The sequence below is a fragment of the Leisingera sp. XS_AS12 genome, assembly GCF_041224635.1.
Classification (GTDB): Bacteria; Pseudomonadota; Alphaproteobacteria; order Rhodobacterales; family Rhodobacteraceae; genus Leisingera.
Window position 1 is genome coordinate 110,362 of record NZ_JBGFGM010000111.1, and the last position, 54,382, is coordinate 164,743.

General features: G+C 59.7%; 55 protein-coding genes, 27 tRNA genes, 1 pseudogene and 1 riboswitch (1 of these 84 cut by a window edge). Of the genes and pseudogenes, 71 read left to right on the top strand and 12 right to left on the bottom strand.

What is annotated here, in order from left to right; all coding sequences use genetic code 11:
- The first annotated feature begins 25 nt into the window (after positions 1-25).
- From AB9K35_RS17065 to AB9K35_RS17100, 8 genes are all read left to right on the top strand, one after another.
- Positions 26-110 (top strand) — tRNA-Cys (locus AB9K35_RS17065).
- Between the two features lie 234 nt (positions 111-344).
- Positions 345-420: transfer RNA gene (locus AB9K35_RS17070), tRNA-Ala, on the top strand.
- Positions 421-634: 214 nt separating this feature from the next.
- Positions 635-710: transfer RNA gene (locus AB9K35_RS17075), tRNA-Ile, on the top strand.
- Positions 711-939: 229 nt separating this feature from the next.
- Positions 940-1,014: transfer RNA gene (locus tag AB9K35_RS17080), tRNA-Gly, on the top strand.
- Between the two features lie 154 nt (positions 1,015-1,168).
- Positions 1,169-1,258, top strand: a tRNA-Ser gene (locus AB9K35_RS17085).
- Between the two features lie 177 nt (positions 1,259-1,435).
- Positions 1,436-1,525, top strand: a tRNA-Ser gene (locus AB9K35_RS17090).
- A gap of 392 nt (positions 1,526-1,917) precedes the next feature.
- Positions 1,918-1,993 (top strand) — tRNA-Gln (locus AB9K35_RS17095).
- Positions 1,994-2,157: 164 nt separating this feature from the next.
- A tRNA-Ser gene (locus AB9K35_RS17100) sits at positions 2,158-2,247 on the top strand.
- Between the two features lie 510 nt (positions 2,248-2,757).
- Here the strand turns inward: AB9K35_RS17100 and AB9K35_RS17105 are convergent.
- Positions 2,758-3,831 (bottom strand): annotated as a pseudogene (locus tag AB9K35_RS17105) (recombinase family protein); the annotation flags it as partial.
- Positions 3,832-4,268: 437 nt separating this feature from the next.
- Here AB9K35_RS17105 and AB9K35_RS17110 point away from each other — a divergent pair.
- From AB9K35_RS17110 to istB, 4 genes are all read left to right on the top strand, one after another.
- A complete protein-coding gene (locus tag AB9K35_RS17110) occupies positions 4,269-4,478 on the top strand; it encodes a hypothetical protein (RefSeq protein WP_369927932.1) in 210 nt (69 codons plus the stop codon).
- Entirely contained in the window at positions 4,479-4,796 is a 318-nt protein-coding gene (locus tag AB9K35_RS17115) for a recombinase family protein (RefSeq protein WP_369927934.1), read from the top strand.
- Between the two features lie 103 nt (positions 4,797-4,899).
- The gene (gene istA / locus AB9K35_RS17120; RefSeq protein ID WP_369928279.1) at positions 4,900-6,399 is read left to right on the top strand and encodes an IS21 family transposase; all 1,500 of its coding nucleotides are present in this window, start codon (positions 4,900-4,902) and stop codon (positions 6,397-6,399) included.
- Complete coding sequence (gene istB, locus AB9K35_RS17125; RefSeq protein ID WP_369927936.1) at positions 6,396-7,160, top strand: IS21-like element helper ATPase IstB; 765 nt, start codon at positions 6,396-6,398, stop codon at positions 7,158-7,160. Before istA ends, istB begins: the two co-directional genes overlap by 4 nt.
- Before the next feature lie 47 nt (positions 7,161-7,207).
- Here istB and thrS read toward each other — a convergent pair whose 3' ends face one another.
- Positions 7,208-8,671: a threonine--tRNA ligase gene (gene thrS, locus AB9K35_RS17130; protein ID WP_369927938.1), complete on the bottom strand. Its 1,464-nt coding sequence runs from the start codon at positions 8,669-8,671 to the stop codon at positions 7,208-7,210.
- Positions 8,672-8,778: 107 nt separating this feature from the next.
- Positions 8,779-9,903, bottom strand: coding sequence for a GTP-binding protein (locus AB9K35_RS17135; protein WP_369927940.1), 1,125 nt, complete (start codon positions 9,901-9,903; stop codon positions 8,779-8,781).
- Between the two features lie 79 nt (positions 9,904-9,982).
- Here AB9K35_RS17135 and hisI point away from each other — a divergent pair, with 79 nt between their 5' ends.
- The 37 genes from hisI to AB9K35_RS17320 all read left to right on the top strand — a co-directional run bounded on the left by hisI (position 9,983) and on the right by AB9K35_RS17320 (position 29,773).
- A complete protein-coding gene (gene hisI, locus AB9K35_RS17140) occupies positions 9,983-10,456 on the top strand; it encodes a phosphoribosyl-AMP cyclohydrolase (RefSeq protein WP_369927942.1) in 474 nt (157 codons plus the stop codon).
- Between the two features lie 346 nt (positions 10,457-10,802).
- A riboswitch (cobalamin riboswitch) is annotated at positions 10,803-11,012 on the top strand.
- A gap of 156 nt (positions 11,013-11,168) precedes the next feature.
- Positions 11,169-13,052, top strand: a complete 1,884-nt coding sequence (locus tag AB9K35_RS17145) for a TonB-dependent receptor plug domain-containing protein (RefSeq protein WP_369927944.1) — start codon at positions 11,169-11,171, stop codon at positions 13,050-13,052.
- Between the two features lie 3 nt (positions 13,053-13,055).
- A complete protein-coding gene (locus AB9K35_RS17150; protein ID WP_369927946.1) occupies positions 13,056-13,892 on the top strand; it encodes an ABC transporter substrate-binding protein in 837 nt (278 codons plus the stop codon).
- On the top strand, positions 13,889-14,872 hold the full coding sequence (locus tag AB9K35_RS17155) for a FecCD family ABC transporter permease (RefSeq protein WP_369927948.1): 984 nt from the start codon (positions 13,889-13,891) through the stop codon (positions 14,870-14,872). Before AB9K35_RS17150 ends, AB9K35_RS17155 begins: the two co-directional genes overlap by 4 nt.
- Complete coding sequence (locus tag AB9K35_RS17160) at positions 14,869-15,624, top strand: ABC transporter ATP-binding protein (protein WP_369927949.1); 756 nt, start codon at positions 14,869-14,871, stop codon at positions 15,622-15,624. The genes AB9K35_RS17155 and AB9K35_RS17160 overlap by 4 nt, the downstream gene beginning before the upstream one ends.
- A 5-nt stretch (positions 15,625-15,629) precedes the next feature.
- On the top strand, positions 15,630-16,280 hold the full coding sequence (locus tag AB9K35_RS17165) for an adenosylcobinamide amidohydrolase (protein ID WP_369927951.1): 651 nt from the start codon (positions 15,630-15,632) through the stop codon (positions 16,278-16,280).
- Entirely contained in the window at positions 16,273-17,274 is a 1,002-nt protein-coding gene (locus tag AB9K35_RS17170; protein WP_369927953.1) for a hypothetical protein, read from the top strand. The genes AB9K35_RS17165 and AB9K35_RS17170 overlap by 8 nt, the downstream gene beginning before the upstream one ends.
- Before the next feature lie 26 nt (positions 17,275-17,300).
- The gene (locus tag AB9K35_RS17175; RefSeq protein ID WP_369927955.1) at positions 17,301-17,942 is read left to right on the top strand and encodes a MotA/TolQ/ExbB proton channel family protein; all 642 of its coding nucleotides are present in this window, start codon (positions 17,301-17,303) and stop codon (positions 17,940-17,942) included.
- Entirely contained in the window at positions 17,939-18,319 is a 381-nt protein-coding gene (locus tag AB9K35_RS17180; protein ID WP_369927957.1) for an ExbD/TolR family protein, read from the top strand. Before AB9K35_RS17175 ends, AB9K35_RS17180 begins: the two co-directional genes overlap by 4 nt.
- A 5-nt stretch (positions 18,320-18,324) precedes the next feature.
- Positions 18,325-18,708 carry a biopolymer transporter ExbD gene (locus tag AB9K35_RS17185; protein ID WP_369928281.1) on the top strand — a complete coding sequence of 128 codons (384 nt, stop codon included), beginning with the start codon at positions 18,325-18,327 and terminating at the stop codon, positions 18,706-18,708.
- A gap of 230 nt (positions 18,709-18,938) precedes the next feature.
- Positions 18,939-19,532: an energy transducer TonB gene (locus AB9K35_RS17190; protein WP_369928283.1), complete on the top strand. Its 594-nt coding sequence runs from the start codon at positions 18,939-18,941 to the stop codon at positions 19,530-19,532.
- A gap of 137 nt (positions 19,533-19,669) precedes the next feature.
- The gene (locus AB9K35_RS17195; protein ID WP_369927959.1) at positions 19,670-19,918 is read left to right on the top strand and encodes a hypothetical protein; all 249 of its coding nucleotides are present in this window, start codon (positions 19,670-19,672) and stop codon (positions 19,916-19,918) included.
- 694 nt (positions 19,919-20,612) lie between these two features.
- A tRNA-Val gene (locus tag AB9K35_RS17200) sits at positions 20,613-20,688 on the top strand.
- 1 nt (position 20,689) lies between these two features.
- A tRNA-Lys gene (locus AB9K35_RS17205) sits at positions 20,690-20,765 on the top strand.
- 236 nt (positions 20,766-21,001) lie between these two features.
- A tRNA-His gene (locus tag AB9K35_RS17210) sits at positions 21,002-21,078 on the top strand.
- 79 nt (positions 21,079-21,157) lie between these two features.
- A complete protein-coding gene (locus AB9K35_RS17215; protein ID WP_369927960.1) occupies positions 21,158-21,373 on the top strand; it encodes a hypothetical protein in 216 nt (71 codons plus the stop codon).
- Positions 21,374-21,386: 13 nt separating this feature from the next.
- A tRNA-His gene (locus AB9K35_RS17220) sits at positions 21,387-21,459 on the top strand.
- 59 nt (positions 21,460-21,518) lie between these two features.
- Positions 21,519-21,593: transfer RNA gene (locus AB9K35_RS17225), tRNA-Asn, on the top strand.
- Between the two features lie 126 nt (positions 21,594-21,719).
- Positions 21,720-23,201: a hypothetical protein gene (locus AB9K35_RS17230; RefSeq protein WP_369927962.1), complete on the top strand. Its 1,482-nt coding sequence runs from the start codon at positions 21,720-21,722 to the stop codon at positions 23,199-23,201.
- A gap of 13 nt (positions 23,202-23,214) precedes the next feature.
- A tRNA-Thr gene (locus AB9K35_RS17235) sits at positions 23,215-23,290 on the top strand.
- A 123-nt stretch (positions 23,291-23,413) separates the two neighbouring features.
- Positions 23,414-23,501 (top strand) — tRNA-Ser (locus AB9K35_RS17240).
- A 272-nt stretch (positions 23,502-23,773) separates the two neighbouring features.
- Entirely contained in the window at positions 23,774-24,184 is a 411-nt protein-coding gene (locus tag AB9K35_RS17245) for a hypothetical protein (RefSeq protein ID WP_369927965.1), read from the top strand.
- Positions 24,185-24,215: 31 nt separating this feature from the next.
- Positions 24,216-24,292: transfer RNA gene (locus AB9K35_RS17250), tRNA-Arg, on the top strand.
- Between the two features lie 30 nt (positions 24,293-24,322).
- Positions 24,323-24,398 (top strand) — tRNA-Trp (locus AB9K35_RS17255).
- A gap of 24 nt (positions 24,399-24,422) precedes the next feature.
- Positions 24,423-24,506: transfer RNA gene (locus AB9K35_RS17260), tRNA-Tyr, on the top strand.
- A 47-nt stretch (positions 24,507-24,553) separates the two neighbouring features.
- Positions 24,554-24,628: transfer RNA gene (locus tag AB9K35_RS17265), tRNA-Ile, on the top strand.
- Positions 24,629-24,980: 352 nt separating this feature from the next.
- Positions 24,981-25,055, top strand: a tRNA-Met gene (locus AB9K35_RS17270).
- An 89-nt stretch (positions 25,056-25,144) separates the two neighbouring features.
- Positions 25,145-25,221: transfer RNA gene (locus AB9K35_RS17275), tRNA-Arg, on the top strand.
- Positions 25,222-25,457: 236 nt separating this feature from the next.
- Positions 25,458-25,543, top strand: a tRNA-Leu gene (locus AB9K35_RS17280).
- A gap of 67 nt (positions 25,544-25,610) precedes the next feature.
- Positions 25,611-25,694, top strand: a tRNA-Leu gene (locus AB9K35_RS17285).
- A 723-nt stretch (positions 25,695-26,417) separates the two neighbouring features.
- Positions 26,418-26,493 (top strand) — tRNA-Thr (locus tag AB9K35_RS17290).
- Between the two features lie 433 nt (positions 26,494-26,926).
- Positions 26,927-27,187, top strand: a complete 261-nt coding sequence (locus AB9K35_RS17295; protein ID WP_369927967.1) for a hypothetical protein — start codon at positions 26,927-26,929, stop codon at positions 27,185-27,187.
- 215 nt (positions 27,188-27,402) lie between these two features.
- Positions 27,403-27,476, top strand: a tRNA-Ser gene (locus AB9K35_RS17300).
- Between the two features lie 85 nt (positions 27,477-27,561).
- The gene (locus AB9K35_RS17305) at positions 27,562-27,822 is read left to right on the top strand and encodes a hypothetical protein (protein ID WP_369927968.1); all 261 of its coding nucleotides are present in this window, start codon (positions 27,562-27,564) and stop codon (positions 27,820-27,822) included.
- A gap of 234 nt (positions 27,823-28,056) precedes the next feature.
- The gene (locus AB9K35_RS17310; protein ID WP_369927969.1) at positions 28,057-28,467 is read left to right on the top strand and encodes an HNH endonuclease; all 411 of its coding nucleotides are present in this window, start codon (positions 28,057-28,059) and stop codon (positions 28,465-28,467) included.
- Positions 28,468-28,568: 101 nt separating this feature from the next.
- Complete coding sequence (locus AB9K35_RS17315; protein WP_369927970.1) at positions 28,569-28,991, top strand: GatB/YqeY domain-containing protein; 423 nt, start codon at positions 28,569-28,571, stop codon at positions 28,989-28,991.
- Positions 28,988-29,773, top strand: coding sequence for an ATP-grasp domain-containing protein (locus AB9K35_RS17320; RefSeq protein ID WP_369927972.1), 786 nt, complete (start codon positions 28,988-28,990; stop codon positions 29,771-29,773). The genes AB9K35_RS17315 and AB9K35_RS17320 overlap by 4 nt, the downstream gene beginning before the upstream one ends.
- A 27-nt stretch (positions 29,774-29,800) precedes the next feature.
- Here the strand turns inward: AB9K35_RS17320 and AB9K35_RS17325 are convergent, their stop codons facing one another.
- The gene (locus AB9K35_RS17325) at positions 29,801-30,370 is read right to left on the bottom strand and encodes a hypothetical protein (protein WP_369927974.1); all 570 of its coding nucleotides are present in this window, start codon (positions 30,368-30,370) and stop codon (positions 29,801-29,803) included.
- Between the two features lie 425 nt (positions 30,371-30,795).
- On the opposite strand from AB9K35_RS17325, the gene AB9K35_RS17330 reads away from it, so the two are divergent.
- Positions 30,796-30,870, top strand: a tRNA-Thr gene (locus AB9K35_RS17330).
- 34 nt (positions 30,871-30,904) lie between these two features.
- On the opposite strand, the gene AB9K35_RS17335 is transcribed toward AB9K35_RS17330, so the two are convergent.
- A complete protein-coding gene (locus tag AB9K35_RS17335; RefSeq protein ID WP_369927976.1) occupies positions 30,905-31,120 on the bottom strand; it encodes a hypothetical protein in 216 nt (71 codons plus the stop codon).
- A gap of 582 nt (positions 31,121-31,702) precedes the next feature.
- Here AB9K35_RS17335 and AB9K35_RS17340 point away from each other — a divergent pair.
- The 8 genes from AB9K35_RS17340 to AB9K35_RS17375 all read left to right on the top strand — a co-directional run bounded on the left by AB9K35_RS17340 (position 31,703) and on the right by AB9K35_RS17375 (position 37,889).
- The gene (locus AB9K35_RS17340) at positions 31,703-33,565 is read left to right on the top strand and encodes a hypothetical protein (RefSeq protein WP_369927977.1); all 1,863 of its coding nucleotides are present in this window, start codon (positions 31,703-31,705) and stop codon (positions 33,563-33,565) included.
- 172 nt (positions 33,566-33,737) lie between these two features.
- Positions 33,738-34,364 carry a hypothetical protein gene (locus tag AB9K35_RS17345; protein ID WP_369927979.1) on the top strand — a complete coding sequence of 209 codons (627 nt, stop codon included), beginning with the start codon at positions 33,738-33,740 and terminating at the stop codon, positions 34,362-34,364.
- A gap of 25 nt (positions 34,365-34,389) precedes the next feature.
- Complete coding sequence (locus tag AB9K35_RS17350; protein ID WP_369927980.1) at positions 34,390-34,989, top strand: hypothetical protein; 600 nt, start codon at positions 34,390-34,392, stop codon at positions 34,987-34,989.
- A 140-nt stretch (positions 34,990-35,129) separates the two neighbouring features.
- Positions 35,130-35,609 carry a hypothetical protein gene (locus AB9K35_RS17355; RefSeq protein ID WP_369927981.1) on the top strand — a complete coding sequence of 160 codons (480 nt, stop codon included), beginning with the start codon at positions 35,130-35,132 and terminating at the stop codon, positions 35,607-35,609.
- A 389-nt stretch (positions 35,610-35,998) separates the two neighbouring features.
- Positions 35,999-36,074 (top strand) — tRNA-Arg (locus tag AB9K35_RS17360).
- Positions 36,075-36,107: 33 nt separating this feature from the next.
- On the top strand, positions 36,108-36,530 hold the full coding sequence (locus AB9K35_RS17365; protein WP_369927983.1) for a hypothetical protein: 423 nt from the start codon (positions 36,108-36,110) through the stop codon (positions 36,528-36,530).
- Between the two features lie 123 nt (positions 36,531-36,653).
- Positions 36,654-37,025 (top strand): hypothetical protein, encoded by a 372-nt coding sequence (locus AB9K35_RS17370; RefSeq protein WP_369927985.1) that lies wholly within the window; start codon positions 36,654-36,656, stop codon positions 37,023-37,025.
- Between the two features lie 618 nt (positions 37,026-37,643).
- Entirely contained in the window at positions 37,644-37,889 is a 246-nt protein-coding gene (locus AB9K35_RS17375; RefSeq protein WP_369927986.1) for a hypothetical protein, read from the top strand.
- A 106-nt stretch (positions 37,890-37,995) separates the two neighbouring features.
- Here the strand turns inward: AB9K35_RS17375 and AB9K35_RS17380 are convergent, their stop codons facing one another.
- On the bottom strand, positions 37,996-38,682 hold the full coding sequence (locus tag AB9K35_RS17380; RefSeq protein WP_369927988.1) for a hypothetical protein: 687 nt from the start codon (positions 38,680-38,682) through the stop codon (positions 37,996-37,998).
- A 49-nt stretch (positions 38,683-38,731) separates the two neighbouring features.
- Between AB9K35_RS17380 and AB9K35_RS17385 the strand changes: the two genes are divergently transcribed.
- The 4 genes from AB9K35_RS17385 (at position 38,732) to AB9K35_RS17400 (ending at position 41,794) form a co-directional block, all read left to right on the top strand.
- Complete coding sequence (locus tag AB9K35_RS17385) at positions 38,732-39,169, top strand: hypothetical protein (RefSeq protein WP_369927990.1); 438 nt, start codon at positions 38,732-38,734, stop codon at positions 39,167-39,169.
- A gap of 388 nt (positions 39,170-39,557) precedes the next feature.
- Positions 39,558-40,331: an NAD-dependent deacetylase gene (locus tag AB9K35_RS17390; RefSeq protein ID WP_369927991.1), complete on the top strand. Its 774-nt coding sequence runs from the start codon at positions 39,558-39,560 to the stop codon at positions 40,329-40,331.
- Positions 40,328-41,098: a hypothetical protein gene (locus AB9K35_RS17395; RefSeq protein WP_369927993.1), complete on the top strand. Its 771-nt coding sequence runs from the start codon at positions 40,328-40,330 to the stop codon at positions 41,096-41,098. Before AB9K35_RS17390 ends, AB9K35_RS17395 begins: the two co-directional genes overlap by 4 nt.
- Before the next feature lie 93 nt (positions 41,099-41,191).
- Positions 41,192-41,794, top strand: coding sequence for a hypothetical protein (locus AB9K35_RS17400; protein ID WP_369927995.1), 603 nt, complete (start codon positions 41,192-41,194; stop codon positions 41,792-41,794).
- A gap of 145 nt (positions 41,795-41,939) precedes the next feature.
- Here the strand turns inward: AB9K35_RS17400 and AB9K35_RS17405 are convergent, their stop codons facing one another.
- Positions 41,940-42,659, bottom strand: coding sequence for a hypothetical protein (locus AB9K35_RS17405; protein ID WP_369927996.1), 720 nt, complete (start codon positions 42,657-42,659; stop codon positions 41,940-41,942).
- A gap of 299 nt (positions 42,660-42,958) precedes the next feature.
- Between AB9K35_RS17405 and AB9K35_RS17410 the strand changes: the two genes are divergently transcribed.
- Together AB9K35_RS17410 and AB9K35_RS17415 are read left to right on the top strand one after the other, a co-directional pair.
- Positions 42,959-43,960, top strand: coding sequence for a DUF1190 domain-containing protein (locus AB9K35_RS17410; protein ID WP_369927998.1), 1,002 nt, complete (start codon positions 42,959-42,961; stop codon positions 43,958-43,960).
- A gap of 115 nt (positions 43,961-44,075) precedes the next feature.
- Entirely contained in the window at positions 44,076-44,261 is a 186-nt protein-coding gene (locus tag AB9K35_RS17415) for a hypothetical protein (protein ID WP_369928000.1), read from the top strand.
- Between the two features lie 96 nt (positions 44,262-44,357).
- Here the strand turns inward: AB9K35_RS17415 and AB9K35_RS17420 are convergent, their stop codons facing one another.
- The gene (locus AB9K35_RS17420) at positions 44,358-45,437 is read right to left on the bottom strand and encodes a potassium channel family protein (protein ID WP_369928002.1); all 1,080 of its coding nucleotides are present in this window, start codon (positions 45,435-45,437) and stop codon (positions 44,358-44,360) included.
- Positions 45,438-45,474: 37 nt separating this feature from the next.
- Positions 45,475-45,891, bottom strand: coding sequence for a hypothetical protein (locus AB9K35_RS17425; protein ID WP_369928004.1), 417 nt, complete (start codon positions 45,889-45,891; stop codon positions 45,475-45,477).
- A gap of 559 nt (positions 45,892-46,450) precedes the next feature.
- Here AB9K35_RS17425 and AB9K35_RS17430 point away from each other — a divergent pair.
- The 3 genes from AB9K35_RS17430 to AB9K35_RS17440 all read left to right on the top strand — a co-directional run bounded on the left by AB9K35_RS17430 (position 46,451) and on the right by AB9K35_RS17440 (position 48,303).
- Positions 46,451-46,894, top strand: coding sequence for a hypothetical protein (locus AB9K35_RS17430; RefSeq protein WP_369928006.1), 444 nt, complete (start codon positions 46,451-46,453; stop codon positions 46,892-46,894).
- Positions 46,895-46,952: 58 nt separating this feature from the next.
- Positions 46,953-47,612, top strand: a complete 660-nt coding sequence (locus AB9K35_RS17435) for a hypothetical protein (RefSeq protein ID WP_369928008.1) — start codon at positions 46,953-46,955, stop codon at positions 47,610-47,612.
- A gap of 367 nt (positions 47,613-47,979) precedes the next feature.
- Entirely contained in the window at positions 47,980-48,303 is a 324-nt protein-coding gene (locus AB9K35_RS17440) for a hypothetical protein (RefSeq protein WP_369928010.1), read from the top strand.
- Between the two features lie 3 nt (positions 48,304-48,306).
- Here AB9K35_RS17440 and AB9K35_RS17445 read toward each other — a convergent pair whose 3' ends face one another.
- The 3 genes from AB9K35_RS17445 to AB9K35_RS17455 all read right to left on the bottom strand — a co-directional run bounded on the left by AB9K35_RS17445 (position 48,307) and on the right by AB9K35_RS17455 (position 51,008).
- Entirely contained in the window at positions 48,307-49,389 is a 1,083-nt protein-coding gene (locus tag AB9K35_RS17445; protein WP_369928012.1) for a hypothetical protein, read from the bottom strand.
- Entirely contained in the window at positions 49,382-49,546 is a 165-nt protein-coding gene (locus AB9K35_RS17450; protein ID WP_369928013.1) for a hypothetical protein, read from the bottom strand. The genes AB9K35_RS17445 and AB9K35_RS17450 overlap by 8 nt, the downstream gene beginning before the upstream one ends.
- Before the next feature lie 187 nt (positions 49,547-49,733).
- Complete coding sequence (locus tag AB9K35_RS17455; protein WP_369928015.1) at positions 49,734-51,008, bottom strand: ATP-dependent RecD-like DNA helicase; 1,275 nt, start codon at positions 51,006-51,008, stop codon at positions 49,734-49,736.
- A 125-nt stretch (positions 51,009-51,133) separates the two neighbouring features.
- Here AB9K35_RS17455 and tmk point away from each other — a divergent pair, with 125 nt between their 5' ends.
- The 4 genes from tmk to AB9K35_RS17475 form a co-directional block, all read left to right on the top strand.
- Entirely contained in the window at positions 51,134-51,790 is a 657-nt protein-coding gene (gene tmk, locus AB9K35_RS17460) for a dTMP kinase (protein ID WP_369928017.1), read from the top strand.
- Positions 51,791-51,803: 13 nt separating this feature from the next.
- The gene (locus AB9K35_RS17465) at positions 51,804-52,439 is read left to right on the top strand and encodes a hypothetical protein (protein ID WP_369928019.1); all 636 of its coding nucleotides are present in this window, start codon (positions 51,804-51,806) and stop codon (positions 52,437-52,439) included.
- 173 nt (positions 52,440-52,612) lie between these two features.
- Entirely contained in the window at positions 52,613-53,671 is a 1,059-nt protein-coding gene (locus AB9K35_RS17470; RefSeq protein WP_369928021.1) for a hypothetical protein, read from the top strand.
- A protein-coding gene (locus AB9K35_RS17475; protein ID WP_369928023.1) for a hypothetical protein crosses the window boundary here: on the top strand, positions 53,671-54,382 show its 5' portion. 380 nt of this gene lie beyond the right edge of the window; only the first 712 of its 1,092 coding nucleotides appear in the window; the start codon lies at positions 53,671-53,673; its stop codon lies beyond the right edge, outside the window. Before AB9K35_RS17470 ends, AB9K35_RS17475 begins: the two co-directional genes overlap by 1 nt.

The following is a 54,382-nucleotide window of genomic DNA, read 5'->3' on the forward strand; positions in this document are numbered from 1 at the left end:
GCCGCCCAGGGTCAAGGGAACCGGTGGTGCCGGGACGGGACGGTAACGTGGCGGATTGCAAATCCGTAGCCTCTTCGTGAGACCCGGTTCGACTCCGGGCGGCACCTCCAGAACATGATCTCCGGCGCGGGGCCAGAAAAGGCACCCCGGAGATCGCAAGACAGCTTTGCCGGCAGTGAGCCCGGCGCCTCTGCAGAGGGCGCGCGGACGAGAAGCTCAGATGTGCGCGCATTCCGGGTCGCTCCGGCTGCCGGCTCCAAATTCGTGGTTTTTTGACGGGGCCCCACCCTTGCCCGGCACGGTAAGGGGTGGGTGCCGCCTTGGGGGCTTCGTCAAAAGATCACGGGCCTTTAGCTCAGTTGGGAGAGCGCCTGCTTTGCAAGCAGGATGTCGCCGGTTCGAGCCCGGCAAGGTCCACCAAATTCCTGAAGGATGCGGGCGTGTGCAAAGCGTTCGCATCGGGGCGAGGGCCGGTGAATGCCATAGGTAGCCGGCCAAGCGGAGGATCCAGGCAAGGATCATGGCGTGCCCGGTCGCGCCCTCGCCCGCAAATGAGCCTGTAGCTCCCCTCTGTTGATCTTGAGATCAACAGAGGGCAGAGCTTCAGGAGAAGCATAAGGCCATCTGGCCTCATGGTGCTGTAGCTCAGTGGTAGAGCGCCGGACTCATAATCCGATTGTCGTTGGTTCGAATCCGACCATGCACCACCAGCTTCGCGTTGAGAGCCTTGCGCTCTCCGCACATCCTACGCCCCTGTGCGAAAGGCCGGGGCCAGCCGGTCCCATCCGGGACGCCCCGACGATCCGCAAGGTATGGGGAAGCAGGGTTCCATCCCTTCGCCGGCGATTGCGGCAGTAGCTCAGTTCCTCTCATCGTTGCCGGCCAATGCCGGAACGACTGTCGGGCGAGCTGCTCCGCGGCCTGCACTGCAGGTCAGATGCGGCAGTAGCTCAGGGGTAGAGCGATACCTTGCCAAGGTATAGGTCGCGGGTTCGATACCCGCCTGCCGCTCCAGAATACACGGAATGCCGAAATGGCCGGGGTCACGCGGATCCTGCCCGGACGGTGGCCGGAAGGACAACTCGAGGAAAAACAGTGTTAGACCCGGCAGGGCATCCAGCGCCTTCGGACAGCGCCTTCCGGTCAATATTTTGCGGCCGCATCTCACGGAGGGATGGCAGAGTGGTCGAATGCACCGCCTTGGAAAGGCGGCGGGCCTTTACGGGTCCCGCCGGTTCGAATCCGGCTCCCTCCGCCAAACATGTGGAATCTTGCCAGAGATCGATCGGTGTGCCGCCACGACGCGGACGGTGCCGACATCTGGCCCTCGGGCGGATCAACCGCGGTCAAGCCTTCTGCGAGGAAAAAGAAATGAGGGTGAGCTCTTGGCGTCCGCTTTCACTAGGAGAGGCGCCAGCCAATTTCCACTCTTCCCGGGCAGGTGGCAGAGTGGTCGAATGCACCGGTTTCGAAAACCGGCGAACCTGAAAGGGTTCCGGGGGTTCAAATCCCTTCCTGCCCGCCAATACCATGCCCGGACGGCCTTATCAGGCCAGTGCCGACTCATGGAGGCATAGCAAATTTGCGGGCCCGCGGTTTCATCACAGCGGCCGCTGCCTTACCGGCAGCGCATGTCCGAACAGCCGGGGAAGGACCGGCGGCCTCCACCATTTTCAGAGCGACGCCGGTCCCTCCCGACCGCCGCTCAATCCGACAAGCCGGGAAATCCCGGCCGGCCGGTTTTGCCAACCGGTCGAGACCAGGGGCAACTGTCCTCCGCGCTGAAAGGCGGCGGGATCCGTGGCTGGATCACGGACATCTCCTGGTTATCAATACCCGCGTAAAGCGGGTTCGCTTTTGGGGCGTAGCTCAGCTGGTAGAGGTGAGCGCAGGTCCTGTCCTGTTCATTCCACTCATTGGGGCGTAGCTCAGCTGGTAGAGCAACGGTTTTTGGTACCGGAGGTCGGACGTTCGAACCGTCCCGCCCCAGCCAGGAATGAACAGGACAGGATCGGGGCTTTGAGAGGGAACCGAAGGCGCGAACGCTTTTGGTACCACAGGTCGCACGTTCGAACCGTGCCACCCCAGCCAATTCATTCTCCTCTGCGGCCATTTGGCCTTGGAGTTCGACCTGGCGCTTAACAGCGCTGAACACCTGGGTGGCTGGCCGAGTGGTCGAAGGCGGCAGTCTTGAAAACTGATGGGCGTGAAAGCGTCCCGGGGGTTCGAATCCCTCGCCACCCGCCACTTACGAACAAAAGTGGGAACTGTGGAAGCGATCGCTTCGCCGCTCACTATGGCTCTCTCAAATTGTGACCTGCGACCCAATATCGTAATTTGATCAACACCTACTTTGATCTCGTCAATGATCGCCCGAAGGAAGCCCCGCTTTCCGGCAATTGATTGCTTCGCAAGGGCCTCCTGGATCCCGGAAATAAATGTTGAAACCTTCTGATGGCTGACGCGAGCGTCCGGAGTGAGTTCTGCGGCGACCTGATCCCGTTCCCTTTGGGCGCGAAGGTGATGTTCCTTCGTTGACAGGAACCTTTGCTTGAAGTCTTCTTCAGCAAGGTCCACCAGCCCGTGCCGGATCATGTCGTACAAGGCGTCGAGGCTCTTCTTGGCCGCGTGTACTTCGGTGTCACGAGTTGCCAGCCGCTCCGCTTGATCTTCTTCGGCTTTCTCTTGGCGTGTGCGCAAAGGGTCGAGGAGTGCATTCGCTTTCTCGGAAGTAAGCAGGTCTTCTCGAACATGCTGAAGAACCAGCTCGTCAAGTGCGCCCATGGGTACACGGTGACCTTGGCAACCTGACTTACCCGTACGCATATGATTGGAACAGGAGTAGTAGCGATAGCGACCACCCTTTCCTGTTTGCGTGGTCATCCCGTTGCCGCAATGCGGACACGTAACGAGACCCGTTAGGAGGACATCGCCGGTCACGACTCTCGGCGGTGTCTTCTTCGGGTTCCTGGCATCAAGGAAATCGCGCAACTGCAGAAATTCATCTTCAGATACGATGGCCGGCACCTGCAGCGGGATTTCCACACCTCCATTTTCACCGCTGCGGAACGTAAACTCGCCCGTATATGTCCGATCGGTAAGGTGGCGATGAACGCCGCTCACGCCCCATTTGTTGCCTCTTCTCGTGCGATATCCTCTTTCATTTAGCCAGCATACGATTGCCTTGATACCCATGGGGCCGGAAGACCCGTCACCCTTGAGGGCAAGATCGAACATGCGACGCACCACGCTTGCATCGCGTTCATCAATCACCAAACCTTTTTTCCGGGTCTTTCCACGCCGTTCGACTTCTACAACTTTGTACCCGAAGGGTGTGCTGCCGCCGTTCCAGTAACCTTGCAGGGCGTTTTCGTGGAGGCTGCGCCTGACATGTTTTGCTGTCTCCAGTGATTGATATTCATCGAAAATAGCCAGGATGCGCCGCATCAAATTACCTTCAGGGCTTTCATCGGTTTGCTGAGTCAGGCTGACCACACGAACACCTCGTTTGGCCAACGATCTGATGTAGAGTTCGCCGACGACCTGATCCCGGAAGAAACGGCTGTATGAGTGAACGACAATAAGTTCACACTCAAGCCCGCCGTAAAGGATGGCATCGACCATGGCTTGAAAGCCTGGCCGCTTGTCGGTTGTGCCACTCTTGGCGTCTTTGAACTCACCGACGATGCTGTAAGCGCTATGCTTGCAATATGCCTTGAGCTGTTTGCGCTGATCTGGAATGGAAAGATCTTTTTGGGCCTGCTTGCCTGTCGAAACTCTCAGATAAATAACGGCGCGGCTGCCTGGTGAGGCGACAAACTGCTTTTGCACGGCAATACCCTTCCATGGAATCGCGTTCGAGGCGAAAAATGTGTGCTGGATCGGCTCCAACAATAGCCAGTGTACGAATCAAGGTTCAAGCGAATGTTCGCGTTTGTTCCCATTGAGCTCTTAGCGCTGGATACTTTTTCTTGGTGCATTTCAATTTGAACGCACCAAGAAAAAGCTCCAGGCTCAGTGCTTCAACGCGCGCGTGCGTTGGCCGAAATCACGAGATCCGAAGAGCAAAAATCTAAAAAAAACAGCTTGTTGTGGGGCTTGAACGGCTTGTAGTCTGAGGCCAACTAATTGGTGCACAACGGCGATGCCAATGTGTCCATCTCTTGAGCAGGGTTCTTCCTGCACTGAGGCCTGCCGATCGGTCGGTCTCATTAGTCAACAGCGAACCGGCTTCGGCTGGAACGCCAAAGCTATGGAGATGAGGCACAATGTCTGAATACACACATGATCTGTCGAAAGACGCGCTTTCGGCGGGCGCGAGGACGCAGAAAAGCCGTTTCAGGGAAACGTCCAGGTTTTTTGTCGTGAACGAACTCAAGTCGGTTCGGTTCGTGACAGAACAGGAAATCCGCGCGCTCGAAACCTTTTACCAAAAGGATATGAGTGATCTGCTGAATGACAAGAAAGGAGGGACGTAAATGAGTTATCCCTTCGGCCAAGACTTCCCTGGTACCCAGCTTAACGCGATCCTTTACGCCAGAGTGTCATCAGCCGAGCAGGCTAAATCGGATCTATCCATTCCTGATCAGATGGAGAGCATGCGAAAACACTGTCGACAGGCGGGGATCACTGTCGCGCATGAGTTCTCTGATGCCCGTTCTGGACGTTCATTGGATGGGCGTTCTCTGGGTGAGATATTGGACATAATCAAGTCCGGTACTGTGACGATCAATCTGCTGATCGTGCATTCTTTCAGTCGTTTGGCACGGGAATCCTACGAAGCTGAATGGCTGTAAACGGCGGAGCAATACTCGGCCACGGTAGCGGCGGTATTGTGCTGTCGCGGGCGGCCTAAAAGTCGTCCACTTTTGCCCTTTCGGTTTTCGGGAGGGCTTGGGGATATACACCGTGGACTTGTATTTGAAGGTGCGTCACGCTCATTTTCAGGATGGCTTGAGCGGACGCCAGATTGCCCGGGATTTTGGCATCAGCCGGGACAGCGTTGCAAAGATGCTGGCCTATTCGGAGCCGCCCGGGTATCGCCGGGTGGCGCCGATCCGACGGCCGAAGCTTGATCCATTCACGGATCAGATCGATCAATGGCTTGCGGAGGACAAGGCCCGGCCACGCAAGCAGCGCCACACAGCCAAGCGGGTTTTTGAGCGGCTGCGCGACGAATGCGGGTTTGATGGTGGCTACACCATCGTGAAGGATTACGTGCGCCACCGGAAGCGGACTGGCAGGGAGATGTTCGTGCCGCTGAGCCATCCCCCGGGACATGCACAAGCGGATTTTGGTGAAGCGCTTGTGGTGATTGGCGGCGTTGAGCAGAAGGCGCACTTCTTCGCCTTTGATCTGCCGCAGAGCGATGCGTGTTTTCTCCGGGCCTATCCTGCAGCGACCACCGAGGCTTGGCTGGATGGGCATGTGCATGCCTTTGCATTCTTTGGGGCGGTTCCCCTGTCGATCCTCTATGACAATGACCGCTGCCTGGTGGCGAAGATCATGCCAGACGGCACCCGGCAAAGAACTCAACGGTTCAGCGCAATGCTGTCGCATTATGTGATCGATGATCGCTATGGACGTCCGGGCAAGGGGAACGACAAGGGCGCTGTGGAGGGACTGGTAGGTTATGGACGGCGCAACTTCATGGTGCCGATCCCGCGCTTTGCTGACTGGGATGCGTTCAACGATTATCTTGAAGAGCAATGCCGCAAACGGCAGGCCGACATTCTGCGCGGCCACAAGATCAGCATTGGCGAGCGGCTGGAAGCGGATCTTGCTGCGATGCGCACCCTGCCAACCGCGCCCTTTGAAGCTTGTGATCTGCAAAGCGGCCAGGTCACGTCGACATCGGTGGTGCGGTATCGCGGTAACGACTACTCGGTACCGGTCACCTATGGCCACCGCGCGGTCTGGATCAAGGGCTTCGTGACCCGCGTCGTTATCGGCAGCAGTACCGAGGTGATCGCCGATCATCCCCGCTCTTATGACAGCGGCGACATGGTGTTCGACCCGCTGCATTACCTGCCACTGATCGAGCGCAAGATCATGTCCTTCGATCAGGCTGCGCCCCTGCAGGGTTGGGAACTGCCTGAAGCCTTCGCCACGCTCCGACGATTACTGGAAGCGCGCCAGGGAAAGGCGGGCAAAAGGGAGTATGTGCAGGTCCTGCGCCTGCTGGAACGGTTCGAGTTGGAGGTACTGCACCTGGCCGTCAAAGACGCCCTGCGAATGGGTGCGGTCAGCTTCGACGCGATCAAGCACCTTGTCCTGTGCAGGGTCGAGCGAAGGCCCCCGAGGCTGGATCTTGATGTCTATCCGTTCCTGCCCAGAACCAACATCGCCACTACCTCGGCTGCGTCCTACATGCGCCTTCTGGCAGGAGGTGAGGCATGACGAACGCCCCCGAACTGCTGCTCGCCCACCACCTCAAAACCCTGCGACTGCCGACCTTCCTGCGCGAACACGACAAGCAGGCGCGCATCTGTGCGGCCGAGGGCGTGGATCATGTGCGCTACCTGGCCCGGCTGACCGAGCTGGAACTGATCGACCGGGAGCGGCGCATGGTGGAACGCCGGATCAAGGCAGCAAAGTTCCCGGCGGTCAAAAGCCTGGACAGCTTCGACTTCACAGCCATCCCATCACTGAACAAGATGATGGTGCTGGAACTGGCGCGCTGCGAATGGATCGAGCGCAAGGAGAACGTCATCGCGCTCGGCCCGTCGGGAACCGGCAAGACCCATGTCGCCCTCGGGCTGGGGCTGGCCGCCTGCCAGAAAGGATTACCTGTCGCCTTTGTCACCGCCGCAGCCCTCGTTCACGAGATGCTGGAGGCCCGCGACGAGAAACGCCTCCTGCAGCTTCAGCGCAAACTTGCCAAGGTCAAACTGCTGATCATTGACGAGTTGGGCTTCGTCCCCTTGAGCAAAACCGGCGCCGAGCTTCTATTCGAGCTGATCTCTCAGCGATACGAGCGCGGCTCAACCCTGATCACAAGCAATCTCCCGTTCGAAGAATGGACAGAAACCTTCGGAACCGAACGCCTGACCGGAGCCCTGCTGGACAGGCTGACCCACCACGTAAATATCTTGGAGATGAACGGCGAAAGCTACCGCCTCAATCAAAGCCGCGCACGTATCGCCGACGTCCAAAACTGATCCTCAAAGAATTGGCCTGGCGGCCAATGCGCCTTGGACCGTGCTTGCTATTTGGGGGCCGCAAGCTCCAAGGCGCAAATCCCAAACTGGCCGACTTTTGCTCCGCCCCAGTGGCCGGGTTTTGGTCCGCCGTTGACACCCTCGAACAGAGTGTATTCATGCCCTGAAGCATCCAGCGCCCTGCGCAACGCATCTTCGGCGCGGTCCCAGCTCTCCTCGCTGCCGATCCGGTTTTCCGGCCGGGTGGAGAGTTTGATGCGTACATCCTTAAAGCCGAAGTCACGGTAGATGGACAGAACCAGGTCGTTGACCTTGAGGCACTCTTCGGTCAGTTGCTCAGGCGTGCAGTAGATGTGGGCGTCATCCTGGGTAAAGCTGCGCACACGCAGAAGCCCGTGCAGCGCGCCGGAGGGCTCGTAGCGATGCACTTTACCGAATTCGGCCAATTTCAGCGGCAGATCGCGGTAGCTTTTGGTGCCTTGTCCGTAGATCAGCATGTGGCCGGGGCAGTTCATCGGCTTCAGTGCATAGTCGCGGTCATCCTCGGTTTGCGCCAGGAACATGTTGGCGCGGTAGTTTTGCCAATGGCCCGAGGTCTCCCACAACGCGCGGTCCATGATGTCGGGTGAGTTCACTTCCAGATACCCGGCCGCCTCCTGCCGGTCGCGCATATAGCCGATCAAGGTCTGGAACAGGCGCCAACCGTTCGGATGCCAGAAGATCGAGCCCGGCGCGACCTCTTCGAAATGGAACAGGTCCATCTCGCGCCCCAGCCGCCGGTGGTCGCGTTTCTCCGCCTCGGCCATCATGGTCAGATGTGCGTCCAGATCAACCTTTGAGGCGAAGGCCACGCCATAGATCCGGCTGAGCATCGGGTTTTGGGCATCACCGCGCCAATAGGCCCCGGCAACCCGTGTCAGTTTGAAGGCAGCACCGGCGTCGCCCGTGTGGCGCATATGCGGACCGCGGCAGAGATCCAGCCAATCACCCTGCCGGTAGATGGTCACCGGCTCGCCCTCTGGGATCGCATCCAGCAGAGCCAGCTTATAGCGCTCGCCTGCAGCTTCGAAATGGGCACGCGCCTGGTCGCGGGTCCAGGTCTCGCACAAAAAAGGCGTGCGGCTTGCGATGATCTCACGCATCTTGGCTTCGATCACCGGCAGATCTTCGGGGGTGAAGGGCGTCTCCCGTTCGAAGTCGTAGTAGAAACCATGTTCGATTGCCGGGCCGATAGCTGTCCGGGTTCCGGGCCAGAGCGTTTGTACCGCTTCGGCCAGCACATGAGCCAGATCATGGCGGATCAGCTCCAGCGCACGCGGGTCATCGCGGGACACAAGCTCAACTGCAGCGCCATCAGGGAGAGCCGCCGACAGATCGGTCAAATACCCGTCGACCGAGGCTGCAACGGTGCGTTTGGCCAGACTGGGGCTGATTGCGGCGGCCAGGTCGGCAGCAGTCGCACCATCGGTCAGCACGCGGGCAGCCCCGTCAGGCAAGTGAACATGGATCATAGTGATTGCTTCCTGGGTCTTGCGGGCAGTGCCGGGGGATGTCCTGGCCCGCCCATGGGTTGCAGCGCTTCATCGGCGCGAAGCATTGGTGGAAAACAAGCGCAGGGTCACAAGGCCGCCGCGCTCAGAGTGTGAACGGTTATGCCCTGGGTCTCGCCCCCTTCATTTGGACGCATGCGCAGCATGGCCAGGCTTTGTTCGAGATACTCCTGCGCGAAATCCCGGGCGATCACGACAACGCGGCTGGTATGGTCGCCTGCCGACCAGCCCCTCAGTGGTACGGGAGGTTCGAAAATGTGCTGGACGCCATGAAAGACAAAGGGCGTCGGCACATCCTTGATATGGACAATGCCCTTCAGCCGCAGAATGTCCGCGCCACGCAAAGCGATGAGCGCATCCAGCCAGAAATCAAAAACGCTGGCTGGGATCGGCGTATCGATTGTCACCGATGCAGTAACGATCCTGCTGTCCGTCGCATGGTGCGATGGGCCTCCGATTTCCAGCACCGGCTCCTGTTGCGGCAGGCTGAACCCGGAAATCCCCGCCAAAGGATCTGCCGGTGCAGCGGCGTTAGGCGCCGCCAGCCAGTCGAGGACATCGCTGCGTGATGTCTCCTGGCCCAAGGCGCTGAGCCCGAACAACGCCCCTGAGGGGACGGCTCCATGCTCGGCCTCGATCCGCCGGGCGCCGGGGTTCAGCCGGTCAAGCCGCCGGGCCAGCGCCCGCTTGGCAGCCCGGTTGGCCAGATCCCGCTTGGTCAGTACAATCCGGTCGGCCATGGCAACCTGTGCCTGCGCCTCGGCGTGCTGATTCAGCGTATCCTCGCCCAGAACGGAATCGACAGCGGTCACGATGCCATCCAATGCAAAACTGGCGGCCAATTCCTTGTCGATCAGCAAAGTGTGGTGGACCGGACCCGGATCCGCCAGCCCGGTGGTTTCAATCACCACGCGGTCAAACGCCAGTTCCCCTTGGGAGCGGCGGTTCAGCAGGGACATCAGCGTCCTCGACAGATCCCCGCGGATCGAGCAGCAGATGCAGCCGGCTGCCATCAGAACCACATCTTCGGCAGCCTCTTCGATCAGGTCATGGTCCAGGCCGGCATCGCCAAATTCATTGACAACAACCGCGATACGGCCCGCTGCGGGATCATGCAGCAGCCGGTTCAAAAGCGTGGTTTTTCCCGCGCCCAGAAAGCCGGTGAGCAAGGTGACAGGGGTCTGGCTTTGCATGTCGTGCCGCTCTTTCTGGTTGCGAAGCATGAATGGCCATGGTGTTATAAGATAACATAACAGAAAACAAGGTATCCAAGTGGACAAAATTCGTTTCGCCCCCCGCCTATCGGTCGAGGAAGTCGAAGAGGGCTGCGTGCTGGCACCCAAGTTCGGTCCCGACGGGCTAATACCCTGCATCACCACTGACGCGGACAGCAGCGAGGTTCTGATGCTTGGCTGGATGACTGCAGAGGCCCTGCGGCTGACGTTGGAGACCGGCGAGGCGCATTACTTCAGCCGCGCCCGTCAAACTCTCTGGCGCAAGGGAGCAACGTCTGGCTTGGTCCAGCAGGTTGTCGAAGCGCGTATCGATGACGACCAGGACGCCATCTGGCTGCGTGTGGCAGTTGCAGGCTCTGGTGCTTCCTGCCATGTGGGCTACAGGTCCTGTTTTTACCGGGCTATACCGACTGGAAGCGCAGCGGGTGCCCTGCTGGTTTTCATGGAAGACCAAAAGAGTTTTGATCCGGTTGCCACCTATGGCGATGCAGCGAACCCGACACAGCTGTGAGTTTTGCCGCCCAAATCAAAGGGAAGGCAACCACACTGTGGCATATCCAGCGCGTAAAGCACTTGGTGCGTGATATGGCCGGTGCCGGGCAGCTTGCCCTGATTACCGTTGTCGAAATGGACTGCGACGATCCCGGATGTCCGGGGCCGACCACCCATGTCACCATCCTTGGTGTGGATTTGACCCGCCGGGTCGTCACTGTCCATTTACCGGTTCATGCGATCCGGGCTGCACATCTATCGCTACTCCGGGCCTAAGGCCCGGAAGTGATTTCCAAAGGCTGCGGGTCTGCTTGTCTTGAAAAAACTGGGCTCTCGCTGTGCTTGACAAAGAATTTACTTTCGGCCTACATCGCAACCGTTCTGGTCCGGCTGGGAAACCACCCGGTTAATAGGGAACACGGTGAGGTGTAGCCAACAGGCGCCGAATCCGTGACTGCCCCCGCAACTGTGAGCGGAGAGCACTGCTGCAACAAGCCACTGCCCCAAGGGGTGGGAAGGCGTAGCAAGGCCTCGACCCGCGAGTCAGGAGACCTGCCAGGATGATCACCCTGTCCGGGTGCGGGGCGCGCCAAGGACAACGGACTTCCGTAGTGGTGGCATTTTCACCGTCTGCGGAGGCAGTGCCTCTCAAAGACTCCAAATTTTAATTTCTGCCCAATTTGGGCGGATGCTTGGCTTGTGGGCGCTCCCATAGGCCGTGAGGAAAAACTATGAGCAAGGTACGCCTGTCCTTGGCCGCGGCTTTGGCCGCTTCTCCAGCCCTGGCGATAGCCCAGGACTTCGAAATCACAGATCTGGGAGAAATCATCGTCTCTGGCGGCTTCACCCCGGTGGAAGCACAGAAATACGGTCGCTCGGTCTCGGTCCTGACCAGCGAAGAAATCAAAGAGCGCGGCATCACCACGGTCCAAAATGCCCTGCGGGCCATTCCCGGCCTGATGGTGAACGGTTCGGGTGACAGCTTTACCCAGGTTCGCATCCGCGGTGGCGAAGCCAATCATACTCTGATCCTGATTGATGGTATCGAAGCCTCCGGTGGGGACAGCGAGTATATCCTGTCGGGGCTGGATACTGCCAATATTGAGCGCATCGAGGTCCTGCGCGGCCCGCAATCGGTGTTCTATGGCTCCAATGCCTCGGCTGGGGTGATCAATATCATTACCAAGACTGGCGAAATTGGCACTGAATATGGCGGCAGTGCGGAGTATGGCACCGATGGCTACCGTGCTTCGGCACGTGTCTCGACACGAACTGAGCGTGGCGGCCTCTCCTTCAGTTTGGCTCATGACGAAGACGATGGTTACGACACTTCTGGTGACGGTGGTGAGGAAGACGGCATTCGTCGAACCACACTGCAACTGAAGGGGGACTATCTGGTTACGGACCACTTCCAACTTGGTTTTAATGTACGCACCTCAGAAGAACATTACGACAGTGATAGCACATCATGGAGCGCAACCGATCCGGCTGGCTATGTGGTGGATGATCCGACGCAATATGCCGACAGAGAGGAGCGTCTGGCACAGTTTTTTGCTGAACTGGATACACTGGGTGGACGTTTGAAGCATCGCCTGGCGTTCGAGCGTACAGACTATGACAGTGCCCGAAACGGCGGGGCTGCGACCGAAACAAAAACGGAAGCCGCCAAATATCTTCTGAGCTTTGGCCTGAATGGACAGCCTGCCGATGACGCCGATCATCTGCTCAACGCAATTCTGGAATGGGAAGAGGATTCCAGCAGCAGCAATCCTCTTTATGCGCGTAGAACCAACTCGATCGCCCTGGAATACCGTGGCAGCTTTGCAAATGGCCTGGACCTGCAACTCGGCGTGCGGCGCGACAATAACAGTGCTTTTGAAGATGCGACCAGTTGGAACGCCAGCGCCTCTTATACCTTTGCCGGTAGCGGCATACGTTTGCATGGCTCGGCGGGGACCGGTATCGTGAACCCCTCTTATTTCGAACTTTTCGCTAACTCGACTTTTGGTACCACGACCTATCTTGGCAATCCGAACCTTAAACCGGAAGAGAACCGCAGCTTCGACATCGGCGTCGAAGTGCCCTTCCTTCAGGGGCGCGGGCTGGTTGATGTCACCTACTTTGACGAAACCCTGACCGGCGAGATCGAAAACTATGTGGTGAACGCCACTACCAGGTCCTATCGCAACCAGGCCGGAGACAGTGATCGCAAAGGTATTGAACTCACCGCCAGCCTCGACGCCACCGAAAATCTCGACTTGCGCCTGTCCTATACCTACCTGGACGCGACCAATCCTGATGGCTCTGTCGAAATCCGCCGCCCGGAGCATGAGCTACTGCTCAGCGCAACCCTGCAGACTTTCCAGGGGCGCGGCTCGGTGACGGCTGATATGCGTCATATTGCGGGCAATTGGGACAGCCAGTTCTTTGGCTCCTATTCCACAGTGGAATTGCCCAATTACACCACGGTGGATCTGTCGGCGCAGTATGAGTTGAACAGCAACGTGGTGCTGACTGGTCGTATCACCAACCTGTTTGACGAGGAATATGCCGATGTCTGGGGCTATGCCAAACGTGGCCGGGCTGCCTATGTCGGCATAAGAGCTTCCTTCTGATCCATGCGCAGATTGTCCGGCATAGTACTTGCCCTGTTGTGGGCTACGACCGGTGCCTTTGCCGGGCCGTCTCGCGTGGTTTCGATGAACCTATGTACCGATCAGCTGGCAATGCTTTTGGCCGCACCTGGCCAGTTGATCTCTGTCTCCTATATCGCGCGGGATACCCGCGCCTCGGCCATGGTTGACGAGGCCATGGCTTATCCAATCAATCATGGCAGGGCAGAGGAGATTTATCTGCTCAAGCCGGATCTGGTGATTGCTGGCGCGTTTTCCACCCGGGCCACCACCGAAATGCTGCGGCGTTTGGGGGTGCCGGTGGTGGTGTTTCAACCTGCCGACTCCCTGACTGATGTACGCGACCGGATCCTGCAGATGGGCAAAGCTTTGGGGCGCGAAAGGGCGGCCCGCGCATTGCTGGCCGAATATGACGGTCAATTGGCGCAGTTGCAGGTGGCCATGGGCGCCCGCCCGCGCGCTGCGCTTTATTCGGCCAACAACTACACGACCGGTCCAAAGTCTCTGGCTGGTCAGATACTCGAGGCCGCGGGCCTGACCAATATCGCGGCCGAGCTGGGCTATGCCCGATCCGGCAAAATGCCTTTGGAAGTTCTGGCCCTGGCCGAGCCCGATCTGCTGGTCGGAACTGTGCCTTATCCCCGCGCCTCGCGTAGCGAAGATAATTTGGCCCATCCCGTGGTAAAGCAGCTGGCCTCGCGCAGCGGGGCCGGGCAGATGCGCGATGCGGATTGGGTCTGCGGCACTCCGCATGTGCTGCGCACCGTGCAAAGCCTGGAGGAGGAACGCCGCCGATTTGTTGAAAAGGAAGGCCAGCCATGACCCGCCTGATGCTTATCCTGTCCGCCGCCGTTGTGGCGCTGTTCTTGATCTCACTGACCGTGGGACCGGCGGATGTGGCCGTGGGCGAAAGCCTGGCAGCGCTGTTCGATCACAGCTATGGCCCTCTGACGCTGGTGATGCGGGAAATCCGACTGCCGCGATCCATCCTGGCGGTGTTGATCGGCGCCGGGCTGGGATTGGCCGGTGCGGCAATGCAGGGCTATCTGCGCAACCCGCTGGCGGAACCGGGGCTGATCGGCGTGTCGTCTTCGGCCGCTTTGGGGGCGGTGCTGGCAATCAATACTGGGCTGGCGGCAACGCTGAGCATGGGCCTGCCATTCGCTGCGCTGGCGGGGGCGCTGATCGGCGTCTTTCTGGTGATGGCGCTGGCGGGGCCGCAGGGCGGGTCACTGTCACTGATCTTGGCGGGGATCGCCATTTCGGCCATGGCAGGGGCGCTGACCTCGCTGGTGCTGAACCTGTCGCCCAACCCCTTTGCGGCCAATGAAATCGTGTTCTGGATGATGGGGTCGCTGGCGGATCGGTCGATGGTACATGTAGGGCTGGTGCTACCCTTTGCCCTGGTCGGAGCCGTCATCCTGCTGACCCTTGCGCGCGGTTTGGACGCGCTGACCCTGGGCGAAGACGCAGCGCAAACCATGGGGATGAACCTGAATCGGCTGCGGCTATTTCTGGTTCTGGGCACCGCCAGCATTGTCGGTGGCGCGACCGCAGTGGCGGGCGCTGTCAGCTTTATCGGGCTGGTGGTGCCGCATATCCTGCGGCCCTTTGTGGCGGGGCAACCGTCGCGGTTGCTCTGGGCCTCTGCGTTGGGCGGTGCGGTCATGTTGCAGATGGCCGATATCGCGGTGCGGGTGATCCTGCCGTCGCGTGACCTGAAACTGGGTGTGGTGACCGCTTTGGTCGGCGCGCCACTTTTCCTGCATCTGATCTATAAGACACGGAAAGGCCTGGCATGAGCGCGCTTTCCATCGAAAACCTGTCCGTCACCCTGCGCGGTCGCCCGGTTCTGCGCGATGTGTCGTTCCAGATCCAGGCCGGAGAGTTCGTGGGCCTGCTGGGCCCCAATGGCACCGGCAAGACCAGCCTGATGCGCGCCGCGCTGGGGCTGATTTCCTGCGCCGGGCGCAGTTCGCTGGCCGAACTCAGCGCGGCTGATCGCGCCCAGGTCGTGGCCTGGATGCCGCAATCGCGCGAGATCGCCTGGCCGCTCCCGGTGGAACGGCTGGTGGCGCTGGGACGTCTGCCGCATCTGCCGCAGGGGGTGCGCCTGCCGCCTGCCGATCAGGCACTGGTGGATCGGGCCATCGCGCGAATGGGCTTGGATTCGTTCCGCGCACGCGCCGCTTCGCGTCTGTCGGGGGGCGAACAGGCCCGTGCCCTGATTGCCCGCGCGTTGGCGCAGGACACTCCTTTGTTGATGGCGGATGAGCCTGCGGCTGGGCTGGACCCGGCGCATCAGATCTCGACCATGGAGGTCTTTGCCTCGCTCGCGGCCGAGGGCCGATCTGCTTTGGTGTCCCTGCATGATCTGGGCCTGGCCGCGCGCCATTGCACAAGGCTGATCCTGCTGGCCGAATGCGGCATTCTCGCCGATGGTCCACCTGCGGAGGTGTTGACACCCGACCTGATGGCCCGGGCCTTTGGCATTTCAGTCTGGCACGAAACCACGGCACAAGGGTCGGTGTTTCAGCCGTTGGAGGTGCTGTGAAGGGCATGGTGACACTGGAACGCCCCTGGATCGAATTCAATCTGGGCGCGGACATGCAGGTGCTGAGCTGGGCCGTGAACCGCCCCGGTTTGGTGACTGCCCGTCGGATCTTGTGGCGTGAGGTCCGCAACAGCGACCTGCCGCGCGATCTGGATGTGACCGAGTGGTTTGTGGGTAAGCTTTCCGCGCGCGGTTGCGATGATGCGGTCGCCTTTCTCACGTCGCGCGATGTTCGACACTATTGCGAAGCCTCTGCGGAGGTGGAGGGCATCCAAACCCATGCGGTGGCGACAGTGGGTCTGTCAAATGCCGAACGGGTTGGCAGCCGGATGGATTATTCCCACCGCACCTGGGGCACCATCAATGTTGCCCTGCGCTTGTCCCAAGGCCTGACGCACGCCGGGCTGATCGAGGCGATGAGCATCGCCGTCCAGGCCCGCACCGCAGCCGTGATGGAGGCAGACATCGACCTGCCTTCAGGAACCGCAACCGGCACCGGAACCGATTGTGTTGCGGTGGCGGCTCCTACCGGCGCGACCTCTTATGCCGGATTGCACACCGCAACCGGCGAAGCGATCGGCAAAGCCGTCTACCAGGCCGTCCACGCGGGCGCCCTGGAATGGAATTCAATCAATAGGAGGGCAGCTGATGCCTGAACTTCAACAGGTGCTGAAAGACGCACTGATGCAGGAGGACTGCGGCTGGAACATGGGGTCATTTGGCGCCATTGGCGAGTTTCACCATGTTTACGGCGACCCGCTACCACAGGAACATGCTGGCTTGGTGCAGGTTACCAGCCGTGGTGGTGTCAGGATCGACACCCTCGAAGGGGTGCGCCCGGTGGCCTATGAGATGCTCAGCCCCAAACCCCACCGCTGGAGCCAAGCGGTTTCGCTGTGCCTGCCGCAGGAAGACGCGGCCATGTACCAGCGCTCCGTGCTGACCGCTCTTGGTCCTGACGAAAATGCCCTGCGTGACGAGGATCGTGGTGCCTGGCTGTTCGACATGGGCCTGGGCCAGTTTCAGGCTGATTTCTGCATCCGCACCGCTGACCCGGAGCTGCTGGAGGTTCTGAACGAACACGCCGGCCGATCACTGTTTGAACAGGGCAACCCCGCGATGGGTGCGATTTTGAAAGCGCATCCGCACCGGGTGGTTCTAACCCGTATTGGCCGGGTCGAGGTCTATCAGATGATTGGCGGTCCCGACACGGGCGGCAAATCCCCCGAAGGGCCGCACACCCACGTGCTGCCGAAACTGCTGAAGGCGGAGCGCACACATTCCGCCAACACACCCATCCCCGAGGGCTGGGTGCCCTGCTGCGGCGTGCATCCGGAAAACCCGGTCATTGGCCGGTTGGGCGAGGACAAAACCTTTAGCCGCAACGCCTTTGACGCCTTTCAGGTCCTGCTGGGGGAATGGGGTGCGGAAACCTACAGTCAGGGCAAGCAGGCGGTCTGGGACCTGTTGAAAGCGGAAACCCCGACAGAGGAAGCCGCTGAACCTACAACCCGCGAGGGCCGTGCAGGCTGGCGCAACGGTATCCGGCAATGGCGAGTACTGCATGGGCCGGACCAGCTGAGCCAGGCTTATGCCGAGCGCTTTGATCGCGGAGCTGAGCAAGCCGACCCGGAAAATCCGGGCCACTGAAACGGTAAAGTCTGACGGAGGCCGCGATGTCCCTTGCCCCCCTTTTTGAGTTCATGTCACGCGGCGGCCCTGCTTTGTGGGTGATTGCTGCCCTTTCGGTGCTGACCTTGGCCCTGTTTTTCTGGCGGGTGATTGCGCTTGCCCGGGCAGGTGCGTGGCGCACACCGCTGGCTGAGTCATTGATCGCAGAGTGGGGCAGGGGCCGCAGTCCCGGTGCCATTGTCGCCCGGACCCCTCTGGATCGTGTTACGCTGACGGCGATTCAGGCGCTTCAAACCCCGAGCTATGGTGCAGAGGTTGCAGAACGGGAAACCACTCGAATCGCCAAGGCTGAACTGGCCGGGCTGCGTCAGGGGTTGCGCCCGCTTGAGCTGATTGCCGCCATTGCGCCCCTGGTGGGGCTGCTTGGAACCGTTTTGGGTATGATCGGTGCGTTTAAGGCATTGCAGGAAAGTGGTAGCGGGGCGGATCCTTCGGTGCTGGCCGGAGGCATCTGGGAGGCCCTGCTGACCACCGCCGCAGGTATGGCAGTGGCCATTCCCGCCTCGGCGCTGGCATCCTGGATCGAAGGCCTGGCCGAACGTCAACAGGCCTGGATGGAGGACGCAGCCACCCGCGTGTTCACCCTGCCAACGGGCCGCGTACCCATACAACAGGCTGCGGAATGACGCTGGTCTTTGGAACACCGCGCGCAAAAAAGCGCATCAGCCTTGCGCCGATGATCGACGTGGTGTTCCTGCTTTTGGTCTTCTTCATGCTGGCCTCGCAATTCGGGCGCGACCAGGTGGTGCCGCTGGCGACTGGGGATGCGGGCAATGTCTATCAGGGGCCACCCCGACTGGTCCGAGTAACGGCTGAGGGGCTTTGGCTGAACGGGCTGCCCGTGGCGGCGGACGGGCTGGCCGAACGCCTGCAATCCCTGACCAGTGATATGTCGGATGCGATTGTCCTGCAGCCCGATGCAGGCGCCTCGCTGCAGCACTTGATGGATGCCGCCGGACTTTTGACAGGGGCGGGCTTTACCGGGCTTGTGGTGATGGAGTGAGCGGCATGGATTTTTCATCCCCCAAGACGCGGCAGGCAGGCGAACCGATCCTTCCCATGATCAACGTCGTCTTCCTGCTGCTGATCTTTTTCCTGTTGTCTTCGGAGATCGCACCGCGTGCGCCTTTTATGGTGACCCCGCCGCAGCTGGAAGATGGCGCGCCTTCAGCACCCAAAGCGGTGTTGTTCATAGCCGCCGATGGCCGGCTGCATTTCTCGGACGCCGGGACTGGCGATGCGATGGCTGTTATTGCAGCACGGGCGCCCGTGCTTGAAACCCTGACACTAAGAGCGGATGCCAAAGTGCCCGCCCGCGACGTCGCCGCGCTGATTGCCAGACTGCGCGATGCAGGCATCACGGCTGTTTCGTTAACGGGGACCGGATCATGATCCGGCGCGCGCTGTTCCCGGTCTGCCTGATTGTTGCGGCTGCGCTACATGCAGCACCCTTTCTGTTGATGCGTGACGACGGTACACGTGCCGCAGGCACCGGCAGCAACGGGGCCGGGCAGGTGACGCTTACCGCTGCCTCTGCCGAGCTGGCGCAACAGGTCTCGGACTGGACACGTCCGCCCGAGATCCACGCGCCAGCCGGCCTCCAGGCACAGGTCGTACCCGCGATGCAGTCCTTGCCGACACCTGTCACAACGCGCGTGCAGAGCCCCGTTCCGACACGGCTGGGCCTGCCTGTCCTGGCCGCCGGGGCTGTTGCTGACAGCGCCCCGGCGCAACCTGCGCCACCACCACCGCCTGCGTCGCCGCCCCAGCCTCGGAAGGTACAACAAACACCGCCACCACCACCTGCACCGGCGGCCCCAGCACCGTCACCCGCGTCCCCGGCAGAAAACGTTCAGGAGAGAGCAGCCGGGACGGGCAAGTCCCAGGCCAAAGGGGATGGCGGCCCGGACGCGGCCACGACAGGCGATCCCGGTCGCGCAACCAGCCTCAAGAACCGCTGGGGCGCTGCGATCATCGCGCGCGTCGAACGCCAGAAACGGCAGCCTCGCCGGGGCGCCAAGGGAACGACCAGGCTCAGGTTGACAGTGTCCTCTGCGGGTAGACTGGTCGCCGTGTCGATTGCGAAAAGCTCGGGAAATGCGGAATTGGATCAAGCCGCATTGCGCGCAGTCAGGAAAGCTCGCATGCCCCGCGCACCAAAGGCCCTTCCATCCGGAGACTACAAATTCTCCTTCCGGATGACATTCGCGGGCTAATGACAGTACATTTTTGCATGTCGTCAAGGGGCCCCGAGCAACTTCCTTGCAACTGGTCCAACTGGTCCAATTTTCACTCCGACCAATGCCAAGAATACTCAGACTGGGGAAGTGACGAAAAGGACCGCGTCGATCTCATGATCTGGGGCAATATCCATGGATTCGGCTTGGGTTCGGAAGACCGGTTGGGGTGGATCTGGCTGGTTAAGTTCAAGAAACCAGAAAGAAATTCATACAAAGATGGTTATGTCATCGGTCGGCAGATGAACAAATACATGGATCAGCTCAAAGAAGAAAGAACCCTGTCATACAACTGCGAACCAATCGTGCTTTCCAAGGATGTAGCCTTCCATTGCTATAGCATTTCCGACCTCGTAGGGACATAAAAACTGACACACAGGGATGGAATTGCTCGCCAAGTGGAGAGGCAAGTTCAACTTCCAGGTGGTCAGTTCCACGGATCAATTGAGCTCATTGCGTGGAAGGAACTCGTTAGAGTTGCGAAGGTTCTAAATCAGAATTTCCTTGAAGCTGCGAGCCTTCCATTCGACGAGAAAGGAGATCCCTTCTTTCCCGTCCGAGAGAGAGCCACCTCAGAAGCTGCTGAGTAATCGAAGGCTCGCCCATCCGCACAAATCCTATGGAAAGTGAAGATAGCTACCTTTTTCCGTTTGAACGACCATGAACCACCCACAAGAACGCCTTGTCGACTGCATTCGAGGCTTGCTTATGGTTTACGCCTGTTTTGGCAATAACAAGTTCAACAATTCTGCCCCTGGGAAAGGTCTCACGGTCTTTGCATTGACCAGAGGAAAATGATTGCACAAGATTCTCAGCCAACCGCCGCTGTGGCGAGAGAGAGTTCAGTCTTGGATCGGACCAGCTGAAAGGTCCTTTAATAACAATGACATACCAGTTCTCACTTTTGTCCCATTCGGCCCGCCACAATTAAGCTCCTCTGGATGTTGAGTTTTTCTCCATCCAGAGAAAGCTGCATCGAATACCCTGGCCGCCCGCCTGACCGTACCGGGAGGTAAGAGCAGAGGTCGTTAATCTCATGACGCCAGGCACAAGACCCTTGGGGGGTTAGCTCAGCTGGTAGAGCGTCTCGTTTACACCGAGAATGTCGGCGGTTCGATCCCGTCACCCCTCACCATGGACGGTTAGCTCAGTTGGTAGAGCGCGGAACTTTTAATTCTGAGGTCCAGGGTTCGATCCCCTGACCGTTCACCACCTATTTTGCCGGTAGAGAGCCATGCGCTATCCCGGCCATATCTTGCGGTAGCTTAAACACCCCCAGGGGTGAGAAAGAGCCCCTCACGGCGTGAGGGAAGTCCGGGTGAGATCCCCGGCCGCATGCCAATTTCAGGCACCCGCTCAGGCGCCGCGCTCGAGGCCGTGAGTGTCGCGTGCCGAGACATCTCTGCGGCGGCCTCGAGCCGCCGACGTGGATGATACCCCAGAAATGCTCCGGCATGGCGCAGTTGGTTAGCGCGCCTGATTGTGGATCAGGAGGTCCCCAGTTCAAGTCTGGGTGCCGGGCCCATTTCTTTTTCGCCCTTCGCTTTTTCACGGTTCCGGCTCACCCTTCAGCGGATGAACTCAATATGGAAAGGTCGCGAAACATGCCACTGGCTGAAAAACTTACTGCGGGTGACTGGCAGCACGATGAAGGTGCTGATCGGGTAGAAAACATCGTAGCTTACGACCCCAAGATCAGCGAAGCCCTTCCGCGGCTTGCGTTGCGCTTCATTTCTGAAAAGGGGTTGTCTGAAGAATTCGCGGACGTGCTGGAGGAGATCCAGAGCATCGAAGCAGAGAGCAACGACCCGGCCCCATGAGGCCGCCGTTCTCTTGACCGTAGCTCAGCCTGGTAGAGCAACCCTGAATGGCGGGGTGGTCGCGGGTTCAAATCCCGCCGGTCAGGTACTTTTGGCGACAGCCTGCCCATAGGCACTGCGCGCCTTGAGGGGGTAGCCCCTCCACTTCCCAGTAGCTCAATGGTAGAGCGTCCGACTGTTAATCGGCAGGTTGAAGGTTCGAGTCCTTCCTGGGGAGCCAAATTCCTCTAATTTTCTTATGCATAGCTCATGCTGCAGGCCACTGAATGTGACCTGAATTACAGAGAAAAATTGAGTTGCAGGTAAGTTTTCGCAAACCACTTAACAAGCTTACGGAATACTGAAAATGTGGAAACTTGCATATGGGCTCGCGCTCGGATTGAGCCTGATTGGCGGTGTGGCGTCCGCTGAGCGCATCAAGCCCAATGAGGGGCGCCGCGTGGAAGCGCACGGGGTATGCCGCATGGTTACCAATACAGGTGACAGCGCTATCATGGTGCCAACCAACAACGCAGCTGAATGGTCGGTTGGCCAGTTCGCCTTCCTAAACAATCATCATAGCAACCTTGAGCTTGCTGCTTGCACCTGCCCTGCCGATGAGCGGAACTATGCCCAGACGCAGATTATTCCGGCACTGACGCGAAGCGCGGTCACGCAAGATGCGAAATTCATTGCAGGTGTTTACACAGGAGGCAGCAAGCACGAACTGCAAATTCACACCGCATCTGCCCCAGGCAAGCCTTACACGTTGAGCCAGGCCCTCAAACTTCCTGATGGTAACTTGGGGGGCGTAGTCGCCATGGCATTTAGCGATGATGGCCAATACTTGAAGGTCGTCATGAATGATGCCCGACACAGAACCTACAAGAAGAACGGCACTTCATGGGCGCTGCACCATCAAGGCGACATTCGCGGCAGTGCATACGCTTCGGGAATCCCGCAAGGGCGCGGGCATATGTCGATCAATAAAGACGGTACGGTCGTCGCCTTCGAGGCTCCGGATCGGAAGATGCACATCCTCAATGCACCGCATTCCGGTGATTGGAGGATTCAAGCCGAAATCGACACCAGGGGCGCTCCTGGCTTTGATCGACATGTGAGTACCTTGCACCCCTATGGTCCGACGCCTCCCACACTGAACGGGGCGGGAGACACCCTGATGTGGTACTACACCGTTCTTCACTATGGCGCGCATGTGCAGGCTGCCGCAGTCTACACCAAGGCGTCGGATGGGACCTGGTCGCTGGCACGGTATTTTGCACCATGGCAGTTCACCGCTGAGGATGGCGAAAACATCTACCGGGATAGGCTTAATGCCGCGTGGTACTGGTATGAGATGTCAGGCGATGGCAAGACGATTGTTGTCAGTACCCGCCGGGGCGGCACGTATGGCTTTTACGACAAGCCGCATACCGGAAACCAGCGCTGGCGGTCGAAGTCTTCCATTCGCGTCTACCGCAAAAGCGGCCCTGACTTCAACCTGGTCAGCAGATTTGCACGGGACGGGGTCGATGACTACAACCGCTATCCTCAACAATGCTGTGTCGTGAGGGGCGTCAGCTATGACGGGAAGTACATCTGGGAATCCCGCAATCCAAGTGGCAACTCCCTGCAAGTCAACAGGCGCCAGTTCTGGTCGATCGAAGGAACACAGCACAAACCCCTGAAGCCTGGCCTCCTTTATGCCCCTGGCCCTGCTAATGTTGGGTGGATTGAGGATCTGCAAGCCCCTGTGCAGAAAGGCCTTGTTGCTGAAGGAGAGGTTGCCGTGATCACTGACCGGAGCGGGAATACGGTCGTATTCGGTGTCAATTCATGTGCGCCCTGACCGGGCAGCAATCGCCGGTATAGCTCAGCAGGTAGAGCAGCGGATTTGTAATCCGCGGGTCCCGGGTTCGACCCCTGGTGCCGGCACCATTTCCCGCGGTCTGCGCTTTACGTGCAGGCCGCGGTATCGACCCTGCCGCCGAACGGCTGTCGGGCTATCGAGGCTTCGGCCGCTGAGCCAGCATAGCAGATCAGCGGCCCCTCACCCCATGCGGAGCGGGAGCAGGATGGTAATGCAGCGGATTGCTAATCCGTAGGGCCTTCACGGGCTCACCGGGTTCGACTCCCGGTCGCTCCGCCACCATTTCGAGACGGGTTGCAGCGCTGCAGTTGAAGTGCTCCCCGATATGATAGAACTTCCATGGTCGCGCTCTTGTATGGGCGTCGAAGGGTTCGAATCCCTCCGGTCCCTGACGGGGCCGCGGGCGGGCGGTCCGCGCCGGGTCATGGGAAGCCGCGCAGTGCCCTCGGGCCTGCGCGGAAGTATTACGCCAGGGTGCTGGCAACCGATATCAGGCACGTTTTTTCGCGCACGCATGTTAGCCTCTGCTGAAGCAATAAACAGAGGCGATCATGTCGAACCACGCAAAACTCAGCCACTTCATCGTATATCCTGTAAAGGGAACCGAGCGCTGCTCTCCCGGCGAACATGATGCCTGGGCGATCGACGGCGCGCGCGACGGCGCCCCTGATCTTCAAGCAGGCGTTGTGGGTCCGGACCGCGAGGTCAGCCAGGTCCTGGCAGGGCTTCTGAACGCCTACCCGGACATGGAGGGGCGTGTCTCGGTCCGCTGGATCGATGAGGCGGGCGCCACGCAGGAGACCAGTGCCGGAACTCCGGATGACGTCATGGATGAATTGATGGAGATCGTTAGCGATGAAACGCCGGACGATGCGCCAAACACTGATGAGCATCCGCTGGAGGAAGCCCGCAGCTTTCTTCTCGAACTGTCTGACCTGGGACAGGACGGCCCGGAGCCCTGATGGCTCCCTCCTGTCGGCAGCAGCTGGAATTGTCCTTGTAACTCAGCTGGATAGAGTGCCGCATTCCTAGTGCGGAAGTCGGGGGTTCGACTCCTCCCAGGGACGCCAAAATCACCGCGGCTATCCAGGCCGCACCATAGGGGTATAGCTCAGCTGGTAGAGCAACGGTCTCCAAAACCGTAGGTCGCGGGTTCGAACCCTGCTGCCCCTGCCAAACTCAAGATCTGAATTTTACCGTGGGCCGGATGCCGCAATGGTGTGGCAGCGGACTGTAACTCCGTGGCGGAAACGCGGCCGGGTTCGATCCCCGGGCGGCCCACCATTAAATTCAGACACACCCCGGCTGGAAGTCCAGCTGGCAATAGAATTGGTCATGTAGCTCAGGGGTAGAGCATTCGCCTGATAAGCGAAAGGTCGGAAGTTCGAGACTTCCCATGACCACCATTCTCCCGCCCGGCCCATTCCCGGTTCCGGCCTGGCGCGGAATGAAGAACCGGGTGCTTCCCGGTTGGGCGTCGGCCGGGACCAAGACAACGGTGAGCCCAAGCGGCAAACCGTAGGGCGCCCCGCATTTCAGATTTGGCCCTTGATGGCCTTCCAGAATTTCGTGCAGCTCCGGCAGAGCGCCGTCCGCGGAGGACGGAGGCCGCCTGTAAGCCCCAGCGCGAGCCGAAAGTAGAGAGCCCACCCGGGATGCCTCTCGAAACCGGTGCAAACAGGCCGCGAAATACAGTTTGGCAGCCCCGCCAAGGGCCGGGTTGCCTCGGGGCGCGTTCCGGCGCGCCCTGCCCCATTTGCCTCTGTAGCTTAATGGTAGAGCAAGGCGCTCATAACGCCCAGGTCCCTGGTTCAATTCCAGGCAGAGGCCCCAAACACTTCGCGCATGTCGGCGCTCTCAGCGCCGTGCGCGGAAGTAATGGGCCAGACGAACACCCTCCCGGCGGGAAATTCCGCCGACACGCCTGCATAGCTCAGCTGGATAGAGCGCCGCCCTCCGAAGGCGGAGGTCCTTGGTTCAAGTCCAAGTGCAGGCACCAGAATACTGGAATGCCCAAGGCCCGCTGTGTGCCTTGGGCTGGCGGACCGGCGACCTTGCGATGATCCGTTCAGCGCAGGCGCTCCGCGTGACCCGCGAGGCACCCCTCGCGGTTGATAGCGCGGCCGCCCACAAATCGCCCGCCAGAGCGCGGGGCCAGCATGCAGCGCGGTTCAAGTCCGCAAACGGGGCAGGAGCGATCCTGTCAGCCGTGCAGGAGCAAGAGGGCTGGCACTTGCCCAGGTGGTGGAATGGTAGACACGTCGTCTTGAGGGGGCGATGGCCGACTGGCCGTGCGGGTTCGAGTCCCGTCCTGGGCACCAATTTCTTCATCCTTGGCGCGCGGGCCGGCGCATTCGAGCCCCGCCATGGAAACAAATGACACAAAGTGCGGGTGTGGTGGAATGGTAGACACGCTGGCTTCAAACCCCAGTGCCTTCGTGCGTACGAGTTCAAGTCTCGTCACCCGTACCACAAATCTTCAGGCTACTCGATACAAATGGCAATTGAGTGTCACCATCAGAAAAATTCAGATAAACATCTTGCCGCCATTTCAGAAAAACCAGAGGTTGCATCGAAGATCCCAATTTTCTGAGGACATGATGTTAAAGTTTATTGCATCTACGTGCCTGGCGCTCTCATTAGCCGGATGCGTTGAAACCCAACAAACCAGTATGACTGGCCCAGCTGGTCAGACCATTTCCGTTGCAAAATGCAGTAAAAACGCGGCAGGCTGCTACGAGAAGGCTGCGGAGACCTGCTCCGGCCCTTATCAAGTCTTGGACAGCTACAGCAAGGCTGGTGGGCTTGTTGCTGATGTAATTCCTGGGCCAGTCACATGGTACTACATGACCTATCAATGCGGCCCCACAGATGGGCGCATGCCTACCTTTCCATTCAGAGGTCCGGAGATCACACCACAAGATATCAACCTGATACCTAACCGCAGCTATCAGGCCCCGACGACAACGACCTGTAATCGCATAGGGAACTCGGTGACCTGCAACTCATACTGACCGAAGTGATGGTCACTGGGACCAATTCGAATTTGGCAGCCGCCCGCGGGTAGCGCCAATTCCCGGTGCCCTGCAGGCGGCTGCCTGCGCGAAGGGGCATACGGTGCGCCCGGAGTGCTGGGGGCCCTGGCCCCTGGCGGGCATTCGCCCTTCAGATGAATTTCTGGAGGGCGAGATCTTCGCCGGACTAGCTCAGATGGTAGAGCAACCGCTTCGTAAGCGGTGGGTCGTGGGTTCAAGTCCCTCGTCCGGCACCACCATATTTGGTTCCACCTGACACAGGCATGTCTGTGCCAGGAGGGCAGATCGGCAGCGTGGAAAGCAGACACGCCCATTATGTAAACGCACTGGTGAAGGCTGGCTGAGCTGGAGGATGTCCTCCTCCGGCGAGAGACCGTCGAGGGATAATCGGGAGTGGACGCCCGTGCAAAGCCCTAAGCGCCGCGAACTGACGGGTTAGCGCTCGGTTGAGGAGCGTTGGAGATGTCGAAAAATGCCAGAGCCGGAGTAGCGACCGGCCCGATCTGATTCATTGCCATCCAGAGGATGGCTTCCGGCCTGGCATGGCCCAGCAGCTGGGCGGAACAGCCCGCTCCCATTCATGTGGACAACCTATGAGAGCCACGTGACCGGCGCTCAGTTTTTCGCATACAGTTTGACAACCTTGATAATCATCGAACGGGTATCGACATGGATTGGGCGCCGCTGCTGCTGACGGGGCTGGCCTTTGCGGCCATTCCGGAAGACGATAAGAAAATGCACTTCGCCGCGGGTGCGGCCATCGCCAAGACCAGCGAGCAGGTCTTCGAGCTGACCCCTCTGCAAGCTTGCGGCGTGGCCCTCGCGGCTGGCGTTGCCAAGGAGGCGTATGACCGCAGTTTCGGCGGGAACGTCGAAGGCGCAGATGCGCTGGCCACAATGGGCGGCTGCATGATCACCTTCCGGTTCTGAAAATCTCATTAAGGAACCGGGGTATCGACCCGCGCAACCCCAACAGAACAGACTTCATAGGAGAGCGCCGCGACGTCCCGTGAAGTCTTGCCGAGTCCGCACGCGCTCTGCGGATGAGGTACCAAATTCGAGATCCCGGGCGGGACGCCGCCCGAGCGCGCCATTTCCCGGCAGCCCTGAGTGTACATTAGGGGCTGTTGAGCGGAGGGCTCGCGGGATCAGTGTAGCTCAGCCAGGTAGAGCAGCGGAGAGAATCCGCGTGTCGCAGGTTCAAATCCTGCCACATCGAAGGCCCGACGGGGCCGCCCCAATGACCGGCACCAAGACTGAAAGGAGGTCCGCCATGTAGGAAACAACCTGCAAGGAGACCCGATATGGCGCATTACAAGCGTCGCCGCCCCCGCACGAAAGGGTGCGGCCATTATTCCGCCCACGCCATCCTGCGGCGCCTGGGCATCACGTTTGAAGAGGATCACCGCTGGAGTAAGCGCAATCCGCGCTACTGGGACAAGGTTTTCCATATCCGCCCGGCGCGCAGCCGGACGCGCGCTCAGGAGCACGCAATTCTGCGCGGTGAGGATCCCGACAACATGGTCTGGCCGACCGGCCGGAAGCCCCACGTCTACTACTGGTGAGGGGCAATCAAGATGAGCATGCGGTCCCCGAGCCGGGGGACTGCACCGCCATACCGCGCTTGGCCCGTCGCGGTTTACAAGTCCCGCGCGCAGGCGTTGATAACCGGTGCGGGGGTAAGATGCTGCGGGGTCCATCCCGCGGCCGCTAACGGGCCGCCAATTCCTCCTGTCCAGGCGGCACAGCGCGGCGCTGGATCCAGCGCCATTTGAACCATTCCTTCTGGAGAGACCGCCATGTCAGACTCGCTACTTGATCGGCCCGCTTTCAAAGCGGCCGTCTTTGCCCGCGACAACCATGCCTGCGTGATCTGTGGCGCGCCTGCGGATGCCGCGCATCACATCCTGGAGCGAAAACTGTTCAGGGATGGGGGCTACTACCTCTCTAACGGCGCCTCGCTCTGCCCCGATTGCCACTACGAGGCCGAAAAGACGACGCTCAGCGTAGAGGAGGTCCGCGCCGCTTGCCGCATCAACAATCCGGCTCTGCCGCCCGGGTTCTCCGCGAAAGCCGCCTACGACAAATGGGGCAACGAGATCCACTCGGACGGGACGCGCAGCCGCGGCCCGCTCTTCAATGACCCCGGCGCCAGGAAGATCCTCACGGAAGCCGGGATCCTCTACGACGGCACCTTTGGCTTCGGCTGAGCGCCGTTGCGGCGAACAGCTGCTTGCCGCATGCTGGCCTGGCGCCAGCATAGCAACGCAGACCTTCAATTTCGCGAACGGCCATTCAAAAGGAGTTTCCCATGAGCCTGCTCGAAAAAATCCGCGCTGACGCGCTTGCAGCGCGCAAGGCCAAGGCGCCCGAAGCGGGCGGCCTTGTGACCCTGATCGGCGAAATCGACACCAAGACCAAGAGCTTCAACCCGGCGCGCAAGATGACCGATGAAGAAGTCGTGGGGGTCGTAAAGAAGTTCCTCAAGAACATCGGTGAGACGCTGTCTCACGCCGAAGGCCGCGCTGACGGCAAGATCCTGGCCGAGAAGGCCGCCCTCGAACAGTATCTGCCCGCGCAGATGTCTGATGAAGAGCTGCGGGCCTTCGCTGAAGCCAAAGCTGCCGAAGGCATGAACATGGGTCAGATCATGGGCGCGCTGAAAGCGGAACGCGGCGGCCAGTATGACGGCAAGAAGGCCTCGGGCATCGTGAAGGCTGCCCTGGCGGGATGATTCATTGGATCGTCTCCCGGCAAGCGGCCTTCCGGCTTGCCGGGCTGAGGACCGGCCGAAGGAACCTTCTTGAGGCGATCCCGGCTTCTGGCGGCATCTTGTCGATTGCAGAGTGGGACGGCATTGAGGCCGTCCTGCCCTCCGAGGCTGGCACCGCGGGCCAGCAGGTGGCCGTCTATGGCGGCCATCCTTTCCTGGAAGCGGTAAAGCGGCAGAGGCCGGAATGGTCTGGCGGGATCTTCCACGATCCGGACCTCCTCTCCAGCCAAGCCGTGATCCGCGCGATCGGTCCGTTGGCGCTGAACTCTCACTCCAGCCTGATGTGCTTGAGAGAGGCTCGGGAAATGGTGCTGGCGGGGGAAAGCCTGTTCCTGCGCCCGGACCGCGCAGACAAGGCCTTTGCCGGACGGGTGTTCACTCGGAAAGATCTTGATCTGCTGCCGGATGATCTGGACCTCGCGGTCATTGCCTCCGCGCCCCGGGAGATCTTTGCGGAATACCGCTTCGTTGTCGTGGACCGTGAGGTCGTGACAGGCTCGCAATACGCCCGCGCCGGGAAGCTCGATGTCCGTGTGGATGTCGATCCTGCCTGCAGGGCGGTCGCGAAACAGGCCGCATGCCTTTACGCACCGGTTCCGGCCTATGTCTGCGATGTCGCGGAAACCCGTGACGGGCCCAGGGTGGTGGAGTACAACTCCTTCAGCGCCGCCGGCCTTTATGCCTGTGACGCCTCGGCAATTGCCGATGCGCTGGCTCAGCACTTCGAACCGCCCGCAGCCTGACGGCTCCGGGCGGTCTGGCCTGCCCGGTCAGAAAACCGGGCAGCCGCTTTCCGATATCGCACCGGAATAGACCGGGTATTCCGGCTTCGGGTTCAGAATGACGTTCTGCAGACCGGTAATGCGGTACATGCAGGCATCCGACGCCGCTTTTCCGACGTCCTTGCCGTCGACGTAGATGTCGATCCAATCGTGACCCTGGTAGCCGCTGTGGCAGGGGCCGTCCTGCGGCGACGGGCCATCGCCGCAAAGATCCTCAACAATTGCGTATTTTCGCAAACGCTCGATGTAGAAACGGGTTCCGGCGGGATAGTCCATGATGCTGCGGCCGTTTTTCTTGGCATGGCCGACAGCCAGTGTGACCGGGTCGTCATAGGTGCCGGTTCCTCCTGCCTTGCGATGGATCACCGGGCGCGCAATCTGCGCGGTTCCTGGCGGAGTATTATCCCAGTAGCTGTAGCCGGTCAGGTACATCGTCCGGCGGGCTTCACCGCTCGAGGTTTCCTTCTTGACCGGCTCTGCGCTCCCGCCGCCTCCACAGGCAGTGGTGAGAGCAACCGCCGCAAATGCAGCAAGGGGTTTCGCAATCAACTTCATCATGAGTTTTCCCGCCTAATCTGACATGTGGAAACCTGAACTGTTTCTGTTTTTTCGCATAGTCGCAAAGATGCGGGCGGGATTGTTTATCCACACGAAAATGTTCCTGCCCCGTTCTATAGCAGGAACAAGTGGCGCCGGATGGCCCGGCGCTTCCGGGGATACCCTTCGGCAGGTTGGCCTAGAGGCAGCCACCCTCTAAGGAGTGACCCCCTTGCATCGCAAAAGTTGGGCCTTATCCCTGCGGCAGCCGGCCGCCACGCCGGACCTGCAGGAGAATGGTCACCGCGTCTTCCCGGGTGACGGGAAGAACCCGCTGAGAAGCGCAGGCGCCCTGCCCGGGTCGCTGTGCCTGCGCCGCGGGGGTGCTGATCCGGGAGGAGAAGACAGGTCTTTGGCGTAGCAGCACATCGAAGGCCCCGGAATATGCTGCAGTAGCTCAGTGGTAGAGCACTCGTTTGGTAAGCGAGAGGCCGGGAGTTCAACCCTCCCTTGCAGCACCAGTTTCAGGCGTTTCGGGATCCAGCGCCATGACCCTCAGAATGGGGTGTTCCAATGGTTGTACAGGTAAAGAACGATCAGCCCTATCAAACCAGGCCCGAACAAAGAGAAGGAAATGCGGCCCAGCCAATACTTGACCGCGCTGGTGGAGAACATGTCCGCCCTGGATAGCGTGTGCGGATAAATCCACCAGAAGAACACGGAGAATGCGGCGTAGCCCAAGTATACGAGCACAGTGGTAAAACTCTCCACGCCGTCCTCCTTCTATGGTCTTTGATTGCACTATGGCTCAGCGAGCCTGAAAACATCTGCTGATTGAGTGATATTGCCCCTAAGGGAGCAGCGCAAGCACTCCGGCCGCATCGATAATGCGGCCGGCATCGAATCCCGTAAGGGACGGGTGGCTCCGTAACGATCCCGCGCGCCGGCACGGTGAACGGCGCTCCCCTGCCCCTTATGGTGCAGGTATGGCTTCCGCCCCGTGAGCCCGACAATCACGGGGCAACAGTTTTCGACACATGTTCCGCCAGCCGCCTCTCTGAGAGGCCCCCTCCATTCCTGGAATGGGGTTGGGGCACAGCTGTTCCGCTCTGCAGTGGCAATGATGATATCCCAATGTGGCTTTGAGCTTCGAAGCAATAGACAGGGTTTGCGAAAATAGCATTTGCATTCCGAGGTCATTTACGGTCTACAAGATTTGAGGCGTCGCGGAGCCTCCTGCCGACCGGCAAGTCGGGAAGACACCAGGTCACCGCTTGTTATCTGAACGCCCCACTGACCCATATCCTTTCCCAAAAGGTGTGCTTGCCGGTCAGCAGACCTGAGGAACCCGGTATGGATACTATCCTTTTTGCCGCCGACGCGGCGAACACCCCTATTTCAAAACTCAAGCAGGCCGCAAAACGGCATGCCAAGGAGAGTGGCATTCAGTTGGCCGCCGCGCTCGACCTTCAAGCTGAAAAGCTGGGCTATCAGCGGTGGGATGAAGTGATCTCGAACGCCTGGACGCTCTCCCCTGCAGGCTCGCCTCAGAATGCGCATGCTGACTACCATTTGATGCACGGCCATTGTGCTGGCGGCCCCCTGCTCATCGGCTTTCCCGCTGAAGAGGTCAGATCGGCGAACAAACTGCCGGAATTCGCCTCATTACATAGGGTTAAAGGAAAGGGCAGAAGCGAGCACACGCTGGTGTTTTACGAGATCTGCCAACTCGGGAGAAAGCTGAACCTCACAGAGAAAGACCGTGATGAGTTGCAGCCCGGCAAACCCCTCCAAGCGCAGGCACAGACTTTCCTTAGGCTGGCATTGCAGAATATGCCTAATCTTCCGGTTCTGATCGGTTTTGCACCAAAGGATGAAAGGGAGGAGGGAGATGCCAGTGGCCCTGGCTCAACGAGACCAGAGGTCCTGACCGTAAAGGACGCAATCCTTCTCGCCGCTGAAATCCCTGGCAGCAAGGATCGTTTTGAGATCGAGGTGCCTATCGCCACAGCGGCCGATGAGATTAGGGATCGTTTCAAGAGCGACGAGACATCGCACCTCTTCGGCTTCCGTCTCCAAAAGAATGGCAGTCTCCTGCTTCGCCGCGCCAGGGTTATTGATGAAGATGATGCATGGAATAGGCTGGCCACCGCGGCGAAGATGATCGCCTTATTGAACTGGACTGGCCTCTATCACCCGTCTGGTCGCGCCAAGTATAAGGCCGACCGTGATGCCAGCCAGATTACGACGAGCGGTATGGGGCAGGAATTCAACAGCCGTCCCTACGACCACCATCATATCCTTGTTGACCGCAAGTCCGGTCAAACTGTGGTGCTGAATCAGCCATACACTGGAAACAGTGGCATTGCGGAATTTGGCCTCCTCAACATGCTGAACGCACAATCCATAACGAAGGAAGCCCCTGAATTTGCCGGCTTGCAATGGGGCGGCAGGACATTGTTCCATGCGCTTGATGCGGGTGACGTAGACCTCGAGGCGATCGCACATGGTGCCATGACCGCGGCCCGGATGGTGCGCGAAGCTGACTTGAAGCGTGTTTCGCCCCAGAAGACAACGGTCAGGAAAAAAGCATCCACCCGCCGCGGCATCTGGATTACCCCGATCGAGAACCTCACGGTGGACCTGAGTAATGTGCCGCAGGAGGACAGGTATCTGCTTTCCGATACCCTGCCGGATATCAAGAAGCTGAAAACGCCCTACTGGAAGAACAAGATGAGGGCCTTCCAACAGGCAGAACACCTCTCTTGGGATATCCAAAACCGCTACAACTCCACTGGTGTCTCTATTGATGAAGTGGTTGCTGCGATCAGGAAATGTCCATTGGACGCCGATCTCTGGGGGTTCCTCGACATCTTCGATATCCACGAGGCAGCCAAGCTGGAAATCTTTCGGCGTGGCGTGGCGGCTGGAGAGCTGTATCTTGGAGACAGCATGATCAATGATGCCGGCTATTTCTGGGGCGTCCTGCATACTCGCCCCTACATGCGCTGCATGAATCATCTCTATCGGCTTCTGGTAAAGATGGAGCGGCCAGCAGAAGCGGTCCCGATCGGCCGGAAGATGTTGGAGCTCTGCCCGAATGACAATATCGGCATCCGGTTAACCATTGAAACCGTTGAAGCCGCTATCACCGACCGTGAGCTGGCCGAGGATCTTGCGAGGGTCTTTACCAATGAAGATTTGAGGGACGATTAAAGAGAGCGCGCACCATAGGGCGGAAACAAGTGTCCGCCCTCGCATCTTCGGCACTGTGTATCCACTCCTGCTCCCCAGGATGCACTTTCTGGCCCGGGAGGCGTCTCGCTTTTCCTTGCATCTTTCCTTTTTTCGCATAATCTTGCCTTGCCTCAATTCGAAAGTTGACCAGATGAGCTTCCAGGAACGCGGCCGGATGGCCTTCCCCGAATACACAGGCGCCCGCTGCTACATGATGCCTTTCATCCAGGGCCGCGGTGACAGTCTCCCTGAGGCCTTCGCCTCCTACCGCGAGGTTGTCGACCGCTTTGCGCTTCCTGACCAGGAAGGCGAGCTGGGCCTGATCACGATCGATGAAAGCTTCGTGGAAGCGGGAAGGTCTCAGCGCGGGTACGGCGCGGGCGACCGCACCATCCACACAGAGGCCTGCCTCAGCGGCGAAAACCTGAGCTGGGGCCCCACATGGGGGCCAAGCCCGTTTGTCCGCCTGGAGCGCAGCACCCGCGCCCTGATCGCCAACTCCCTCCCGGACACCTGCATGGTTTGGGATGTTGATGTGGAAGACACAACCCGCGACGGCGATCTCTCGGCCCGCGCCGATCAGTTCCCGCGGGAAGCCGGCCGCATGATGGATGCCGGCGAGGTTATCGAAATCGGGATCTTCACGCCCCATGAGCCGATCCGGCAAAGGCACAGCGGGCCCAGGCAGTTCTTCCGCATTGTGGGTCATGGCGTTCATGGCCGGGAAGACTACTTCACACGGAATGAGTACCTCGAGCGGATGGGCTTCCTGCACTGAGGCTGCTCGCAAAGAAGGAGGGCACATGTTCAAACTTCTGAAACGTACCCGAGCCCTGGCAGCTGGCCGGATCCCGGCCAGTGTTAAGATGGGCCAATGGACTGAAATCCACCCCTCCGCTTCGATCGGCGAGCGCGTCAGGCTCGGCAAATGGAGCAGCGTAGGTCCCGGCTCGGATATCGCTGAGGATTGCATCTTTGGCGATTGGGCAAAGGTCGGCAGCCGTGTCACTCTTGGCCGCGGGGTCCGTCTTGGCAGCCATACGATCATTCAGGATGATGTATCCGTTCCTGCTGGCACGGTCTTCGAAGACCACGACCTCGTGACCCCGGATGGCGTTATCGCGAACCGGACCGGTGGATCCATCACATCCCTCTTTTATGGCATATACCAGATCACCACCGTATCTGGCGTGTATCTGGTTCGCGAAGAGGCTTACGATCGCAGCGTTCTTGAAGACTTCCAATGGGGCCGATCCGACGACCTGGAGGATTGCAGGGTCCCAAGGCTCCCAGCCACACAGGAGGAGCGTGAAATGATGCTTCGCGATGCGGAAGCCGCCTGCCGGCGGGCCAGGTTCCGAGTGGTAGCTCAGGAAGACGATGGGGTAAGCCCTGATATGTAGCGGGACGATCGCATCGCCAAAATTTATCCCCCCACTCCCGCACGCCCCAAATTCACGAATAAGCTTGCTTTTGCTGTTTTTCGCAAATACTCTCCGCCTCAATAGGGCCTCCGGCCAAAGTACATTCGAGGATTATGCCAATGCCAATTCCGCAAATTCTTTTCTGGTTCCGCAAGGCGGTCCCCGCTCCCGAGAAGAAGAACTTCAACACCCAGACCGGTGTGCATTTCGAAGAGGTCGCCGAAATGATGGACGCCCTGAAGGGCGATGATGCCGTATCTGAAGCGAGCCTGGCCGCGGTGCGCAGCGCGCTGCATGACTTCGCAACAGATATGAAATCAGGCGCGGTCCAAGTGAGCGTTTCAGATCCGGTGGAGCTGACGGATGCGATCTGCGACCAGATCGTGACCGGTATCGGCGTCGCCCATATGGCCGCGATCGACATCGTCCCGGCTGTGCAGGAGGTTGCGGATTCCAACGACAGCAAGTTCGATGCCGATGGCAAACCGATCTTCAATGCAGACAAGAAGATCATGAAGGGGCCGAACTATTTCAAAGCCCGCCTGGGCCGTTTTGCCCAGCACGCAAGATTCCTGTCCGAGCCGGCCAAAGCCTGCTGAAGCCGGACATAGAGGACTGCGCCCCGGAGTGATCCCTGGCGCCACCCGGTCGGCTTGGCATGCCGCCGGGACATGGGGTGCAGGTCCCCGAATTCCTGCTTTGCCAACGTGTGATATCAGCCGCCGCGACGAAACTGCGGCCCGGGATCATGGTAACCCGGACACCTTCCATACCACCAGGAGACAGCGCCAGCAGAGCAAGCTCTGCGCTCCAATTCCATGTGACAGAAAGGACATTCCATGAACCAGGCTCAAATCGATGCAATCGCCGACGCCGTCCGCAGTGCCGTTCACCAGATGGGGATGGACCGCATCAAGGCCGGGGAGTTCTTCGGCATGAAACAGGCGCGCTAAGCGCCCCCTAGAGCAATGCTCCTGATCCAGAAAATGCGTCCGTAGCTCAACTGGAAGAGCAAGGAAATTCTAGTTCCAAGGCTGCGAGTTCGACCCTCGCCGGGCGCTCCATCATCCCTCCGATCAATAGAGAAAGCCGTCGCTATGAACGCAGAATTTCCCTGCCGCCTGCGCCTTCGCCCCGAATGCGAAGCGGATATCAAATCCCTCGAAGCCCTGATCGCTGACCCGCTCGGACCAGACCGGCTGGTCCTGGTGAATCCGGCGCCCGCGGACGCCAGCGAAAGCGCCAAGCTCATGCATCAGCTCGGCGGCATGGTCTGGGAGTTTGAAGCCCGCTCAGCAGATGAGGCCGCCCGTCTCATCAGTTGCATGGCCAGGGTTCCCGACGGGCACCGGATGCTGCAAACCATCGATCTGGCTGATGCCTTCACCGGAGACGCCTTCGACGGCGAAGCCGAGCGCGCCCAGAGGATCACAGCGCTCATCGGAGCCGATCATGACGATGCCCTGGAGGCTTACCGCATGTTCATGCCCGGCGTTGAGGCGTCTCCCGGCACGCCCTGATTCCGCAGAACACCCCGCCCCGCCATCCGCCGGGGCGGGATCAATTCTCTTGGTGTTTTCTTTTTTTCACATTTCATCGTTATGCTTCCGCTAACAATTCGAGCAGATCATGAAGGAAGTTCAATGCCTCTGAATACCGATATCCTCCGGGATGCAATCACCCACCGCCGGGCCTGGCTTGATGGTTTGATTGCATTCGCCAAGACCCACCCGCACCGCGCAGCCGACATTGAGGCAGCCTCGGGCGCGCTGAACTCGGCCCCCTCCGGCCCATCAGAGGCTGATGCGGTCTCGGCCGCCGCCGGCGTGGAACATGCGCTCCCGGTCATCCGTGAGGCTCTGGAGGCTCAAATTGCCCAGGCCGAACAGGAATGGGACGGCGATGACAGCAACGACGGCGGCTACTGGAAGCACGAGCTGCGCGCGCTGAACGGCCTGGCCTCCGAAATCAATAAGAATTCTGTGTCAGACACGTCTCTTGAGTTTGCGCTCTGAAACCGTTTACGGCAACGGCAGAAGCCTTCTCAAAGATATGACGGGCGCGTGTTGCGCGGGGCGAAGCGAACGGCTTCATTTCGCACACGCGCCCTTCCAATGAAGTTAGCGACCTACTCATCCGGCATCGACATGCCCAAATCAAATCGAGGGGCGGGCGCTCGATGATCTGCCCGCGTCGACCCGCGGGTCACCCTTCAAGCTCAAAAAATGCAGCTTGAAATTATTTTTCGCATCGCCTATCTATAGCACTGCAATCTCGCACCGCATGAACACGGCGGTCGGGATGGAATGGGAGGTGGAGGCACCTCTCAGCGCGTTTTCCTGAATCTCGCGTCGGCATTGGTCAGGCGTGAGACGGAAATCTCGATCAAATCGAGGAACAGATCGGGCTCAGGCCCGAGCCCTAGGATACGTAGGCCCGCCCTAAGGCGTGCCCGGCATCTGATTGGCGTCATTGAGGCGCGCTCTGCAAGCGTCCCCATCCACTGGGCGCTATACAGCGGGGTCGCTAGCCCCAAGCGGGGCATCAACACATCAATGCCCGTACGACGCGGGCGAATGCAAACCGGATCAGGCGGCGCACCGCCCGATCCGCAAGAAAAAAGGATACCCATCATGGGACTGAAACTGCATCACATCGACATTCACGGCTCGGCAGGCGAGCTGGACGGCCAGCCTTTCCGCCTGGAAGCGGATGATACCGGCTGGCGAGCGGAGATCGGCACAGGCGGCGGCGCCTGGCAGCACAAGAGCCCCCTTGCCGCTTCCGGCCGCCGGGCCGCTGCGGAAATCCGCAATCTGACGTACCAGGCGATTGCCGTGTACCGCCAGTTCCAGCGCGGCCGCACCTTGCACGCCTGACATTCCGGTCGTTCAATAAGAAAGGGCGCTGCTTGCAGCGCCCTTCTCATTTATGGCCCCGGATAGGTGCCGATCAGCGGCGGGTTGTAGGCAGTGTGCGGCCCCGTCAGACGTTGATCAGGATTGGTTCTGTCGCAACCTGTTCAGGGTCATAACCGGCCGCAAGCCTTGCCCGCATTTCCGCAGCCAGGCGACGATCGTATGCGGGATCCAATGAAAGGCGCCGCGGTACGTCCTGGCCGAAGATATGAAGTGCTAGCGTGCCATCCGCACTGACCCTTTCGATCATCGGATCCTCAGCGAAATACAGGTATGAGGTGTCCTCTCCGGGGCTCGCATACACGGGCGTGACGCAAATCAGCCTGCCGTTTTCCTCAATCACAGAATGGAAAACAAACCCATGCCCGTTCTGCCACCATCCGTGAATTGCCTTTCGACTGCCGTTCCAGTCGTTGCGCTCCATCAGGACCGCATTGTCATGGCAGCACAGATGCAGCATGCCATTCTGCTCCGCAAGCTCCCAGCGCGGGATCGGCTGGAAGTCCAGCTCGAGGATGTGGCTGAGCACTCTCTCATCATGTTCGGTGTAATGAATTTCAAGCAGGTCACATTCTGCCAGAAGTTCAGAAGCAAGGGTCGACACCCCTTTAATGCCCTGGTCCAAGCGCAAGACTCCAAATGAGCCACGATGTGGCGATGCTGTAATATGCTCTGTTGTTTTTCGCAAATAAAGCAAAATATGATGGCGATTGATGATTTTCGCATTTTCGCTGAGCGCAGGTAGGCTGCTCAAGTATCAACTGCTGGGCCGGAACCAGCAGCTAAAGAGGGACGGCTCACGCATGAAGACTTACCATCTGTTTCAATTTCACATGTCCGCAGAGCAACAGGCCCGCATGGACGCCGGCGACACGCATGTGCGGACCGCGGCCATGAAAGCAGGCCTGGGCCAAATCGGCGATGCTCTTGCGATGAATATGTACCGCCACGTGGCCAGCCTGAAAGCGCTGGATGAGGATGAAGCCTTTTTGAAGGCCCGAGCCAAGGCAAAGACCAGCTGCGCCGCGGGCGATCGCTTCGAGGATCAGGGAAAGGGCACCCGCGAAACCGGGGTCGGGGACATTGTCATTGATGTCGAGGACGGAGACGCGTGGGTGCGGGCACCTTCGGCATGGGAAAACCTCAGCTGGGATCGGTGCGCGAAGTTTTTCATGATGGCGCATGAGCTTGAGCTCACAGACCCGGAGCCGGAGGACACCTCTCTGGAGCCAGCTCTGTAAACCCGGCGCCGCTGTGACACCGGAGATCATCTTCATGCTCGCGGCGATTGTTCCGGCCGCAGTCGGCTGCCTCATGCGGAAACTCCCTTGGGCCGTTCCTGCCGCTCTCGCGACGGCCGCCGCGGGACTCGCCGGCTATTTGCTCTGGCTTGCCCCCGATGCGGGGCTTGCAGGCATTGGCCTGGCCATAATCGCGGTCTGCGCGCCCGCGCCCGCTGCCATCGCCCTGCTCACTGGATACTGGCTCGGCCGTGCTTTGTCCGTGCGGGGGCCGCGCAGCACAAATGACCTTGCCGGACCACGGTCGAGCTAGTTTTCCCTTTTCTCGCAAAACCAGACGTGTTAGCCAGCCGCAACATTATTCGCATTTCTCCAGGCGGGATCAGGAATGTCTCATCAGAAACGCCTTGTGGTCTTCAGTGGCGCCGGTCTTTCGGCCGACAGCGGCATCTCCACATTCCGGGGTGAGGATGGCACTTGGGCCAGCCACAGCCTGGATGATGTGTGCAACATCCGCAGCTGGAAGCGCAATTTCGACCTGGTCCATCGGTTCTACAATGATCTCCGGACCGGCCTGCAAGCGGTGCAGCCGAACGCCATGCACAAGCTGCTCGCCGACTGGCAGAGACGCTTCGGCGCGGAGTTGATCACGCAAAACATCGACAATCTCCTCCAGCGCGCTGGAGCAGCAGACGTGCTCCACCTGCATGGATCCCTGCCGGAGATGAAATGTGAAGCCTGCGGGCGCATCTGGCAGATCGGGCTCCGCGAGTGGGATCAGGGCCGGGAACGCTGCACATGCAATTCGCGCAAGGGCGTGAAGCCGAACGTCATCTTCTTCGGCGAAACCGCCCCGGCATATTTGCAGCTGCGCAGGACCATGAAGGCCCTGAAACGGGATGATGTTCTGGTTGTGATCGGCACGGATGGCGCGGTGGTGCCGATCGGCTCCTTCGCTGCCGAGGCGCCCTGCCGAACATTGATCAACACCCTGGCACCCGTCCCCCAGGAGCGCTGGCGCCCGGGCATGGTCAAGCCGGAGATGTTTGACCGAACCGTGTACCGCCGCGCGGTCGAAGCGGTGGATGAAATTGATGAAATCGTGACGGCCTGGATGAAAACCAGCCCCGTCGAAAACACCTTCCCTGAGGAGTCAAAATGACCAAGAGCAATGAGAAAATTGAAGTTGGGGATTCCATCCGCCATGCGAAACGCAACTCCCGGTACCGCGTCTTCAGCCGCCTGACTGTGCCGCTTGCGGATTTGCAGGACGAGGCCCGGATGTGGCTCAGCGAAACGGATGGTTCCTCCCCTGAAGAACGCGGGCTGAAACTGCAGCCCATTGGTTCAATCGATCCTGCCCGTACGGAACGGTTCCGCTTGAATGTAATGGTGCAAATCGATGAAGAAACCCGGTTGCAGCAGGCAGCGAGCGGGCAGTCCGAAATTGATGTCTACGCTTACATGAGCCTGGATCACGCAGGCCAAAACTTCGTGCGGCCGGTCTGCGAGTTTACGGACAGCAGATTTTACTGCCTTTCGGATGACCATCCGGCTTCGTGGACGGTCCAGTCCCTTTTCCCTTCCGAGCAGCGGCAGGTTTTTGAGGATTTCAAGGCGGTGAAATTGGGCGCTGATGCGGAGGGTACTCTCCTCGAGGCAGTAGTGCGCGGCTATTCGGGCAAACTGGAACCCAGCTCCGTGGATAGGACAATGATTGCCGCTCATCTCTCTGAAGAATTTGCCGGAATGGGCATCGCGGACAAGTTCTACCACGAGTTCAGCCCCGAGGAAACACTCGCGATCGAGGAACTGTGCGACCTGCAGGATCTTAGCCCGAGCGCCGTCGTGCGTCAGGCCTTGCGCCTGTATCAGTCGCAAGTGAAGGGGCCTCTGCCCGGACCTGTCACGGGTTGCATGGGCGACTGACACGACCAGCCGGACGCCTCTCCATGGCGGGCGTCCGGCTTTAACTTCCTGACGCATCCGTCTATTCGGCTTCACAAAAGTCCGAATCGAGGGATGACCATGCCAGCCTGCGCGAACTGCGACGCCCCAGAAGCCGCCTCCTTCTCAGATGGCCGGCTCATTGATGGCGGGTACGGGCAATTCGATGAGATCAGTCTGGTCTGGCTCGATCGCAGCGCAGCCGTTGAGGGCGCGCTGTGTGATGCATGCCTCGAAAGCCTTCTGACCCAATCGGCCATCGAAATCTACGATGAGCCGGGCATGTTCGAGGCGGGGCGCCGCCCCGGCCTGGCCGCATACCAGGCGCTTTTTGAGGCCGGCGCGGACCGCATTCGGCACAGCTTCCATGATCTCAACGGAACAAGGGTGTATGCCAGCCGCCCCCTGGGCGGCGATGGCTGGAAGGCCATAATTGAGCTGCGCGCGCAGCTCTGCAATGACGACACCTTCAGCGAAGTTGCCCAGCGTGAACACAAACAGCCCGGCATCCTGGCGCTGCGCACTGGTGAGGCTCACGCGATCTCCGCCATTGCCCTGGGGTATGGGGAAGAGGATCCGGGCTTTAAACAGGCTGCGGCGCAATGGGCGGCACGCCGCGTAGAGGTCGATGAAAAAATAGAGCGCAACCGACAGAGCCTGCTTGGACCCATGATGTAGGGATGCTTCCTCATCTCCACAGAAACGCAATCCTTAGATTCCATAAGTGTTGAGATGCAGTAGGTCAGTATCCGGATCGATACTATATGTAGGGGTAGTTCGTGATGGGGAAGAACTACGGCTTTGTGGCCTCCTTCCCAAGCGGTCAGGCTGCCTTAGTCTTGCCGTAGCGATCCTTCACATCGGCAATCGCGGCCGTCAGCTGCGCAATCTCAATATCGATCGCGGCTATAGCCGCATCCAATTCCTTCTTCCTGGATCTGAAATGACGCTCATTCAATCCTTCTTGCCGCAACCGCCGCAGGCGCTTTTCATCATCGAAAGCAGCTTTAAGACCTTCTTTGGCGGGTTTAATCTGCAACTCATAAATGCCTGAGATCTTGTGCTTCAAGGAGCGGATTTCAGAGGAGATGTTATCGCGGCGGCGCTCCAGGCTCTCCTTCTGAGACACAGTTTGCTCAAGACCGAACCAGCCAAGGACGCTATCGTCCTTAATTTTGCGCCCTTTATTCCCGAAGAAGCTCTTTGAACTTCGATGCCAGCTATCGAGGCTTGCGCGAACATCTTTCATTTCATCGTGCAAGGACGATTTGCGTTCGCGCAGTGGGTTCAGAATTTCATAGGCTGTGTTCTTTGCCTTTTGGTGCTTTCGAACCTCCGCCCTGAAGTCTCTGGTGAAAAGAGCCGCATCAGCAATGGCTTGTGCTCGCGCTTGTTGCGCTTCGGTGTATCGCGCTTTCGCGGACACGAGCTCTTCTTCGAGGGGGGCTATGTGCTTCGAATGATACCTTCGCCACGGTTTGCCGAGTTTCCAGACACCCCAGAACACTGCAAGCAGCCCTAAAAAAACAAATGCCGCTGGCATCGCTCTACTCCAAATTACTTAACTATATGCTCAGCATATGTGTTTCTGGACATGTTTTGAAGTCAGCCCATTTACCTGTTCACGCGTTTTTCTTGGATCCAACGGCCCCCAATACAATATGCTGGAACCAGTCTACAGCCGCCCCAGCCGAGCCCTGAGCTTCCACACGCACTCAGGCCCCACCCCTGCGGCGGTAGGCAATATTTTTCGCAGCAACCCTTTTTCAGTATGCGAAAATATATTAGAGTTCCTTCTTAACACCTTAGAGCAACCGCGTTCATCAAATAGGATATCTCGGCATGAGCAAGAAATTCGGAACCGTACTGATCGCTGGCGGCGTCGTATTGATCGGTGCCATTGGCGCCGCGGCGCTGCTCTCCCCTTCAACGCACGCTGACGACAAGCCCTATGTGCGGATCCAGCCGCCAGAACCTGTCGCACCCCGTGCGAAGGACTACACCGCGCAGGTGATTGACCAATGCCTTTCGTCGACCGACCTGTCGTACCAGGAGTGCGCCGAGATCGCACCGGAGGTGACTGAGGACCTGGTAAGCATCCGGCCCCACCCTTCTCAAAATATTTGCGAAAACGAATATGGAGTCGGTGCATGCCATCAAGACGGCGCCGGTATGTTCCTGCCGATCGCCGCCATGCTGATCGCGACCGAGCTCGTCGATGAGGTCGGCGACTACTACGAGAAGAAGACCCGGGCAGGCCACACGGGCGTGCAGCCCATTCGCACCGGCAAGCCTGCAGCTTCGGATGGATCCGCGAAGAGCTGGTCCGCCGCCTCGGCGTCCAAGCCAGCGGCTCTTTCCAAGCCCGAACCGAAGACGATGCCCGCAACAGGCGGCTCAACCGAGAACTGGGCGGCGACATCGCGCAGCGTGCCCGCAACCGCCCCGGCCTCAAAGCCGGTAAGCCTCTCAAAGCCCGCTCCGGCCGCAGCGCAGAAACCCGCGGCCTCCCCGATCGCCCCAGGCGCGGCCAAAGCTGCCGCCGCAGGCGGCTCTGCAGATACCTGGGCAGCGACATCGCGCAGCGTGCCCGCAATCGCTCCGGCCACAAAGCCGGTGAGTCTTTCAAAGCCCGCTCCGGTCGCAGCGGCGAAACCCGCCCCCACGACTGTGCCTGCCGCTTCGCCTTCCGCAGTGCCTGTTCAGAAGAGCGCTCCGAAACCGCAGAAGCCTGCGGTCAAAAGCGCGCCCTCTCAACGCCTGCGCGCCACGCCGAAACGGCAGAGTTCTTCGAGGAGCTCAACGAGAAAGTCTGGCGGCAGCAGCAGCCGCAGGCGGCGCTAAATGCGCGCCAAAGCCTGAACCAGGGGCCAGCCACCAGGCTGGCCTTTTATTTTGGGCAGGGCGCCAGGCGGCGCAGATATATCGAATGAACGGAAAGCGGTACCAGGAGGTTATGATGCGTATCGGGAATGTGGAGAAAGAACTTCTGAAAAAGGCGCTGCTGGATGGCAGGCTGACAGGGATGGCCCGCGCAAGGCGCGCCGAGCGCGATGCACTCGAGCGGCTTCAATCCAAAGGGCTAATGCATGAAGCGGGTGGTATCTGGTTTCCTACCGGCGCCGCGCAAGAGCTGATGTCCTGAACGCCCGCGAAGGTCGCGAGCGGTCCTGGGAGCCCCTGCAAACAAGAACGGGCGGCCAAATCTCTCCGGCCGCCCGTTTCAGCTCTTCGAAGCCCCTTAGGCTGCCGCGGGCAGTCTGCCCAGAGACTGCTGGAACGCCTGGAAACCGATCCGCTCTGACGCAATGTAGTGCAGCTGCATTCCGGTCAGGTCATGATCGTCAGGCAAATGGAACACATGGGCCTTCTGTTCCCGGCAGCGCGTTCCCACGAAGACGGCGCCCAGCCGGTCGAAGGCGGCCTTGGCCTCCCCGGCCGTGATCTTCAGGGCGCCCGCATCCAGCGCGAAAATCGTGCTATTGACCTGAGCGGAGGACAGATCAGTCAGAGCTTCCGCGGAACCGGGGTCCTGAACCTCCCGCACCAGAATGCCAACCGATTGGCTGACTTCACAGACCGCGCCGGTATGGGCGCGCAGCAGTTCTGCCTTCTCCTCGTCATCAAAATGCGCGACCAAATGCAGGTCTTCATTCAGGGCCGCGACAGCCATACCCGCGGCCAGGGTCATGTCATCGTTGTCCGCATAAACGAGCACGTTTCTGGCGTTCTGAACACCGGCCCGGAGCAGGTCTTCCTTGCTGGACAGAGATTCAGCGCGCACGAAGGAGATTTGGCTGTGATCGATGTTCACATCCTGCCGCGCAACGAGGATGAGGGGGCCGCAGCGCTTATTCCCCGCCTTGATCTCATCGATCATCTTGCGGGTCCGCACCGGGTGATATCCAATCAGGACGGTCGCGCCCTGAACGTCGCTGTAATCGCCGTTACCGTTCATTCGTTTTCTCCAGATCTGCGCAAATGCAATGCCGACTTTCGCAAGCATCAGCGGGGTAATCGTCAAGCTGCCAGGCACCAGCCACAGTGCGACCACCATTTTTCCCCAGCTGGTCAGAGGCGATAGGTCACCGTAACCAAAGGTCGAGATTGAAACCATATAGTAGTAGATGAACTCCACCGCCGGGGTGAGATGGCCCTCGCCCGCGAGCCAGAGACCGGCCCAAGTGAAAGCGGCGTGAATAGAAAACATGGCCAGCAGAACCTGCCAGCGCATCTCTGCGGCCATTACATAGAGCCGCAGCACCAACTGATTGATCATTCCCTCACCCAATTTGCGAAAATTATTTTCATAATATTTCAACCGGTCCCAGGCGTGTCAATCATATTGTTTTTCGCATCTACTTGTTCCCGGCGGACTTGCCGGGAACCCAGCGGAAGTTCCGCAAGGTGCTGAGGGCATAGATGCCCCCGCAGCAAATCAAGACGCTCCACAGGATGGATTCTTGAAGAATGCCGGCCGCGGCGGCGAAGAAAAACGGCCCGCTCAGGAGGCCGCGCAGGTCGCGTTTGAGCCTTGCACCGCATTTGGGGCAATCGAATTGCCCTGGCTTCAGCTGCCCGCCACAAATCCCGCATCCGATCATGCTCGTCTCCAATAAAAAGGCTTTCCCGGGCGTCGCCGGATTGTTCCGCACCTCAAATCTACCACCGTTCAGCCTGAAGCAGGAACGCCAGGCTGCGTGGAAATTGTGGATAACTGAATAGATTTCTTCTTCTTTTCGCAGGCCCGTGCTGAACTGAAGGGGCAACAGCAAGGAGGTACGCCATGCGCAATATCCTTTCCTCCACCCTCAGCACGCGGGGCATGTCCTTTGACCGCCTCCGCTCCGGGCCCAGGGAGGGCTCTGAGCTGAACGGCCTCTGTTGCGGCTGGGAGATCCCCCGCCTCGACCCGGGATAATCTCCGATCCGGGCCCGCCGGGCCATGACCCCTGCGATCTCTGATCGCATGAAAAAGGCCGCGTCATCTGGCGCGGCCATCGCTATCCGGAAGCTTACGCAAGAAATGCGAATAATTTATTTGCATGCCAGTGGAAAATCGTGCAACTGTCCCGGCCATGGGACGGGCAGCATTGTTCGAGATGCCTGGCCAAGCACATTGATTGAATAGAGACTGACATGCCTGATTACTGCCAGCGCACGGATTCCCTGCGCTCTGTCGCTTCTGCATTTCCAGCCGACTCCATCCCTGCCCCGTCAAAAGGCGAACCGCGCAGCTGTGCGAAAAACCGCAGGGCGGGTGATGGGCTGCATCAAACAGCAGGTATCGTCAAAAACTACTGCGCTCCTCTGATTGAGCACCTGAACCGCGGCATGACAAAGGGGCAGATCCCCCTGCCCGTCCTGGACGCCGCCTTTCTTGCCTTGGAGGCTCTCAAGGATGCAGACCTCCCTGGCGCCGGTTGGCGTGTGGTAGCGGGCCGCATCACCATGATCGAAGGATCAGGATCGCTGTATCAGAAGGGGTTCTGGCTGCAAGCCGGCGATGGCCGAATTCTGGATCTGAACCGCCCGGACCTGGACGGCGGCATCCGCGTTACCAGGGCGGAAGACAGCCTGATCGCGGAATACCGTTTTGAAAAGGCGCTTACCGACCGCAAGACCAGTCCTCTCTACCGGATCTGGAAGGGCGAATTCGAAGGTTACACCGAATTTGCCAGCCGGGCCGTCATGCGCAGCGCCTATGAGGGAATGAAGCAGGAGGTGGCTCAGGCGCTGGCCGCCTCTCTGTCCGACGGAAACGTTGACCGCCATTAGCCCTTCTGGTTTTCACGCTTTGCCGCGATCATCACTTCAATAGTTGAGGAGATCCCGCGTGAGCCCCCAGAGAAATCTCATCCCCGGCCCCTGGCCGGTCCCGGCACAGGCTGCTGAGCGCCCGGTGCGCCTGGAGCGTTCCGATGGAACCGTTCTTGATGCATTTGCGGATTTCGAAACAGCAATCCGCTACCGTGAAGAGCAGGAACTGGGAACCGAGTGGGAGATCCGGGATGCCCGCGGAGAACCCACAGACATGGACCGGATGCTCCTCCTCGGGATGGTGCTGCGGGACCATCTTCGGTCCATCTGGCGCCACAAGCAATTCGATCTGCTCCTGCATGGAGAAGTGCGAAAATTGCCCTGCGTTTCTTGCGATGGCCTGCAGGACGTCTCCGCCCTGAGCGCCGCAGCGGCCCTGAATGAGGCGGGGCATGACAACTGGCGCGCCGTCACTGGCCTTGTTCATACCGGCGGCGCCAGCACGAAACACGCCTGGCTGGAGCGCGAGGACGGGCTGATACTCGACTTTATGGCCGACAGGTTCGGCCGCGGCCCTCTGGCGCTCATTGAGCCGCACGACCGGCAAGAGGCACAATACGAAGCCGCAGGAAGCCTTGCAGAGCATGATGAATGGTCGCCTTGGACAGAAAGGCTTCCCTCGAAAATAGCCGCCATCCTCCCGGAGCCGGAACCGGATCTCGCACCCGCAATGTGACAATGCGAATAACCGTCGCGCGACGCTCTAATGCCATCTCAAAGGGTGTGTTAATGGGCTATGATCATATGGCCCTCTTAGGGGAAGCATCTGTGGTTTTAACTAACATTTTAGTTACCCGATTTGCGAAATTCGGATTGCCAAATTTGGGGGGATTGGATAGTCTCACCTCACACGCTGACAGCTTCCCATCTGCGGGTATCTACCAGCGGTTTTTTCTTGTACCCGTAGTAGCTTTTACCTGCCCCAATAACCGCGTGCCATCCGGGCCTGACGTGCGAAGAACTGATAAGGACGTTGAAATATGCTTACGACTGCCATGCATTGCGACGGAGACCAGGAGCGTATGGGATACGCAGACTTCCCTATGATCTCCCTGTTCGAAAGCAACGCATCGCGCCTTTCCGATAATCAACGGCGCTACCTGACCCTCCCCATTATCGCGGATGCTATCGACATGAACCTCTCCGACCCCGGGCTTCTCGGCGCGGTGGAGGCCCTGGTCAATGCGGGCAAAATTGAGCGGCGGGCTCATTTCGTCGATGCGCAGGACATCGTCCATGACTTCGATGCGGCAACCTATGAAGAGGCAATCCGCCAAGGAAAGTTCAGCCACCCGGACACCGGCGAGGTGATCCATGGCGTTGACTTTCTGGCCCCTTACTGGGCAGTTCCGTCAGCCGCCTCCTGATCCTCACAAGTCTCGACCCGGGGGTGCCAGATTGTCCTCATTGCCCTCGGGAGACCCGCTCAAACAGCTCTTCAGCTCAAGCACCTGCTCCTCCAGGTGCCGCACCCTGTCAAGGGCGCGGGAGAGAACGTCAACGCTCTCAGGGTTTCCGGACCCGCGGCGGTAGTTTGCATAGATTTCAAAAAAGGTCTTCTCGAACTCACTGCCCCTGAGCAAGTCGATATAATTGGCATCCCGCAATGCCTGGTCATCGGCTCGCCGGATCGCCAAGCTCCGGGCGTCGGAGAGCGCCTCTTCGAGGATCCTGCAGCGCGCCATGAGAGCGGCATCACGCGCCCCGGCCCCAATTTTGGCCGCCAGGACCTCCAGCAAACCCTCGTGCAGGATCTGGTCCTGCGCCTCCTCGGAGGCTTCGGCCCCATATTGTGAGATGGCAGCCGCGCGCACGTCTTCGAACGCCTCTTGAAGGGACGGAAAGGCACGGATCGGCAGTCCGGCCTCGCCCACAGAGGACACCGGAATTCCACGCGCCATCGCCGCACCGGCCAGCATCAGCTCATGCGGCGTCGGGCTCCTGCGTAAGATAAGCCCGCGAAATCTCTTGAGATCCGCCATATCATCAATGGGCTGCACTGTGATGCGGTTGCAGGCCTGCAGTTCCCGCGCAAAGCCGCCCTGCCTGCACCATGCATGATCCGGGTGGCCGGGTGCGGGCTGGGTGATGCCATAGGTGTGGGCGGGGAATGGCATGTGCCAAACGCCTTGCAGGATCGACTTTAGGCTTCGGGCTGCGGCCGCAAGCTCAGCTGGGTCCAGCCGCCCCTCCTCTGCAGACGCAATCAGTGGGTCAAAGATGGCCGCGGCCAGATCATCCGGCTCCTCCCGCTCATTGATTACTCCGGACCGGGCCGTTTCCATCTGGCGGATCAGCCCATCAATGAACTGCCGCGCCTTCCTGCTGCCGGTCTCGAATTCAGGCTGGCCATCGCCGCCCAGGAGGCGGGTGCAAAGTTCCTCTGCGGCTTGCCGGAAGCCATCGCCTCGCAGCTGCGCAAGAATATAAGAGAACTTCCGGGCTTCACGCATGATATGTCTTCCACGCCTCTTTCCAGGCCGCCGCCAGATCGAAGGTTTCACCTCCGACTTCAAGAACGGGGCGTGTTTCAAATTCGTGCCGGCACCGCGAGCACCGCAGCAGAAAGTAGCTTGGGCCGCCGCCGCTCGGCGGCTCGATTTCGCTCATGCGCACCCGCGCACCGCATCGTCTGCAGGCGCAGGGTGCAAAGGGCGCGCAATCCCATCGCGAGATCCCCACGATCTCCGGCGCGGGCGCGCCGCGGCGGCGGCTCTTGCGAGGCTTTGCTCGTTGCGAAGCGCTCATCGCTGCTCTCCTGGCATGCCGCCAGCGGATGGCTGCTGCCCCGTCCGCATCACGCCATCATCGGCACAGCATTGCGCCTCTCCATGAAACTGCGGACACGCTCATCAAACAGAATGTGCCGCTCCTCCACGGGCGCCGCCAGGGTCAGCCCGCTCAGCCGCGTGGCCCGGCTGAGAGCAACATAGGCCTGCCCGGGGGCAAAACTGCCTCGGGTGTCAACATGCAGACTGTCGAGCGACATGCCCTGAGAGCGGTGGATCGTAATCGCCCAGCCCGGCAGCAGCGGAAGCTGCCGGTAGGTCCCGACCACGCGGCGCTCCATAGTGCCGTCGGCCGAAGCCTCATAGCGGACATTCTCCCACTTGTGCTGGGTAACAGTGACCTCTTCACCGCTGTCGAGCTTAACGACCGCCACGGGGCGGGTCTTGCTGTCCCGCTCGCAGCGCACAAGCGTACCCGCAGATCCGTTCGTGTAACCGGCCTTCATATCATTTGCGCAGATCACCACCCTGGTGCCTGGCTTCAGCATCATCTTTGGCGGCACGCGCATCATGCGGGGATCGAATGTGTCCTTCACCTCGCCTTCGATGCGGTATCGGCCACCCGGGAGACGGTTCATTGCCTCGATGTTGATGCGCGTCGCCGCATCATTGGTTGCCACGAGGCGGGTTGCCCCTGCTTCTGGCGGCCCTACACGACTGTTGATCAGGGAGAGGTCAGGCACCTGCCCCTTGCGCATCTCATTCAGCCATGCGGCAAACTCGAGATCGTCAGCTTGGCGGTGAATGCTGGTGAGTTCGACCTCCTTGAGCCCGCTCCAATACCTGGATTGGAACGCAAAATGATTTCCGGCCCCGTAGAGTGAATCCAAAGCCTGCAGTTCATGCCTCGGGATGACCGGCGGCAGCTGGGCAAAATCCCCCACCACGATAAGCTGGTATCCCGCGAAATCCCCGAACCCGCGCGCAGCGCCGAAGAGGCGGTCGCGGATACCCTGAAAGTGGTCAATGCGCGCCATGGAGATCTCATCCAGGATGAAGCATTTTGCCAACCGGATCCGCTTCTTCACGCGGTCATCCACACGCAGATCATGGGGCGTGTGGATCTTGCCGCCCAGTCCGAAAAAGCTGTGCAGCGTCTGCCCGCCGATCATCTGCGCCGCATTGCCTGTGGTTCCCAGATGGACCGTCACACGGTTCGGATTGCGCCGGGCAAACTCCCGGATGACTTCAGACTTACCGGAACCAGCCCCTCCGGTCAGAAAGACAGATTCCCCATGCCCCATCAAATCGAGAGCCTTTTCCTGATCTGAGGAAAACTTCATTGCAGTATCCATTTTTCGCATATTGGCAACACGCTACATAGGTGGTAATAAATATTCAACTTTCTTTTTCGCATTCCGGCTGCAAGTGAGCCAGATTGCACAGCTTTTCGGGCAGGAGGCCCCAATTGTTCATCACATTCGAGGGCGGCGACGGGTCAGGTAAAACAACCCAGGTCCGCAAGCTGGCTGAATACCTTGAGATTCAGGGCATTGAAGTCGTCACCACGCGGGAACCTGGCGGCTCAATCGGGGCCGAAGAGATCCGCGCCCTGCTGCTGTCGGGCGACGTGGACCGGTGGTCGGCGGAGAGCGAGCTGCTTCTGTTCACGGCCGCGCGGCGTGACCATCTCGAAAAGACCGTATGGCCAGCGCTGAAGCGCGGCGCCGTGGTCATTTCAGACCGGTACGTCGATAGCACGCGGGTCTACCAGGGTCTGAGATCAGCCGAACTGCGCGACAAGGTGGACCGGCTGCACGATCTGATGATCGGATATGATCCGGCCCGGACCTTCATCCTGGATATCGACCCCAAGGCCGCCCTCACGCGCGGCATGGCGCGGCTTGCGAAGTCGGGCGTTGATGAGGATCGGTTTGAAAATATGGGCCTCGAGTTTCAGATGCGTCTGCGCTCGGGTTTCAAGGAAATTGCCGCGTCCGGTCCGGGCCGGTACCGGCTGATCGACGCTGCGGGCGGCGCCGATGAAGTCTTCTCCCGGATTTGCGAGAATCTTCCGCAAGACTTGCGGGATCTCTTCACCTCACCCGGCTGTGAGCCGACATGACAAAGGACAGATCATGAGCCCCAACAACCCCATCCCCGCGCCGGAGATCATTCACCCGATCCAGCTGCGCCGGCAGAAGCTCGCTGACGACTTCGGCCACATCATGTTTGGCCTGCCCGGTCCCGCGGTCAAGAAGGCGGAAGATGCAGCGATGCCTCTCGCCCAGGAGCTTTTGCCGGATGTCAGCCCAGATTTGCAGCGAGCTCTGATCCGGATCGCAGGCCTTTACACGAAGGATGCCCGGGGGGTCACGGACTTCATGGCGACACGCTATTTCGACCTTCTCGAAACCTATGCCTACGGAATTGAGCGGGACGATACCCGGGCCGAAGGCGCATCCGCGTACTGGCTGTTCCTCGCCACCAACAATCAGCTGCGGATTCTGGACCAGGTCCACATCCCGGTCCTGTCCGAGCATCTGCTCGCCAACACCCACCAGGTTCTGGCCGCGCGCAGCTTGCTGCGCATTGGCGCCCTGGTAATGGACATCGGCAAAATCGGCAACTTTGAAAAGATCCATGAGATCGTCAAAAGGTCGAAAGCGGTTGGCAAGGTCGGCTACAACCTGCCCGACCCGGAAGCCTTCACACCGCCCATCCCGCCGGCGGCTGTGACCCAGGCATCGGAACCGCCCAGTTTGCCCGCATAAATCCTCGCCCTTTCGAGGCAAACACCTCCCCTTGTTCGGGGAGGTGTTCCAGCGGGTGCTTCGCCTGCACATCAACCCACCACGAACACGATATTGTTTTTCGCATTTCTCTTGCCGGACCGCGCGTGCTCCTGTAAACATGTTTGCGAAAAACTTTAACACCGGAGATGCGAATGTCGTTTGAAACGAAAATCCAAGAAACCGAGGCTATGGTTCGGGAATCCCAGACCCTCGTCACCCGTGTCAGCGGCCAAATCGCTGAGGCCGGCAGCACCGCCGAGCTGGACATTGAGAACGCCACGCTGGAAGACGTGCATGGGCACACCGATGTGATGAACGCGAATATCGCTGATCTGATCATGGGCCTCGATGATGTGACCCAGAAATTCCAGGGCGACTTCGATGCCATGCGCTCCAAGACCATGGGGGAGAAGCTGGTCGGCTTTTTCGCCCGCGGCAAATCCGAGTCCATGCGTGCCGAACGCATCCGGGAAGCCTCGATCGACGACAAGCTGGAAGACCTCATCAGCAAGTCCAACACCATCGTCGGTCTGCTGGACAATCAGCTGAACGTGCTTCAGGATCAGAAAGACAAGGTGGAAGTCCAGCTGACGTCGACCCTGCAGCAGCGTGAAGCCGCGGTCTCAGAACTGGAAAGCACGCGCCAGCAGATCGCGGCGATGGACCCGGCCATCATCGAGCTGGAGAACAAGATCTCCGTCGAGACCGATGCGGCGGCGCGGACCCAGCTGGAAACCGAGTTGGCAAGCCAGAACAAGGCCTACAATGAGCTGGTCCAGCTGGAACAGGTGAAGCTCGCGGAGAGCCAGACCCTGGAACGCTACATCGAGAAGGGCAAGACCTGGGTCGACTCCCTGCAGAACCAGATCGCGACGCAAATGGTCCTGATCAACAAGCTGAAGACCGACACCCAGCAGCGTGTGGTTCTCTATGATGCGCTGACCAAATCGCTCAAGACCGCCCAGCAGCAGGATGTGGCCCACCGCATCAACGAGATCGGCGTGAAAACCGACCAGGAGGCCCAGGCGGCCATGGCGGGTATCGGCGCGGCCACAAACCGCCATATGGCCGACATGATGGAGGCTCACGAAGACCATATGGTGTTCGCCCGCAAGGTGCTGGAAGATAAGGCCAAGGCCGATGACCGCTTCTCCCGCCGGTTCGCGGATATCGTCGCCAAACACGACGCCAACGCCTACGGCGGCCAGTAATGGCTGAAATCGACCTCACACAAGGTTTTGCAGAGCTCGGCCAGGAGGCCGAGCTCAAGCCCTACCTGCAGCGGCTGGCAGATCTGGCCAACCGTCTGCCAGGGGCGGTCGATGAGCTCGTATCCTATGAGGACCTCACCCCCCATGAAGGCAAGGTGCTGCAAAACTTTGCCATCAGCTGGGCGCGCGGCGCGGAAGCGCTCGTGATGAAATACCTCATGTCCGGCCGTGTGGCCGGAAAGTCCGGCCACCTGACTGTCGACCGGCTCGGGTCCGGCTTGCCGATCTGGCAGGAAATGGTGACGCTTTCGCAGGACAAGGAGGCGGCGGCCGAAATCCTGACCTCGATGCGCAGCCGTGAGGAGCTTAAGGCGTCCATGCTCAAAGCCATGCTGCGCGATCAGCTGTCGCCAGCACCGCAGCAATATGCCATGAGCCAGCGCATCTATCAGGAGACGCTGGCCGAAGGGGATGTCGCCCTCCCCCGCAGCCCTCTCACATTTGACCGCCTTGAGCCTTCGGACTGCGGCCGCCAGCGCTACATGGTCGGCTGGTCCGTCATTGACGTGCAATCCAACTGTCCAGTGGTCTACACGATGCTGCTCGAAGACAGCTCCGGAGGCACTGCAGATGAAAATGATGCACGTCTTTATCGGCTTCGGGCCGCACTGCACGGGCAGTCCAACCTGGAAACCGGCCTGCTCGACATGG

Coding starts and splice junctions, on each gene's coding strand:
- AB9K35_RS17110 (WP_369927932.1), top strand. CDS start 4,269: ATGTCTGAATACACACATGATCTGTCGAAAGACGCGCTTTCGGCGGGC.
- AB9K35_RS17115 (WP_369927934.1), top strand. CDS start 4,479: ATGAGTTATCCCTTCGGCCAAGACTTCCCTGGTACCCAGCTTAACGCG.
- istB (WP_369927936.1), top strand. CDS start 6,396: ATGACGAACGCCCCCGAACTGCTGCTCGCCCACCACCTCAAAACCCTG.
- thrS (WP_369927938.1), bottom strand. CDS start 8,671: ATGATCCATGTTCACTTGCCTGACGGGGCTGCCCGCGTGCTGACCGAT.
- AB9K35_RS17135 (WP_369927940.1), bottom strand. CDS start 9,903: ATGCAAAGCCAGACCCCTGTCACCTTGCTCACCGGCTTTCTGGGCGCG.
- AB9K35_RS17145 (WP_369927944.1), top strand. CDS start 11,169: ATGAGCAAGGTACGCCTGTCCTTGGCCGCGGCTTTGGCCGCTTCTCCA.
- AB9K35_RS17150 (WP_369927946.1), top strand. CDS start 13,056: ATGCGCAGATTGTCCGGCATAGTACTTGCCCTGTTGTGGGCTACGACC.
- AB9K35_RS17155 (WP_369927948.1), top strand. CDS start 13,889: ATGACCCGCCTGATGCTTATCCTGTCCGCCGCCGTTGTGGCGCTGTTC.
- AB9K35_RS17160 (WP_369927949.1), top strand. CDS start 14,869: ATGAGCGCGCTTTCCATCGAAAACCTGTCCGTCACCCTGCGCGGTCGC.
- AB9K35_RS17165 (WP_369927951.1), top strand. CDS start 15,630: ATGGTGACACTGGAACGCCCCTGGATCGAATTCAATCTGGGCGCGGAC.
- AB9K35_RS17170 (WP_369927953.1), top strand. CDS start 16,273: ATGCCTGAACTTCAACAGGTGCTGAAAGACGCACTGATGCAGGAGGAC.
- AB9K35_RS17175 (WP_369927955.1), top strand. CDS start 17,301: ATGTCCCTTGCCCCCCTTTTTGAGTTCATGTCACGCGGCGGCCCTGCT.
- AB9K35_RS17180 (WP_369927957.1), top strand. CDS start 17,939: ATGACGCTGGTCTTTGGAACACCGCGCGCAAAAAAGCGCATCAGCCTT.
- AB9K35_RS17185 (WP_369928281.1), top strand. CDS start 18,325: ATGGATTTTTCATCCCCCAAGACGCGGCAGGCAGGCGAACCGATCCTT.
- AB9K35_RS17190 (WP_369928283.1), top strand. CDS start 18,939: ATGCAGTCCTTGCCGACACCTGTCACAACGCGCGTGCAGAGCCCCGTT.
- AB9K35_RS17195 (WP_369927959.1), top strand. CDS start 19,670: ATGATCTGGGGCAATATCCATGGATTCGGCTTGGGTTCGGAAGACCGG.
- AB9K35_RS17215 (WP_369927960.1), top strand. CDS start 21,158: ATGCCACTGGCTGAAAAACTTACTGCGGGTGACTGGCAGCACGATGAA.
- AB9K35_RS17230 (WP_369927962.1), top strand. CDS start 21,720: ATGTGGAAACTTGCATATGGGCTCGCGCTCGGATTGAGCCTGATTGGC.
- AB9K35_RS17245 (WP_369927965.1), top strand. CDS start 23,774: ATGTCGAACCACGCAAAACTCAGCCACTTCATCGTATATCCTGTAAAG.
- AB9K35_RS17295 (WP_369927967.1), top strand. CDS start 26,927: ATGGATTGGGCGCCGCTGCTGCTGACGGGGCTGGCCTTTGCGGCCATT.
- AB9K35_RS17305 (WP_369927968.1), top strand. CDS start 27,562: ATGGCGCATTACAAGCGTCGCCGCCCCCGCACGAAAGGGTGCGGCCAT.
- AB9K35_RS17310 (WP_369927969.1), top strand. CDS start 28,057: ATGTCAGACTCGCTACTTGATCGGCCCGCTTTCAAAGCGGCCGTCTTT.
- AB9K35_RS17315 (WP_369927970.1), top strand. CDS start 28,569: ATGAGCCTGCTCGAAAAAATCCGCGCTGACGCGCTTGCAGCGCGCAAG.
- AB9K35_RS17320 (WP_369927972.1), top strand. CDS start 28,988: ATGATTCATTGGATCGTCTCCCGGCAAGCGGCCTTCCGGCTTGCCGGG.
- AB9K35_RS17325 (WP_369927974.1), bottom strand. CDS start 30,370: ATGATGAAGTTGATTGCGAAACCCCTTGCTGCATTTGCGGCGGTTGCT.
- AB9K35_RS17340 (WP_369927977.1), top strand. CDS start 31,703: ATGGATACTATCCTTTTTGCCGCCGACGCGGCGAACACCCCTATTTCA.
- AB9K35_RS17345 (WP_369927979.1), top strand. CDS start 33,738: ATGAGCTTCCAGGAACGCGGCCGGATGGCCTTCCCCGAATACACAGGC.
- AB9K35_RS17350 (WP_369927980.1), top strand. CDS start 34,390: ATGTTCAAACTTCTGAAACGTACCCGAGCCCTGGCAGCTGGCCGGATC.
- AB9K35_RS17355 (WP_369927981.1), top strand. CDS start 35,130: ATGCCAATTCCGCAAATTCTTTTCTGGTTCCGCAAGGCGGTCCCCGCT.
- AB9K35_RS17365 (WP_369927983.1), top strand. CDS start 36,108: ATGAACGCAGAATTTCCCTGCCGCCTGCGCCTTCGCCCCGAATGCGAA.
- AB9K35_RS17370 (WP_369927985.1), top strand. CDS start 36,654: ATGCCTCTGAATACCGATATCCTCCGGGATGCAATCACCCACCGCCGG.
- AB9K35_RS17375 (WP_369927986.1), top strand. CDS start 37,644: ATGGGACTGAAACTGCATCACATCGACATTCACGGCTCGGCAGGCGAG.
- AB9K35_RS17385 (WP_369927990.1), top strand. CDS start 38,732: ATGAAGACTTACCATCTGTTTCAATTTCACATGTCCGCAGAGCAACAG.
- AB9K35_RS17390 (WP_369927991.1), top strand. CDS start 39,558: ATGTCTCATCAGAAACGCCTTGTGGTCTTCAGTGGCGCCGGTCTTTCG.
- AB9K35_RS17395 (WP_369927993.1), top strand. CDS start 40,328: ATGACCAAGAGCAATGAGAAAATTGAAGTTGGGGATTCCATCCGCCAT.
- AB9K35_RS17400 (WP_369927995.1), top strand. CDS start 41,192: ATGACCATGCCAGCCTGCGCGAACTGCGACGCCCCAGAAGCCGCCTCC.
- AB9K35_RS17405 (WP_369927996.1), bottom strand. CDS start 42,659: ATGCCAGCGGCATTTGTTTTTTTAGGGCTGCTTGCAGTGTTCTGGGGT.
- AB9K35_RS17410 (WP_369927998.1), top strand. CDS start 42,959: ATGAGCAAGAAATTCGGAACCGTACTGATCGCTGGCGGCGTCGTATTG.
- AB9K35_RS17415 (WP_369928000.1), top strand. CDS start 44,076: ATGCGTATCGGGAATGTGGAGAAAGAACTTCTGAAAAAGGCGCTGCTG.
- AB9K35_RS17430 (WP_369928006.1), top strand. CDS start 46,451: ATGACAAAGGGGCAGATCCCCCTGCCCGTCCTGGACGCCGCCTTTCTT.
- AB9K35_RS17440 (WP_369928010.1), top strand. CDS start 47,980: ATGATCTCCCTGTTCGAAAGCAACGCATCGCGCCTTTCCGATAATCAA.
- AB9K35_RS17445 (WP_369928012.1), bottom strand. CDS start 49,389: ATGCGTGAAGCCCGGAAGTTCTCTTATATTCTTGCGCAGCTGCGAGGC.
- AB9K35_RS17450 (WP_369928013.1), bottom strand. CDS start 49,546: ATGAGCGAAATCGAGCCGCCGAGCGGCGGCGGCCCAAGCTACTTTCTG.
- AB9K35_RS17455 (WP_369928015.1), bottom strand. CDS start 51,008: ATGAAGTTTTCCTCAGATCAGGAAAAGGCTCTCGATTTGATGGGGCAT.
- AB9K35_RS17465 (WP_369928019.1), top strand. CDS start 51,804: ATGAGCCCCAACAACCCCATCCCCGCGCCGGAGATCATTCACCCGATC.
- AB9K35_RS17470 (WP_369928021.1), top strand. CDS start 52,613: ATGTCGTTTGAAACGAAAATCCAAGAAACCGAGGCTATGGTTCGGGAA.